Source organism: Rhodococcus sp. 24CO (assembly GCF_050586165.1).
Lineage (GTDB): Bacteria > Actinomycetota > Actinomycetes > Mycobacteriales > Mycobacteriaceae > Rhodococcus_F.
Genome location: NZ_JAZFNF010000008.1, coordinates 1 through 55,961, shown reverse-complemented (window position 1 = coordinate 55,961; position 55,961 = coordinate 1). Strand labels below are relative to the sequence as shown.

The window sequence follows — 55,961 nt, the reverse complement described above, 5'->3', positions numbered from 1 at the left end:
AATTGCAGGCTACGCCACATTTTCGGGAACCGCGCCGCGCTCATGCCGATACCCGCCGGTCGTAGTCATGCCGTACCCGTAGCTTCTTCTCGAATGGGTGAATTCCCACGTCGAGCGGTGACAGCGCGGTGTCGTACAGCGGCGCGTAGCCACATGACAGGTAGAGCGCGACCGCTTCGGGTTGGCGTGGACCGGTTGTGAGATAGACCCGGTTGTATCCCCGAGCTGCGATCTCGGACTCCAACTCCCGGACAACGATCTTTCCGAGGCCACGCTGACGAAAAGCAGCCGACGTCCAGATTCTTTTCAGTTCGGCTGTTGTGGAATCGAATTGACGAAACGCGCCACCGGCGATGGCTTGATCACCGAGCGTGAGAACCAGCAACGCTCCGTGCGGCGGTGCAAACTCCTCGGCCGGATAGGTTGTGAGATCTTCGAACACCTCGTCACGCGTACCGCCGTATCGCGAACTGTATTCCACCGCCAATTCCGCGATGAGCGGAGCTGCCAGCGGATCGTTCTGCGACACCGACCGCACCTCTACGCCGCCGATTCCCGCAATCTCGACACTCATGTGACCTTCCTTTCGGTTTCCTTGCGCCGCATTCACCGCACCCCTAGCTGGAATTGCTGCGGCGACAGAGTATTTCCTTCCACCAGATCGGCCACCAGCTCACCCAACGCCGGCCCGAATTTGAATCCGTGTCCGGAGAAACCTGCGGCGACGGTGATCGCACCGACCCTGTCGATCACAAAATTGCTGTCAGGTGTGCTGGTGTACAGGCAGGTCAGGGACTCGACCTGGGTTGAATCGACACCCGGCAACCACGCTTCGGCATAGTCGACCAGACGCTGTTCGCCGGCGATGTCGGGCGTGTAGCTACGAGTCTGCGGAGTCACCTCCGGCCCCGTCGCATGCTCGCCGATCTTGATGCCGTCTTCGGAACCGAGTCCGTAGATCCCGGCTGTGTCCAGCTCTGCACCGGGATGATGAACAAAGCTCGGCCACTCCGTTCCAGGATCGAGGGGCGCAAAATGTGCCGGTTGTTCCTGCGTCGTACGCAAAGTCGGCAACACGACCTGTGCGCCGAGTTCGCTTCGCTCGATCAATTCCGCGGTCCACGCGCCGGCGGCAATCACTACGTGCCGCGCTCGCAGCGTCCCGTCGTCCGTGATCACGTCGACGCCGTACGACGCCTCGGCAACTGCCTGGACCCGCGTGTTGTGGCGGACGTCAGCGCCCTCGAACCGTGAACCCGCTTCGAGTGCAACGACGGCGCGGTCCGCGTGCAGCCTGCCCGCATCGCGGTGATGCAGGACGGTTGTATCGAATCGCAGCCCCGGCCAGCGGGCCGACGCTTCGGCTGGAGTGAGGATCTCGCCCTTGATACCCGCTTCGACAAGCACCCGCGACTTGGTCAGGACGGCAACGGGCAGCCCATGGTCGACGGCGCCCGTCAGTTCCAGAAACCCGATGTCCGTTGTTGTTTCCAACTCCTGCCACAGCGGAAGGGCCGACGCTGCCAGCGCGGTGTACAGGTGATTGTCGTATGCCTGCCGGTAGATACGTGACGTGCCATGGGACGCACCGTGCTTGTGCCCCGGCGTGAACTGCTCGAGCTGCACGACGCTGTGCCCGCGCGCCGCGAGCCGCCACGCGGCAGAGGACCCGACAAGCCCTCCGCCGATGACGATCGCATCGAAGATCTCACTCATTTGCGGATGCTCACTTGGTCTTCGGAAGGCCGGGCGGGTTGATCAGCGACGTGTCGACGGCTTCACCGGTGATGTTCCAGCGCTCGAGAATCTGCTGGTACGTGCCGTTCTCGATGGTGTGGTTGATGGCGTCGTTGATTGCCTTGATCAGGCCGTTGTCCTTCTTCACCAGCACGGCGATCTGTCCTTGCAGGGTGTCGCCCGCACCGGAGAATTCCCCGACCACCTCGGTTTCACCCGACTGCTTGGCATGGAACTGCGACGACGGGTTCGGTCCGAAGTAAGCATCGATGCGACCGGACTGCAGCGGGAGGTAGTAGTCAGTGGTGTTCTGATAGTAGGAGATATCGGTAGGTGCCAGACCGGCCGCGACGTTCTGCTCGTTCCACTTGACCAGCAGCGCTTCCTGATTGGTCCCGGAACCCACCGCGATCTTCAGACCCGCAATGTCCTTGGGTTCCGTGATGGAGACCCCGGCACCCTTTTTGGCCTCGAACGCGAGGGTATCGAGGCGGTAGGTGGCAAAGTCGTACTTCTCCTTACGTTCCTCTGTGACAGTCACATTGGAGAGGAACGCGTCGGCTTCACCAGAGTCGATCCGGACGAAGTTCTGTGCCCAGTCAGCCGTCTGCAGGTCTACCTTCAACCCGAGTACATCGCCGATCAGGTAGGCGAAGTCGGTCTCCGATCCGATGAGAGTTTTGTCATCGTCAGCGTAGAAGCGAAGCGGCGGAGCAGATCCGGCGCTACCGGTCACTCGCAGGGTGCCGCTGTCGCGGATGTCCGCAGGCACCTCGGCAGCGATGGAATCGACTTTCGCGGTGGTGATGCGATTCTGCTCTGCGGTGAGGTTGTAACCCGCGGCTGCAGTGACCTGGCTGCCGTCGGACTCCGCGTCCGCACTGCTGCATCCAGCGCTGAGCAGTCCGACAGTGGCGAGAGCCGAGATCAGAAACGTGGCGCGGCGGGATCGAGAGAACATCAGTGTGTGCCTTTCGGGGAAGTGTCTGTGTGGTGACGGCGTCATAACCGTCGACCGTGTCGTCAGAGGACGCGGGAGAGAAAAGCTTTGGTTCGTTCGTGGACGGGATTGTCGATCACCTGCGAGGGCGGGCCCTGTTCGACGATGACGCCGCCGTCCATGAAGACTGCGGTGTCCGCTACCTCGCGGGCGAAGCCGACTTCGTGCGTGACGATGATCAACGTGGCACCGTCACGAGCGAGTTGGGCAAGAACTTCGAGAACTTCACCAACCAGTTCCGGGTCCAGTGCCGACGTCGGTTCGTCGAAGAGAATCACCGCCGGCCGCAGTGCCAAGGCTCGAGCAATGGCAACTCGCTGCTGTTGGCCACCGGAGAGTTGACGTGGATACTGATCGGCTTTGTCTCCCACACCGACTCGTTCGAGTAAGATCCGCGCCTCTCGGTACACGTCTTCGCGATCACGCTTCTGCGCCGACAGCGGGGCTTCCACTACATTTTCGAGAGCGGTGAGATGGGGAAACAGGTTGAAGTTCTGGAACACGAAACCGATGTGCGAGCGTTGCTTCAGGATTTCGCGATCGCGCAGTTCGTGTAGCCGATTTCCCTTGCGCCGGTATCCGATCAGTTCCCCGTCGATCCGCACTGTTCCCCGGTCGACCTTCTCCAGGTGATTCAGGGTGCGCAGCAGAGTGGATTTTCCCGAACCCGACGGCCCGAGAATGACGGTCACCTCGCCCTTGCGGACCAGGAGATCCACGCCGGCAAGCACTTCCAGTGAACCGAACGACTTGTGGATGCCCCGCGCCTCGACGGCGTAGACGTTGTCTTCGATCAATTCCGCGGTCATCGGGTCGCACCCCTCGGAATGTCGAGACGCGCATCACGAATCTCGTTGAATTTGTTGCGCGCCTTCTGCAGAGGCGTCAACGGAAGTGCTCGCGCCGAGCCGCGAGCGTAATGACGTTCGACGTAGTACTGGCCGATCGAGAGCAGCGTCGTGAGGATGATGTACCAGAGTGTTGCAACCATCAGGAGCGGCACCACTCGTCCGTTGCGCCCGAAGATGACCTGTACTTGGTAGAACAGTTCGGCGATTGCCATCGTCGAGACGATAGACGTCCCCTTGAACAACCCGATCACTTCGTTCGCGGCATTGGGAAGAATCGCCCGCATCGCCTGCGGCAGAATGATCTTGAAGAACTGGCGTCGGCGAGGAATCCCGAGCGAATGAGCAGCTTCGATCTGCCCGTGATCCACCGAGATTATGCCGGAGCGGATGATCTCCGCGGAGTACGCAGCCTGATGCAGCGCTAAACCGATGACAGCTGCGGTGAATCCGCCGATGACTCCGCTGGTCTGAAACGTGAAGAATTCCGGCCCGAACGGTATTCCGAGAGAGAGCGTTTGGTAGAGATAGGTGATGTTGAACCAGAAGAGCAACTGCACGATCAGTGGAATCGAGCGGAACGCCCAGATATAAGTCCAGGCGATCACCTGCAGAACCGGATTATTCGACAGTCGACCAAGCGCCAGCACGACTCCGAGTCCGAACCCGAGGATCGTTCCCCACAAGGTCAGTTTGATCGTCACCCACAATGCGGCAAGCACCGACTTCGCGGTGAAGTACTGCGCGAACGTCGGCCAGTCCCAGCCGGGATTCACCACAAGACCATGAATGAACTGGGCCAGCAGGATCAGTACTATCGCACTGACCACCCATTGGAACGGATGCCAGGTGCGGGCAACAACAAGTTCCGAGTCGGAAAGCTGAGGCTCGGCTACCGACTTCTCGGGGCGGACCTCGGTGGGCGCGCTCACGGCGCGCTGCCTGACGGAGTGGACATCACAAAATAGACCTTTCGGAATATGGGATTGCTGCGCGACGAATTTCCAGTGCAGAGAATTTCGGTCAGCGACAGTGACACGATGCGGTACGACGCAGGTCGATGTGACGTCGACGGTGCGGTGCGTACGCGTTCGAACCGGCGCACGAAGCAATACCGGCGCAGCGAGTGATACCCATGTGATGCCTTCCATCGGTCCTGGCAGAAAGCACCCGCTCCCGATTACTCGGGGGGTTGCTGCGACGTCGATGAGCCAGGTCTCTCGGTCGCTCGAGATGGTGAGCAAAGAGTAGACGCAGAATCCCCGGTCGTCAAATGTTGTATTTCCCTGCGAGACAAGGGAAATAGGGAACTATGCATGTTGAAATCAGGCTGATCGCAAGCCTCCCGAAAGCGGCGAAGGCAGTGTTGAATAGATGAGCCGCATCCGGCGCCCGCGAGCCACCGCTCACCCCCGAATCGCCCTGCAGTACCGTCTGCGGAGTGAGCGGACTGGACGCATTTTTTATTCTCGTGGCAGGTATCGGTGCCGGGGCGATCAACGCCGTGGTGGGCAGTGGAACTCTGATCACGTTCCCCACGCTCGTGGCTTTCGGCATGCCTCCGGTCACCGCGACGATGTCCAATGCCGTCGGCCTGGTCGCCGGGGGTGTTTCCGGCACCTGGGGTTACCGACGCGAATTGTCGGGGCAGTGGGACCGGCTTCGGTGGCAGATTCCGGCGTCGCTCGCCGGGGCGCTGCTCGGCTCGTGGTTGCTGATGCACCTACCCGAGAAGTTGTTCGAGACCATAGTTCCGGTATTGCTGATCCTGGCGCTCGCTCTCGTCCTCCTCCAACCACGGATCCAGGCGTGGGCGAAGAAGCGCTCGACCGAAGAGACAACGTTGTCGACCACACGGTTGATGCTCCTGACTGCGGGCACATTTGCCGTCGGTATCTACGGCGGCTATTTCACCGCCGCACAGGGCATCCTCCTGATCGGTGTGATGGGTGCCATCCTTCCCGAAACCCTGCAGCGCATGAACGGCGCGAAGAACCTGCTCTCACTACTCGTCAACATCGTCGCCGCGGTGATGTACATCAGCTTGGCCTTCGACCAGATCAATTGGGCAGCAGCCGGTTTGATCGCTGTCGGCTCGCTCGGCGGCGGTGTACTCGGAGCCCGCTACGGGCGACGCCTGTCTCCCACTGCGCTGCGGTACACGATTGTCGTCGTCGGCCTGATCGGACTGTGGCGTCTACTCGCTTGACCGCCCACGCCGGACGCCGTTCCCACATACTTGAAGCATGACCAAAACCGCGAATGAAACCCAGTGGACCTACCTCATGGACATGGACGGGGTCCTTGTTCACGAAGAACACTTGATACCGGGAGCGGATACGTTCCTCGCCGAACTTGCAGCGAACAACATCCCGTACATGGTGCTGACCAACAACTCGATCAGAACGCCACGAGACTTACGGGCACGTCTACTCAACTCCGGTCTCGACATCCCGGAGAAGTCCATCTGGACGTCAGCGCTGGCGACCGCCACCTTCCTCGCAAATCAACGACCGGGAGGCAGCGCGTACGTGGTCGGCGAATCCGGCCTGACCACGGCGCTGCACGACATCGGATACGTCCTGACGGACAGCGATCCCGATTACGTCGTCCTGGGAGAAACCCGCACCTACTCGTTCGAGGCCATCACCACCGCCATCAGATTGGTCGAGCGAGGCTCGCGGTTCATTGCCACCAATCCCGACGCCACCGGGCCCTCACGGGAGGGTTCGTTGCCTGCCACCGGTTCGGTTGCCGCCTTGATCACCAAAGCCACGGGACGCGACCCGTACTACGTCGGCAAGCCGAATGCCCTCATGATGCGATCCGCACTGCGGTCCATCGGCGCTCATTCAGCCAACACCCTGATGATCGGCGACCGGATGGACACCGACATCGTGTGTGGCCTGGAGGCCGGCTTGCAGACCATCCTCGTCATGACCGGGATCTCGACACCGGCGTCCGTGGAGCTGTACCCATATCGCCCGACCATTGTTCTGGAATCCGTCGCCGCCCTTGTCGGAAATACGACGGATCCTTTTCGTAGCACTAAACAATGACAATTCGGACATATCGCCCTCAATAGAACAAGTAATTAACCAGCCGAATTAATAATGCAAAACAAAGGAAACGGCAAACCTTTGTCGACTTGGACAAACGGGAGGTTTCTTCAACGTTGAACTAACAAACCGGTGACTAGTGCCTGGTAGGCAGCTTTTCCCAGTTCAAACCAAAAATTTCAATTTGGGCGAAATATTCTTTTCAAAACAGGTAACGAATCGTTTGCCATGGCTGATACTCATTTCTGAACGACCCAATTCGGACTCCCCAGAAATGAGCTCTCCATGAAGAAACAGACAAAGGGTGCAATTGCGGCAGCGGCCGCGGTTGCACTACTCCTCGGCGGTGCAGGTTCACTCGCAATGTGGAGTGACAGTGAAGTTGTCGGCGGCGGCGCTATAACAGCGGGCACGTTGCAGCTCGCTCCTTGCGCCCCAGTGGCCGGGACCGGGTGGCAGTCCACGTTCCCCACCGTGAAGCCGATTGCGGATATCACCGCATGGCGAATTGTGCCGACCGAAGTGCTCACCTTCGATTGCACAACTTCTATCACTGCAGACGGTGATCGCCTCGCCGCAACGATCGCAGCGGATGCGAGCACTATTACAGCCGGCACGACGGCAGCTCCTGGAGCCACCGCGAATCAACTCAAGGACAACATCACGGCAACCACGGTGGTGACCGTAGGCGGCACCCCAGTCACGGCTGCATCCCCACTGACCGAAGCCGACAACGGCAAACCTGTGACGGTGAAGGTCACATTGACCTTCGCTGACGTTCAGCTTCTTGTGGCTCAGGGCGCGTCGATCAACTTGTCGAACCTCGCCATCAAGCTGCAACAGCAAGCCATCCCGGCATAAAACGATCCATGAAAGGGAGAGCTTGGGGAGCCCTTGCGGGCGCGTCGGTGATTGTGTTGATGTTCGCATCAGCGCAAGGCACCGGCGCGCTGTGGAAGTCCGCTGCCCCGATCAGCAACGACGTACTGACAGCAGGCTCGAGCACGTTCGCACTCAAGGTGGGTTCCACGGTTGCCAACGCCGCCAGCACCTACACCTGGAGCACGTTCGCGGGCACTGGGATGGCGGCTACAACCGCCGTGCAGATGCCGCTGACCATCGTGAACCCGGCAACCAACGCCTCCGGGCTGCGGTTCAGATTGGCCTCCGTGGCCGCCACCAGTACAAATCCGGTTCTCGACCTCAAGATCTCGACCGTCACGGGCGCCGCAGCCTGTCCGAACACCGCTACGACAGCCACAGCCCTTCCCGGAACCCCGATCTATTCCGGACTGGCAACAGCTGCCAAATACGGCGGACCCACGGACACCGGAATCTCTTTGACCAGTGGAAGTTCCACCGTTTGGTGCATGCGCGCGTCGGTGAACATGACAGGAACCACAACGGGCGGGGTGTCGACCAAGCTCGTCTTCACCTTCACGGCAGTACAGGTGTAGGACTCGATCGAGATGACAGGCGACAAGCGAATGACTACAAAACACTCCCATCGACGCGAACGGACCGGCCCGCTGTGGTGGGTCAGCTCAGTTGTGACCTGGGTTCTGCTGTTCGCTCTGTGCGCGGTCATCGTCGTCACGATCGTGATACCGATTGTCACAGGCTCACAACGATTTACGATCCTTACGGGCTCGATGCGCCCCACCTACGAGCCGGGCACGCTCATAGTTGTCAAACCTGTGGACGAGGGCGATCTGACAGTCGGCATGCCCATCACCTACCAACTCGAATCAGGCCAACCGACTGTTGTCACGCATCGGATCATCTCGATGAGCATCAACACCAAAGGCGAGCGCACCTTCATCACACAGGGCGACGCCAACAACACCCCTGACGAGAAGCCGGTACTCCCCGTACAGATTCGCGGCAAGGTGTGGTATTCGGTCCCCTACCTCGGGCACGTCAACAGCTGGCTGACCGGCGACCAGCGCAAGATCATCCTCACCGTTGTCGTCGGCGCTCTGGGTGCGTACGCGTTCTACATGATCGCCAGTGGAACACGTGAGAGCCTGCGCTCTCGCAACAAGAATCGAAGCGAGGCAAAAGGATCCGCATCAGACGACTGCGCTGACATCATAAGTTCGGAAGCCACTTCGCTGAAAGATGGTGTTAGTCATGGCGGGCAATAACAGCTCGTTGCTCCAATCCTTTTCCGGAGCCCGAAGCACTCGCATTCGGGCGCTGCTCTCACTCGGCATGGTGCTCGGAGTCGGCACCCTGACCACCATGGCAGCCTGGGGCGCAACAGCCACATCCACGTCAGGAGACTTCTCCGCGGGAACTGTCAACATAGTCGCATCGAGCACGGACGTGACCGAGGGAGACAACATCACGATCAACCTGTCCTCGAGCGCCATGACATCGGCTACCGCTGTGACGCAGAGCCTGACCGTGAGGAACACGGGAACCCTCAGCACCTCTGTCAACATCACAGCTCAATCTCCGGTATCGACGCCACCGAGTTTTGCTGCGGCGCTGAAAATCTCAGCGTATTTGGGCGGTATCTCCACCGGATCGAGCTGCACTGGCACTGCACAAAAGGCAGAACTCTCGCTGGTCGGCGGTGGTAGCACAACGACACTCCTCATAGCCCCTGTGACGCTGGGCGCTGGGGCCAGCTCGACTCTGTGCGTGAAAATGACCCTGGTCGCAGGTACGCCGGCGGGCGGAAACCTTCCCTATACGCAACTGAACATCGCGGGATCGGCGGTCTGAATCGATATGTCACATCCCAACCGTCCGGACACGATCAATCGATTCAAGCAAGCTGCACTGACAACAGGTGCCGTCCTCGGAATTCTGTGCATCGTCGCCACCGCATTGTCATTGGTCTTCGGAGTCAAACCCGTCGTATTTCGATCCGGCTCGATGTCTCCCGCAATACCGACGGGTTCGTTGGCATTTGTGAAATCCCAACCGGTATCCGAATTATCGGTTGGCGACATTGTCAGTGTCACCACCAGCGCCGGTGAAAGACTCACTCACCGTGTGTACGGAATCGACCAACTGGACAATAATCTGTCGTCACTGACGCTCAAAGGTGACGCCAACAATGCTCCCGACAGCGAAACATACGCGGTGGCCGACGCAGACCTGGTTGTATTCAGCATGAGCCGAGTCGGCTATGTACTGGCGTGGCTGTCGGGCCCGATCGGAATCTTCGTCGGCGGTTTGTTTGCCGGAGCCCTGTTGATGACGGCCTTTCATCCGGCATCACGCGGCGAAGGACCGCCGAAGGGCGGCACGCCTGCAGAGCAGATACACAACGGCACGCCGACTGCGCCCGAACATAATTCGCCTCGTTCACGTTCAGCACACGCCTCGTCGAGCATCCTCACCGCACCCTGGCGACAACGGGAATTGATCCTCGTTACAGCTGCCGGGCTGGGCGCACTGCTTGCGATGTCACCGATCGGCAACACCGCCGCCATGATCACCGACACCGCAACCGCAAAGACCGGCCAGTTCGCCACAGTTCAGACCTTCACATGTGTGAACTTTTCACCCGGCTTTCTTTCCTCTGGCGCCCGAATCACGTGGACGGCGCCAGGTGCAGGAATCTACACCTATCGCATCCTGGTACTCGACCCCGACGGCGTCACCTATAGCGACAACACGCAGAGCGCCACCACCGTCGACATCACGCTCCCACCCGCGCTTCTCGATCTGAGCGGCTCGTCTACAGTACGGATCTACTCGATTGAAAACGGACTGACGGCCCCCACATGGACGGGTTTCACATTGGACAAAGGTTTCCTCCTCGGTGGAACATATTGCGGCTCCATGATTTCCGGAACCAGCGCCGCCAGCAGAATGGCTGCCAGTGCGCCCACGCCCACATCGACTCAGTCGACAGTAACCACTAGTCCGGCACCAACAACCACAGCTACGGCAACCACAGCGACGGCAACCACCACGACCGGTACAACCGAACCGACTCCATCCACAACAATGTCGACCACAACAACGCCGACCACAACCACCAGCACAACACCGGAAATCAGTACCACTACCGAGATCACAACGACGACAACAACTACCCCGCCCCCGACTGAAACACAGGTCGGATCCGACCTCGTCTCAACAGGTCCGGATTCATACACTGCCCGCAGAATCCACAGCGATACAGGTATTTTCCTCGACGTGTACGACGCGCTCGGCACTCGGATTTATCGCACTTCCGTCGAATCGACCGATGTACTGCACTGGCTCTCCGGCACCAACCAGTTGTGGATCATCGGCACCGCAGGAGCGGAATTCGTGGAATTCACAGCGGGAACAGGGCTGCGACAGACCGCAACGGGCGAGCTTCCGGCCGAGATCGAGGACTTGGTGCCCTGATGCAGAGACAGATAAAGGGTGCGCTTGCAGCGACCGTCGCGCTGGTCGTCATGGTGGGCGGGGGGAACTCTCTCGCGAAATGGGTCGACCAGGAAACGCTTTCGGGCGCGACGGTCACAGCCGGCACGTTGTCACTGGGACCGTGCGTCAAAGACGGAGTCAGTGGGTGGTCCGAAAGAGTGTTCGTGCCGGCTCCAGATCCCAACCCGAACGAATATGTCGAGATCGCGAATATCGCAACCTACCGCCTCCGCGCGGGCTACGACTACGTCTATTACTGCTACTCACCGGTGTCGGCCACCGGTCCACGATTGCGTGCCTCGGTCACCGCGGACCCGTCGCTTGCAGGTGGCACACTGCCGTCCACGGTCAACGCGTTCCGAACTTACGTATCAACGCAGGCTAACGTCGAGTTGTACAACAGCACACTGACTCCCAAGATCCGCAGCGACCTCACGTCGGCGCAGAACGGACAAGATGTCTTGGTGACCGTGGCGTTCACGATCCTTCCGAACGACCCACTCAGCGCAGGTGGAACCCTGAATATGGCTGGACTCAGCCTCGTCACCCAACAATTGGCGCCAACCTGATCGGAGAGCTTCGACGGCAGCACCCACGAAGCTCTCCGCGGGTTACAACGCGACTAACCCAGCGCGCGCTTCAGATCCGCCAACAGATCTACCGTGTCTTCAAGACCGACGGACAGGCGCACAACACCATCTGTAATACCCACTGCCGCACGCCCTTCCGGACCCATGGCCCGGTGAGTCGTGGTGGCGGGATGGGTGATCAGAGACTTGGAATCGCCCAGGTTGTTGGAGATGTCGACAACCCTGAGACCGTTCAGAACCTCGAATGCCCGCTTCTTGCCCTCACCATCGGGCGCATTGAGCTCGAACGTGACAACTGTTCCGCCGCCGCTCATTTGAGCTTTCGCAAGTTCATGCTGCGGGTGCGAAGTCAGGTACGGGTACTTGACCCACTTGACGCCCGGATGCGCTTCGAGGAATTCGGCGATCTCGAGTGCCGACGCTACGGAATGCCGGATACGAACCGGCATGGTCTCGAGTCCCTTGAGCAGAGTCCAGGCGTTGAAGGGGCTCAGCGCAGGTCCGGTGTGCCGCATCAGTTCTCGAACGGGACCGCTGATGTATTCCTCGGTTCCGAGGATCGCGCCACCGAGGACACGGCCCTGACCGTCGATGTGCTTGGTACCGGAGTACACAACGACGTCGGCACCCAAGTCCAAGCTGCGCTGCAGAAGCGGCGTCGCAAAGACGTTGTCCAGCACTACCTTTGCACCGGCAGCATGCGCGAGTTCGGATACGCGTCGTACGTCCACCAAAGACTGCATCGGATTGGACGGCGTCTCGAAGAATACTGCCGTGGTCGGCACCGAGAGCGCTTCTTCCCACTGCGCGTTGTCTTCACCGTCGACAAAAACAACCTCGACTCCCCAGCGCGGGAGGATTTCGTTGCATACGACAAAGCAGGAACCGAAGAGGCTGCGAGCGGCGACCAATCGGTCACCATTGCCCAACAACGCGCCCAACGCCGTGAATACAGCGGACATTCCGCTGGCCGTCGCAAAGCACGCTTCAGCGCCTTCGATGAGGCGCAGACGCTCTTCGAACATCTTGACTGTCGGATTGCCGTAGCGGGAGTAGACAAAATGGTCTACTTCACCGGTGAAGGCTTGTTCGGCGGCTTCTGCACTCTCGTAGACAAATCCGGAGTTGAGGAACAGCGCTTCGGAGGTTTCCTCGAAGCCCGTTCGCATCAATCCGCCGCGGACACCGAGCGTGCCAAGACCTACGTCGTCCGGCAACGCCCGTTGAAAAGCGCCGCCCTGGGGAATTCCGCTCACTGCTGCCTCCACGGCAGGCCGATGGCCCGCCAACCTACAACTCCACGATGTCCGTCGGCATCCAAACCGCCTTCGAACCCGTCGAGCACGTTGTACGACGGACCGATGCCCGCCGCTGTCGCACTTTCTGCAGCCCCGATCGATCGCTGACCGGATCGACACAGGAAGATCACGGGTTTCCCGGACCCGGGGACAACACCGGATTCCTTCAACTCGTCGACGAAGTTGTCGTTGCGTGCACCGTTCGGGTAGCTCACCCATTCGATCTGCACAGCCGAGTTACCGAGCGACGTGACGTCGGGGATACCGACGTACTTCCACTCTGCGTCGGTGCGCACGTCGACGAGCACTGCCTCGGGGTTTTCGCGGAGCAGCTCCCAGGCTTGCTCCGGCGTCAGATCGCCTGCGTAACTCACGTTGTCCATGTTTTCACAAGACCGGATTGTGTGGGCGATCAGGTGCAGATATCCCAGCCTTCGCCGTCGCGCGTGAGTGTCCAGACCTCGACGCGCTGATCCTGGCCGCCACCGGAGAGCCGAACGTCGACAGTTGCGCGGTCACCGCTGACCACCGATTCGTTGATGCCCTGCATCTCGACGTCACCTTCGGTATCGGCGAGTGGTCCGGTCTCCGGATCGAAGTTTGCGCAGGTGAGGGTCTGGAGCGTCTTGGTGTCGTTCTCGTTGTGAGCGGAGACGTAGTCCGCGACCACCCTGCTGATGCGGTCCTCTTCGCTGACGTTTTCCTCGGCTGGGGACATCCAGGACGAGACAAAAATTCCGCCGAGGATCAGCGCGACAATTGCCACTGCCAGGATGAACGGCCCTGCCGAGGCTGTCTTGCTTTCGGAGTTGCCGGAATCGTCACGCTGGTCATTCATGAACCCAATAGTCCCCCACAAACTCAGCTTGTGGCCCGTCAAGTAGTGGACCCCTACCGCTTCGAACCGGACTTGAAGGAGAATTGAATAAAGAAACGGTTTACCGACGCCAATTCTGGTGAAAGTGTGTACCGGTCGAACCGCAAACACTCCACGGTGCTTAGGTTCGGCTAAATTGGATACTTGTCGATACGTTGTCCGAACTTCGAAGAAGGTAGCTGTCTTTACGATGACTGACTCCAACCGCCCACTCCGGGTCGCGATCGTCGGCGCCGGCCCCGCCGGCATCTACGCCGCCGATGCCCTCATGAAGTCCGATACCGCAGTTTCCGGCCGCGGTGTCAGCATCGACCTCTTCGAGCGCATGCCAGCGCCCTTCGGTCTCATCCGCTACGGCGTCGCACCTGATCACCCGCGCATCAAGGGCATCATCACCGCCCTGCACAAGGTCCTCGACAAGCCGCAGGTCCGCCTCCTCGGCAACATCGACTACGGCACCGACATCACCCTCGACGACCTCCAGTCGTTCTACGACGCGGTTATCTTCTCCACCGGCGCCAACGCCGACCGCGCCCTCGGTATCCCGGGCATCGACCTCGACGGCAGCTACGGCGCCGCCGACTTCGTCTCCTGGTACGACGGCCACCCCGACGTCGCCCGCGAATGGCCCCTCACCGCAGAGAAGGTTGCCGTCCTCGGCGTCGGCAACGTCGCCCTCGACATCGCCCGCGTCCTCGCCAAGACCGGCGACGAACTGCTGCCGACCGAGATCCCCGCCAACGTCTACGAGGGCCTCAAGAACAACAAGGCCATCGAAGTTCACGTCTTCGGACGACGCGGCCCCGCGCAGGCCAAGTTCACGCCTCTCGAACTGCGTGAGCTCGACCATTCCCCGACCATCGAGGTCATCGTCGACCCCGAGGACATCGACTACGACGAGGGCTCGGAGCAGGCTCGGCGCAACTCCAAGCAGGTCGACATGGTCGCGAACACCCTGCAGGACTGGGCAATCCGCGACGTCGGAAGCCGCCCGCACAAGCTGTTCCTGCACTTCTTCGAATCCCCCACCGAGGTTCTCGGTGAAGACGGCAAGGTAGTTGGCCTGCGCACCGAGCGCACCGCACTCGACGGCACCGGCAACGTCAAGGGCACCGGCACCTACAAGGACTGGGATGTTCAGGCCGTGTACCGCGCTGTCGGCTACCTGTCGCAGAACGTCACGCAGCTGCCGTTCGACGACCAGGCCGGAACCGTCCCCAACGATGCCGGACGCGTCGTCGCCGACGACAACGCCGAAGGCGCAGCCCGGTTCATGCCGGCTACCTACGTCACCGGCTGGATCAAGCGCGGCCCCGTCGGCCTCATCGGCCACACCAAGGGTGACGCGAACGAAACCGTCGCGAACCTCCTCGAGGACTCGGCCGACTTCGCCGGCGCCGCACATCCCGACGAGAACGCCGTCATCGAATTCCTCGAAGGCAAGCAGGTGCCGTACACGACGTGGCAGGGCTGGTACCGCCTCGATGCACACGAGCGCAGCCTCGGCGAACCCGAAGGCCGCGAACGCATCAAGGTCGTCGAGCGCCACGACATGCTGAAAGCCTCGGAGCCTGAGAAGGCTTAACCACAGGCATCGCAGACAGACCGGCCCGATATGACTGAAATTCGCCACGTAGCGATCCAGGTCACATCGGGCCGGTCGTCTGTTCGAGGTCATATTGACAGCGTGCAAAATGAATGACGTGTTTGACGCCCATGTTCACATCATCGACCCGCGCTTTCCGCTGGTCGAGAATCACGGTTACCTGCCCGAGCCGTTCACCGTCCCCGATTACCGGTCCAGGGTGGCGGCTCTCGAGGGGCTGAGCGTGGACGGTGGAGCAGTGGTGACGGCGTCGTACCAGGGCACTGACCAGGAGTACCTCAAAACGGCACTCGCGGAACTCGGCCCAGGCTGGGTTGGCGTCACGGCACTCGGTGACGACGTCACCGACAAAGAGATAGTGGACCTCGACGCACTGGGTGTTCGCGCAGTCCGATTCAATCTCCGACGCGGCGCAACAGATCTGCGTCAACTCGCGGACCTGGCAAACCGGGCTTTCGATCTGGCCGGCTGGCACGCCGAGTTCTACGTCGACGCGACGCTACTTCTCTCACTCGAACCGGTTTTTGCAAAGCTGCCGGCTGTGTCGATCGACCACCTGGGTATGTCGACGCGCGGCCTGCCGTATCTCCTCAACCTGGTGGACCGCGGGGTACGAGTCAAAGCCACCGGATTCGGACGCACCACCATCTCCGATGTCGGCGATGTGCTCCGTCAAATCCACGCCGTCAATCCCGAGGCACTGATGTTCGGCACCGATCTGCCGGGAACCCGCGCCCGTCGCGCCTTCGAAATCCACGACCTCGACGTGATCGCCGACGCCGTCGGGGACGATCTTCCGGCTGTGATGGGCGGCAACGCCCGCGCCTGGTATCGGTGCGAACGAGCCAGTGCTCACGCCCGAAAAACTGCTCACACGAAAACGACTGCGCCCAACCAGAGCCCGGCCGCGATCAACGCACCGAACAACTCCACCACCATGGACAACCCCACGGCTTTCACCGCATGAAGCGTCGACGCCCACGCGATGTTGGCGTTGCGTAACCGCGCTAGTTCTGCAACGTACGTTCCCACGATGAATCCCAGGAACAGCCCCACCACCGGAACGACAAAGAACCCGATGATGCCGACGAGCCCGCCCACCATGACAGAGCGGTTGGGCACTCCCCCGGCACGCATTCGCTGACCGGGCCACGTGTACTTCACAACGCCGGTGACCACGAGGGCCAGTGCTGCCACCGCGAACACAGTCCACGCGGTCGCGCCACCGGTCATCAACGCCCACACCAGAATTGCTGCCAGAATGAGCAGTGTTCCGGGCAGGATCGGCACAACCACCCCGATCAGACCGATCAGAATTGCCAGCCCGACAACAACTTCCGCAGCCGGACTCATCCGACGGGGCGAACCTTCGACGCCGCCTCGCGTGCGCGGGAGCGAGCAGTCTCGACATCTGCGGCAGCGGAGACGGCAACGCCCATCCGTCGACGCGTGAAACTTTCCGGCTTACCGAACAACCGAAGATCGGTCTCCGGCACCGCGAGAGCCTCTGCGACGCCGTCGAATCCGATTGCCTGCGCTTCGACACCGCCGTAGATGACGGCTGAAGCACCAGGCGAGGTGAGCGTCGTATCGACCGGGAGCCCCAGGATGGCGCGGGCGTGCAATTCGAATTCGGAGAGCCGCTGTGTACGCAGCGTGACCAGGCCGGTGTCATGTGGACGTGGGCTCACCTCGGAGAAGTACACGTTGTCGCCTTTGACGAACAACTCGACGCCGAAGATTCCGCGACCGCCAAGCGCCGACGTGACTTTCTCGGACACCTCGCGGGCGGCAGCGAGGGCGAGCGCCGACATCTGCTGCGGCTGCCAGGATTCGATGTAATCGCCCGACTGCTGCAGGTGACCGATGGGTTCACAGAACGACGTCTCGATCGCGCCGTCACTGCCCAGCGCCCGGACCGTCAATTGTGTTATCTCGTAATCGAAATCGACAAACCCCTCGACGATGACCCGGCCGTGATTGACACGTCCACCGGCCATCGCGTAATCCCACGCTGACTCGAGTTCGTCGGCAGTGCGCACCGTCGACTGCCCTTTACCGGAGGACGACATGACGGGCTTGATCACGCACGGAAAACCGGTGAGTCCGGTGGCAGCCCGAACCTCGTCGAGTGAATTCGCAAATGCATACGGCGAGGTAGGCAAGCCCAGTTCCTCGGCCGCAAGTCGCCGGATACCTTCGCGGTTCATGGTCAGCTGCGTTGCCCTGGCCGTGGGAATGACCACGGTCTCACCCCGAGCTTCGACGACGGCCAGCGCGTCGGTCGCGATTGCCTCGATCTCGGGCACCACAAAATGCGGCTTCTCCAGTTCGATCACGGCCAGCAGCGCATCGGGATCGGTCATGTCGACGGTGTGAGCCCGGTGCGCAACCTGGTGCCCGGGTGCGTCCGGGTACCGATCCACCGCAATGACCTCAACGCCCAATCGCTGCAACGCGATGACAACTTCCTTGCCCAGTTCACCGGATCCCAACATCATCACTCTGATCGCGTTCTCCGCGAGCGGAGTGCCGAAACGGAGTGGAAGCGAGGAAGGGTGCGACGGTGCTGAAAGGTCCGACGGCGTTGAATCAAGCTGCATGGCTGCGACTATATGCCAATCCCGATGCAGGTCAGCGCATCCAGAGGACGCGATGGCGGAACTCACGCGGTTCTGCTGCTCCGCTTAGGCACGACGCCACTCACGATGTCGCTGACGTTGTCGGCTTTCACGACATTTCGGCCTGCGTGCTTGGCTTCGTACAGGGCTGCGTCGGCGGCAACCATCAGCGATGACAAGGTAGGCGTCGCGTCATCCGTCCAAGCGAGTCCGACACTGACGGTGCTGTCGTGCCCGGATCGTACCGAGTCGTGGACCTGAGCATGTCGGATCTCTTCGGCGACTTCGGTTGCACGGGCGAAACTGGAACCGGTGAGCAAGACCGCGAACTCCTCGCCGCCGAGTCGACCGACCAGATCGGTATCGGAGACGCGTTCTGCCATCCGGGCACCGAAATCGGCGAGTACGCTGTCGCCGACCATGTGACCGTACGTGTCGTTGACGGCTTTGAAATGGTCGAGATCGAGCATCAGCAATCCGACAGGCAACGCCGTCTGCGTTGCCTGTTGTAGTCGTTCTTCCGCTTGACGGAGGAAGGGCCCGCGCGAGAGGACGCCGGTGAGAGAGTCGTATTCGACGGCGCGGAACAACTCACGCTCGGCGGCCCGGCGCTCCTGCGTCGCGCACGCCACGGCAATGGGACCCAGCGCAACCAGAGTGACCGCTATCGACGTGATCACCGCCTCGTTCACGTTTGCGCCACCCTGTTCCCCGAGAGCCAGCCTGCCGGCGTCGGCCATCATGAGCGACCACACCGACCACACTGCCGAAACCAACGCCGTACTCGGAACCGAGATCCGGGTAGCGCACCACAACAGCGCGGGGATGGGAAGGAGAAGGGCAATCGGCCCCTCGATGCTGAGCGCGATCGGCATGCAGGCTGCGGTAGCAAGCAACGGGACCGTCATGGCCAGAACTGCCCTGACAGTCGTCTTACTGCGGATCTCCGCAAAGCTGGACGGAATGGTCATGGACAGAATCAGGGGCAACACCAGCAGATAGGCCATGAATTCCGTACTGCCCCAGTGAACAAGCGTGTCGGCAAACGATTCGTCTCGAAAGATCCAATCCATCAGCCCGGCTGTTGCCGCGGTAGCGCAGGCACTGAGTCCGGAGACGACAACCATCCACATCAGAGACGATGAATCGACCAAGCGGAACGGGGTGCGTTTGAGGTAGTAGAGCAACAACACGCCAACGGTGACCCCGACCAGGTTTGCACCGTTCAACTGAATTGCCATCGAGAAGGTGTTGCCGGTCAGCAGATCAGCGCTCACATAAGCGACGCCGGCCGCAATCCACGTGGGCCACTCGATCAGAATCGGCCATCGCACCATCATTCCCAGCAGCAACGCATTGGCGCACCAGAACGTCGCGAGCAGCCCGGGCGGGCGCGTGAGAATTCCGATGAGCGCGGCAAGCAGGACAACGACAAAGACGACCAGCAGCCGCGTTATTCGGCCCATCCTTGTCATTCGTCACCTCACCGTCGCTCCAGAAAAGGCGTATCGGGCGACTGCCGAATCTTATCGTCACGTTCACACCACATTGCCCTCTGACCGATGACGCGGTCAGAGGGCAATGTGAAGTGACCGACCATCACAGTACCGAGGACTCGGCACTTGATAGGTCTTGCTGCGCGGTTGGTCTTATTCAGCAGATCCGCTGGATCCCGAGGATCCCGAGTCGCCCTCGAGCGAAGAGGTGTCTACCGACTTGAGGAACACGCCGAGGGCTGAGAGCAGAGGTCCGAGTGCGCTGAGTGATCCGAACATAGGAGTTCTCCTGGTGCGTAGAGGTGATGTGAAATGTTCAGCGACGTTTCGGCCGCAGGCGGTGACCGAAACAGTCTGGGAACTCATGCCACACAGGGGTGAAATATGCGGTCGCCCCCTGCGACATCCCGTGCTGTGATGCAGCGCACTAACAAGCGCTGAGAGCATTTATAGACTGCAGAATCGCGCTTGTCCAGCTATCGCATGGCTACTACCAACGACCAGAAGTAACACCTTTTGTGAAAACTGCAGTTCAAGACCATAATCTACTGAAAATTAGAGGATAAATTGTGATGTGCATCACAGTAAAAATGCGGAAAGTGTGGCTCGCAGTCAACTGCGAGCCACACTTTCGGGCAAACGGGACTTACTTCTCAGACCTACTTCTCAGCGGCCGAGCCGGTTCCCGGAGTGAGCGAGCCACCGCCGATAGCCGTGAACAGGTCCTTGAGAACCGGGAAGAGATTCTTGATGACGGCGCTGAATTCTTCTTGCGAACCCATGTCGGTTCCTCTTTTCTCAGAAATGCAGTTGATGGATCGGAAAGGCTGGAGAAATTACTCGGCGGCCGAACCGGTCGAACCCGAGGAATCTGCCGATCCCGCGTTCAGCTTGGTCACCAAAGCGAGAACGCTTTTGAGGAAGGCGTCGAGATTCTGGATCGAAGTCATGTGACTACTCCTGTGTCGTTACGAAAGATTGGCGTGTGCGCGAACGTCAGGAGTTCGAGCTGGCGGAATCGAGGCCCTGGAGGGTCTTGAGCATGTTCACCAATGGAAGGAGCTTGAGCAGACCCCAGCCCATACCGTTTGCCTCGAGGAGATTTTCGACTGAACCCATTACTGAACTCCTTGCGTGAGATGTATGACGTGGCGCACATTTGGTCCGCCGAGAGCCTTTGTAGTCAGGAAAAATACATACGTCCAGTTTGTTTAAGGCCAAAGACTCGCGTGACAGTTCGCGTCGATCTGTAAAGCCCCAGATCAAGCCACGTGACTCGAACTCAACTTCAAATTCAAATGTGATCGACATCACAATCGATTGGGACAAAAGGCCGCAAAGGTCAGAGTCGGTGCCCGCGCCGACCGCGATCTGTCATACCGTGTGCATGTGATCAATCCTGAACGCGTGGCAACCAGATCGGGATCGCCGTGTTAGCAAAACTGCTCAAGGCGTACCTGCCGCCGTACCGCTGGTTGCTCGCGGGAGTATTGGCGCTGCAACTTTTCGGTGCCATTGCGTCGCTGATCCTGCCGACCCTGAATGCCCGAATCATCGACGACGGCGTCGCCCGTGGTGATACCGGATTCATCATGTCGACCGGTGGAATCATGCTGATGGTCTCGTTGGCGTCGATCATCGCCTCGGTCGCGTCGACGTATCTGGCGGCAAAGTCCTCGATGGGATTCGGTCACGACGTCCGGGCCGCCGTCTACAAGGCCGTCGGCAGTTTCTCCGACCGTGAATTCTCCGGTTTCGGCGCCCCAACGCTGATCACACGAAATACCAACGACGTCCTCCAGATCCAGACGCTGGTGATGCTGACGTCGTCGATGCTCGTCAGCGCACCACTCATGTGCATCGGCGGCATAGTCATGGCGCTACGCGAGAATCTGCAGATGTCGTGGCTCCTGACCATTTCGGTGCCCCTACTGGGCATCACCGTCGCAGTGGTCGTCGCTCGCCTCATTCCCCACTTCCGGACCATGCAGGCTCGCATCGACAAGATCAACCGCGCACTGCGCGAACAGCTCACCGGTATGCGTGTGATTCGCGCGTTTGTGCGCGAACCCGACGAAACCATGCGTTTCGATCAGGCCAACAAGGAACTGGCGGACACGGCTCTGCTCATCGGTCGATACCAAGCGGTTCTCCTGCCGACGGTCATGCTGATCGCGAACCTGACCGGCGTTGCGGTCATGTGGTTCGGTGCCCACCTCGTGAACACCGGTGACATGCAGATCGGCCAGATCAGCGCGTTCCTCGCGTACGTCATGCAGATTCTGATGTCCGTCGTGATGGCAACGATGTTGGCCGTCGTGATTCCGCGGGCCGCCGTCTGCGCCGACCGCATCACCGAAGTGATCGACACGAAGCCATCGGTGCCGGCGCCGTCCCAACCGCTGCGCCCCACCAACCCTTACGGCGTCGTCGAGTTCGGCGGAGCCGGATTCAGCTACCCCGGTGCCGAGACTCCGGTTCTGAGCGGCGTGACTATGCGCTGTCTACCTGGAACCGTCACCGCGATCGTCGGCAGCACCGGCAGCGGAAAATCCACCCTCGTCTCCCTCATCCCCCGGCTCTTCGACGTCACAGCCGGTGCGGTTCTGATCGACGGACTCGACGTCCGCGGCTGGGATCAGGACGAACTGTTCACCAACTTCGGGTACGTCCCGCAAAAGACCTACCTGTTCGCCGGCACGGTCGCCACCAACATCCGGTACGGAAATCCGTCGGCCACCGACGACGACATCTGGGCTGCACTCGCCGTCGCGCAAGCCGACGGCTTCGTCCGGGAACTTCCGCAGGGTCTGGAATCCCCGATATCGCAAGGTGGATCGAATCTCTCCGGTGGCCAGCGGCAGCGCTTGGCCATCGCCCGAGCCGTCGTCCGCCGACCGCGGATCTACATTTTCGACGATTCCTTCTCCGCCCTGGACATGCACACCGACGCGGCAGTTCGGGCTGCGCTACGCGCCATTACGACGAACAGCACCGTCATCGTCGTCGCGCAACGCGTGTCTTCGATCATCGATGCCGACCAGATCATGGTCCTCGAGGACGGCGCTCCCGTCGGGCTCGGCGACCACAACTTCCTGCTGGCCAACTGCCCGACGTACCAAGAGATCGTGGCCTCCCAGATTCCCGCGGAGATGAGCGCATGACCATTCCGCAAGGCCCAAATTTCGGTCCGGGCAATCGTCAGTATTTCGACGACGCTCCTACCGTCGTGTTTGCCAAGATCCCCGCGGAGCCGGACACAGCGCAGCCTGTCGAATCTGCGCCCCAGTACGGACAACCCCAGTACGGACAACCCCTGTACGGTCCGCCACAGTCCGGACAGCAACAGTCCGGACCACCGCCTGTCGGACCACCGCCTGTCGGACCACCGCCTGTCGAACCGCCGCCCGGCGACGAGCCCACGCCCGATGCCCCGGCACCGAAGCCCGCGTCCACCACACCGGCGACCAAACCCAAGCAGTTCAAAGCCACGATGAAACGGCTGCTGGGCCTGTTGAAGCCGCACAAGATCGCGGTATTCGTCGTAGTGCTCTCGACGATCGGCAGTATCTCGCTCTCCGTCGCGGTTCCCAAGATCCTCGGCCACGTCACCGACCTCATCTTCGCCGGGTTCATCGGCAAGAGCTTGCCGGCCGGTATCAGCCGCGACGAGGCCGCGGAAGCGATTCGCGCATCCGGTAATTCGACGTTCGCTGATCTGGTTCAGAACTCAGCCGACGTCGTCCCCGGTGTCGGACTGAACTTCGACGCCATCGGCAAGGTCATCCTCATTGCCATCGGTGTGTACGTGATGGCGTCGCTGCTCGCCTGGGTGGAAGCGTTCCTGCTCAACATCATCGTGCAGAAAACGATCTACAAGTTGCGTGCGGAAGTCGAAGCGAAGATTCACCGACTTCCGTTGCCGTACTTCGACAGGACGCCTCGCGGTGAAGTTCTCAGCCGCGTCACCAACGACATCGACAACGTCTCGTCGACCCTGTCCCAAACTCTGACGTCGCTGCTGACCTCGGTGCTGACCGTCGTCGGCGTCCTCACCATGATGTTCGTCATCTCGCCGATGCTCTCACTCATCGCACTCATCGCCGTTCCCGTGTCGGTCGTGCTGGTGGCCCGTGTCGCCAAGCGCGCGCAGGTTCTGTTCAAAGCGCAATGGGAAGAAACCGGGAAGATCAACGCGCAGATCGAAGAGACCTACAGCGGTCGCGACCTGGTGCGCGTCTACGGGCATCAGTTCGAGGCCGAGCGCGAATTCGCGGTGCAGAACAAGAAACTCCTCGACGCATCGTTCGGCGCCCAATTCCTGTCCAGCCTGATCATGCCCGTCATGAACTTCGTCGGAAACATCACCTACGTGCTGCTTGCCGTGGTGGGTGCCCTGAAGGTGGCCAGCGGCAACATGTCCCTCGGTGACGTCCAGGCGTTCATCGTCTACTCCCGCCAGTTCAGCTCACCGCTCACCCAGATCGCCTCGATGTCGTCGAGCCTGCAGTCCGGGGCCGCGTCGGCGGAACGGGTCTTCGAACTGCTCGACGAACCCGAGCAGACTCCGGATATCGTGAACCCCGTCCTCCCCGAGCAGGCCGGCCGTCACCGCACCGTCGGCACCGTCGTGTTCGAGAACGTCTCCTTCCGGTACGAAAAGGACGTCCCGCTCATCGAGAACGTCAACCTCACTGCCGAGTCCGGACAGACCGTCGCCATCGTCGGTCCTACCGGCGCAGGCAAGACCACGTTGGTGAACCTCATCATGAGGTTCTACGAAGTCGACTCCGGCCGGATCACCATCGACGACGTCGACATCGCACACATGCGGCGCGCCGACCTCCGCTCGCACGTCGGCATGGTCCTGCAGGACACATGGTTGTTCGGCGGCACCATCCGCGAGAACATCGCGTACGGACGCATCGGCGCCAGCGAAGCCGAGATCCAAGCTGCAGCCCGCGCGGCGTTCGCGGACCGCTTCATCCACACCCTGCCCGACGGCTACGACACAGTGCTCGACGAGGAAGCGTCCAACATCAGCTCGGGTGAGAAGCAGCTCATCACCATCGCCCGAGCCTTCCTGTCCGAGCCGTCGCTGCTGATTCTCGACGAGGCGACCAGCTCGGTCGACACCCGCACGGAACAGCTTGTCCAGCACGCCATGTCGGCGCTGCGGGCCGGTCGCACGAGCTTCATCATCGCGCACCGACTGTCCACGATTCGCAATGCGGATCTGATCGTGGTCATGGAGGCCGGCCAAATCGTCGAGCAAGGCACACACGATCAGCTCATCGCCCACGGCGGTGCGTACTTCCGTCTCTACAACGCCCAGTTCGAGGGCGCTGCCGTCTAGTGATCGACGCCTCCCTTCTCGGACACAGTGCCCCGGAGCACACCTGATCGATCCGACAGGTTACCGTCGGGTCAGAAGTGTTGTCGACGTCTGAATTGGGAGTTCGTGTGTCTGCAGAAACTGTGGAGAAGAAGGGCCCGCTCGCGGGCATTCGGATCGTGGAATTCGCTGGATTGGGACCGGGACCGCACGCGGCGACTCTGCTCGCCGACATGGGCGCCGACATCGTCATCGTGCAACGCGCAGGCCAGATCCCGCAGGACGCCAACGCCTCCGACCAGATCAAGCGAGGCCGTCGAGTCGTCGAAGCCAACCTCAAGGACCCGGAGGATGTCGCGAAGGTCCTGAACCTGGTCGAGCGCGCCGACGTTGTCATCGAAGGTTTCCGGCCCGGCGTCATGGAACGTATGGGACTCGGACCCGACGTGCTGTTGGAGCGCAATCCTCGTCTCGTCTACGGGCGTATGACGGGCTGGGGCCAGGAAGGCCCCCTCGCGAGCGCCGCCGGCCACGACATCAACTACATCTCCCTGACCGGCGTCCTCAACGCCATCGGCCGTAAGGGCGAGCGTCCGGTTCCGCCGCTCAACATGGTCGGCGACTTCGGTGGCGGTTCGATGTTCCTGATCTTCGGCATCCTGTCCGCCCTGGTGGAGCGTTCGATCTCCGGTAAGGGCCAGGTAGTCGACGCCGCCATGGTCGACGGCACCCTTGCCCTGTCCCACATGATGTGGGCCTTCCGCGGCCGCGGCGTCTGGTCCGACGAGCGTGGTGTCAACCTCCTCGACACCGGTGCGCCGTTCTACGACACCTACGAGACCTCCGACGGTAAGTACATGGCCGTCGGTTCCATCGAGCCGCAGTTCTACGCCCTGCTGCTCGAAGGCCTCGAACTGGATCCGTCGACGCTTCCGCATCAGATGGATTCCAGCAAGTGGGACGACATGAAGGCGCTCTTCACGGAGAAGTTCCTGTCCAAGACTCGCGACGAGTGGGCCAAGGTCTTCCTCGGCACCGACGCGTGCGTCTCACCGGTCCTGACCTTCGCGGAAGCCCCGTCGAACGAGCACATCGCAGCGCGCGGCTCGCTCATCGAACTCGACGGCGTCACCCAGCACGCTCCGGCGCCGCGCTTCTCCCGCACCCCGGCGGGCGTTCCGTCCGCACCGGCGCGTGAGGCGACGGATATCGACACAGTTTGGACCTAGGCCTTCGGCCCGTGTTGACCTAGGCCTTCGGCCCGTGCGCCTTTCTGGTAGTTCCGGCTACCGGAAAGGCGCACGGGGCGTCAGCCCAATCGGTAGAACCGCAAGAACTCATGCTCGATCGGCAGCACATCCACTCTCTCGAAACCTGCTGCCAGAGCAAAACTTTCGAGAGTCGACCGTCGCATGACCGTTCCTGTCCCGACGCTCCCGGGATGGGAGAGACTGTCCGGTAGGCAACAGGTCAGCGAGTACCCGTAGAGCAGCTGCTCGATCGGCCCGGCCTCGGGATCGAATGCATCTGCCGTTCGTTCGTCCATGACGATCACCGGAGCACCCGGCTGTGCGATCGACCGGGCGGTGGACAAGAACCCGACCGGGTCCGGCACGTCATGTAGACACTCGAACGCAAAAACTGCGTCGTAGGTGCCCGTCTCCGCCCGCTCCTGCTCGGGGGCCTGACCGGCCACGTCGACCAACGAGAAATGCACGCGGTCGTCGACGCCGTAGTCGCTCGCATGCCGACGCGCCGCAGCCACCGACGCCGCGTCCACGTCGAAGCCGTGGACCTCGACTTTCGGGTATCCGAGGGCCAACCCCACGGATGACCATCCCTCCCCCATTCCGAGATCCGCGACCTTCGCCCCGCCGGTCAGCGCGGCGTGCAGATCCGGAATGGTCGGCAGGAACTCCTGGCACAACTGACGCAGGAACATCGGGCGATTCAGCAGCGCTTGTCCCTCACGGGCGTCCACCCCCATCGACTCCCAGGTCACGCCGCCGCCGTGGCGATACGCGTCGAGCAGTCTGGGCATCGATGTTGTTGTCGCCACGAACAATCGGGCCATCGGCGCCACGTACAACAGACTGTCTGGATCTACGAGTACTGCGGCATGTTCTGCGGACAAGGTATATCGGCGGTCGGCATCGGTATTGACGTCCAGGTACCCCGCCACGGCCTGCTGTTCCAGCCATTCACGGGCATACCGTTCCACCGTTGCGGTCCGATCGGCCAGTTCCGTCGACGTGAGAGGTCCGAAGTCGGCGAGGGCGCGATACCAGCCGAGCCGATCTCCGAGGTAGACCGCTTGCAGTTCTGCCGCACCGATCGCAGCCGCGAAGATCCGTTCGGCCAATACCTCCGATTCGCCGGCCCCTTCTGCACTGACGCCCTCTGCACTGACGCCCTCGACGGTTGCCATTGAAACCTCCTGGATTCACCTTCGTTTCCAGGTGGGTACCCCAGCGAGCGCAGGCTAGCCGCTCAGACGACGACGAGGCGTTGGTCGGCAGCGTCCCGATCGGTGGCAAGGGTGTCGTATGCAGCGGCGATGGACGCAACTCCCCGGATCAGATCTTCCGACGAACGCGCGTACGGCACACGGATGAACCGCTCGAAAGCACCTTCGACGCCAAATCTCGGACCGGCCGCGAGGAGCACTCCGAAGTTGGGTGCCACTGCCGCCAAGGCAGTCGATACGGGTGCCGACATTCGCATCCACACCGACATTCCGCCCGAGCCGAGAGTGGGACGCCAGTCCGGGAGTCGCTCGGCCACCGCGTCGAGCAGAACCGAACGTTGCTCGCGGAGCACCGCGCGGCGCTCGTCGAGCAGCGCGTGGTCGTCGGCGAGGAGATACGCCGCGGCAAGCTGATCCATGACCGGAGTACCGAGGTCCACCGCCGCGCGTGCGCCCACCAACTGGGTGATCAGTGCGGGGTCAGCCCGAATCCAGCCGACGCGCAAGCCGCCCCACAGTGACTTCGCTGTGGAACCGAGGGTCACGACATCCGTCTTCGCGGCGCCGCGGCCGTGCGCTGCCACCGGCGCGGGCGGCGGCGCATCGAGCCACAGGTCCACCATGGTCTCGTCGACGACAAGCGTCATCCGGGTCTCGTGGGCGATCTTTGCAAGCTCTGCGCGCCCGGCGGAATCCATGCACAGTCCCGTCGGATTGTGAAAGTCCGGAATCAGGTAGGCCATGCGGGCCGCGGTTTGCCTTGCGGCACTACGGATTCCGTCGAGGTCCCAGGCTCCGGCGGCGGCAAACTCCGGACGCACCGGAACCGGAACCGGCCTGGCCCCGTTGCGCCGAATCGCTTCCAGCGCATTGGGATACGTGGGGTGATCCACCAGCACCCGTTCACCGGGAGAGGTGAGCACCGACAACAACAACCGCAAAGCGTGCTGGGCGCCGGAGGTCACCATGATCTGCTCGGGTGTCGTGGGCAAGCCGCGTGCGGTGTAACGACGCGCGATGACGTCCCGCAGGTCTCCGATGCCGACCGGCTCCATGCCGTGCGTGGGCAGGAACTGTGGAAGTGACTCCAGTGCAGACGCATACGCCTGTTGCACCTGCTCGGCCGGGGCGGCCATCGCGGCATAACTGAGATCGACGACGGCACCACTCGGGCCGGGTTGGTGTTGGCGGAACATCAAGCCGTTCGGCCGAGCGCCGGCAGGCAACGCCACGGTGCTGCGTGAACCCTGGCGGCTGATCAGATACCCCTCGTCCCGCAGAACGGAGTACGACGACGTGATCGTGGTCCGACTCAGTTCGAGCACGGTTGCGAGTTCACGCTCACTCGGCAGAGCCACACCCAGCGGAACGCGCCCGTCGTGCACGAGTAGGCGAATACCGTCGGCCAGTGCGCGGTAGGCGGGCCGTCGCCCCGATTCCTCCTGCCAGGACCCCAGATCACGCGCAAGGGAACGGGCACCGAGAACTCGAGTCATCATGCGGTCCAGTATCGAGCACTTGGCTATGTAATTCAATACCAGTGGACCTGATGATGAGCTTATGACTACCTTCGCAACACTTATCGGAATCGGACTCTTCGTGGCCGTCGTGTACTTGTTTGCGCCCGCAGAAGGTGAAGGTACGTACATTCGAGTCGAGCAGTTTCGCCTGGCAGCACCACTCGGCGGCATCTGCGGAGAGGGCGGCGAACAGTCCAGGAACAACTCTGTCGGACCCCCGTGTAATTGTGATGAGGGGGAAGAATTCACTGATCTCAGTCCAGTTCGATAAAACTGGACTCTTTCTGCTCGAAGAAAGGCACAGATGCCTGAATCCAAGAAGTCTGAATCCAAGAAGATTCTCTACATCGACCTCGACAACACCCTGGTCAACTTCCAGTCCGGTATCGATCGCCTGACCGACACTGTGCGAAAGAAATTCGAAAACGACCTCGACGAGGCCCCACACATCTTCTCGCGTATGGATCCCCTCGACGGCGCGATCGACGCGTACCACCAACTTGCGCAGCAGTTCGACACCTACATCCTGTCGACGGCGCCCTGGAAGAACGCAACCGCGTGGCACGACAAGGTCTTGTGGGTCCAGGAACACCTCGGACTGGAAGAAGGCAGCGTCGCGTACAAGCGGTTGATCCTCTCGCACCACAAGCACCTCAACCGCGGCGACTTCCTCGTCGACGATCGCGGAGCCAACGGCGCAGACAGGTTCGAGGGCGAGTGGATCAAGTTCGGCACCACAAAGTTTCCCGATTGGACGAGGGTCACCGAATACTTGTCGAAGCGTGCCTGAAACACGAAATCCCCGCTCCTATTTGACAGGAACGGGGATTTCGACAAGAAATTCCTAGCGGATGACCTCGCGGCGGACAATCGTCTCGTCACGGCCGGGGCCCACACCGATGCAGGACATGAACGCACCCGACAGTTCTTCGAGACGAAGCACGTAGTTCTGTGCGGCCTGCGGAAGCTCCTCGAACGTGCGAGCCTTCGAGATGTCCTCGGACCAACCCGGCATCTCTTCGTAGATGGGCTTGGCGTGGTGAATGTCGGTCTGCGACATCGGCATTTCGTCGTGACGCACACCGTCGACGTCGTAGGCAACACAAATCGGGACCGTCTCGAGGCTGCTGAGCACGTCGAGCTTGGTCAGGAAGTAGTCGGTGATGCCGTTGACTCGCGTTGCGTAGCGGGCGATCACGGCGTCGAACCAACCGGTGCGACGGCCACGGCCGGTGGTGACACCGACCTCGCCGCCCTTGTCGGCCAGGTACACACCGAACTCGTCGAACAGTTCCGTCGGGAACGGGCCCGAGCCGACGCGTGTGGTGTAGGCCTTCAGGATTCCGAGAACAGTGGTGATCTTGGTGGGGCCGATGCCCGAACCAACCGCTGCGCCACCGGAAGTGGGGTTGGACGACGTCACGTACGGGTACGTGCCGTGGTCGACGTCGAGCAGCGTTCCCTGTGAACCCTCGAGCAGGACGGTCTCACCGCGCTCGAGAGCGAGGTTGAGTTCGAGTCGCGTGTCCGAGATGCGGTGCTTGAAGCCCTCCGCCTGCGTCAGAACTTCTTCGACAACCTGCTGGGGATCAAGAGCCTTACGGTTGTAGATCTTGACCAGCACCTGGTTCTTGAATTCGAGTGCCGCCTCGACCTTCTGGGTCAGGATCTTCTCGTCCAGGACATCCGCTGCGCGTACACCGACGCGAGCGATCTTGTCCTGGTAGCACGGGCCGATTCCGCGACCGGTGGTGCCGATCTTCTTGGCACCGAGGAAGCGTTCGGTGACCTTGTCGATGGCCACGTGGTACGGCATGATCAGGTGCGCATCGGCGGAAAGCAGCAGGCGAGACGTGTCCACGCCGCGCGATTCCAGGCCCGCGAGTTCGGTGAGCAGCACTCCCGGATCCACCACGACACCGTTTCCGATGACGTTGGTAACGGCCGGTGTGAGGATTCCGGACGGGATGAGGTGCAGTGCGAATTTTTCACCGTTCGGCAGAACTACGGTGTGTCCGGCATTGTTGCCGCCCTGGTATCGCACGACCCACTGAAGCTGCTCGCCCAGTAGATCTGTAGCTTTGCCCTTACCTTCGTCGCCCCACTGGGCGCCGATCAGGACGATTGCCGGCATGACGTTGTCTCCTACGGTCGACGTGCAGCAGTTGTCCCGCCGCATTGGTACTGCCTGAATCCGCGCACTCTTGTGCAGCCGAGCTGTTGCAGTGACCGAAGGAGAAGTCTAGCCCAGAGCACACGATCAAACCTTTCGGTCCAGAAATCGGCTCGTCGTTGTCGCAGATGTCGGCCCACACCCGCAGTCGCATTAGGATCGTGGTCTGCAATTCTGACGACTGTTCCCCAGCCAGGTGAGCGGTGTCGGTGGTGCGACCACCGTCGATAAAGTCTTGATCGAGCTAGGAGCACGCGTTGACCCCCGTGGTACTCAGATGTGGCGATTCACCCGTGCCTCTCCCGTTGGGCGAAGTCACGTCGTTCACGCTGCCGGAGGTACCCGAAAAGGACGACTTCAGCGAGGTCGTGGCGCAACTGAAGGTCGTCTCCGTTCCCCGCTTGATAGTGGTCGGCACGGACGCGGCGTTTGCCGCTGCGCTGACGCGATTGATGCGCCTCGAGCTGTTGGACGTCGAACTCGCGTACGTCACGGAGAATCGGTCGGACGCCACCGATGCGTACAAGCTGTCCACGGGCGCAAAAGCAGCCCGCGCAGCACTGAAGGGCACCGCGCACGTCGTGCCACTGATTCGCGACGACGCCGGAATCGCGCTGGTCGGCGCTGCCACGGTCACCGGCCCGGGCGGAACCGAGGAATTGATCGGTGAGGCGTATGTGGACGACAACAAACTCTTCTCCGGAACTGTGCGTGGTGTTCGGATTGTTCCGAGTCCCAAGCTGCCGGGCATCCGGGCGTCCGTCGATCGCCGCAGTCGCTGGGCTGGGCGACGGTGGCTGGAAGGTCGTGCTGTCCAACTAGGGGCGCCCGCAGCCCACCTCGTGCGCGACGGTATTCCGAACCCCCGAGACCTCAAACGCTCGACGTTCTACCGCCACGACAAGACCTGGTTGCTGGTCCGGTGAGAACGGGCGCTGCGAGGTCAGCCGTGAGGCCTAGCCCTGTCTTCCTCGGGGTCGTGGCAATCGCGGTGCTCGGCGGCGTTGTTGCTTGGGGTTCCGAACGAGGTTCGGCGGCCGGCGGGGCCGGGGTTTTTGTTCTTGTTGTCGCCGGTTGGGTGGTGACTCTCTGTCTCCACGAGTTTGCGCACGCTTTCATTGCGTGGCGTCACGGCGACACCGACGTCGCTGCCCGCGGATATCTGACGCTCAACCCGTTGAAATACAGCCATCCTTTGCTGTCGATCGGGCTCCCGGTGTTGTTCATTGCTCTTGGCGGTATCGGCTTGCCCGGCGGTGCGGTTTATCTGCGCACCGGGATGTTCTCGCCCAAGGTACAGGCCCGGATCTCCCTGGCCGGTCCGGCAACCAACGCCATCGCCGCAATAGTTCTGCTTGTTGTCATACGTACGTATGGATCGGGACCAGAGCATGTGACGTTCTGGGCGGGGTTGAGTTTTCTCGCGTTCCTGCAGGTGATGGCTACCGTCCTCAACGTGTTGCCGGTTCCCGGACTCGACGGCTACGGTGCGCTCGAACCGTTCCTGAAGCCAACGACCCGAGCTCAACTCGACCAGTTCAAACCGTATGGATTACTTCTTCTGGTCGCAATTCTCTTTGTCCCTCAGGTCAACGTGATCTTTTTCAACGCGATCTATTGGATCTTCGAACTAAGCGGGGTATCCGGGAACTACGCCGCGGCCGGCAATTCGTTGATGCGCTTCTGGACGTGACGGAGATCGCACCCTTCCGATGAATGCTGAACGACGACATGAGAACCTGACATTTCGGACAATTACTTTTTCACAGGAGCACCACTGATGATTTCGGCGTCGATAGAGTGCGGCAATTCGGTTTACACAATCCGAAAGGCAGAGCTTCGCGACGTAAGCACCCTGGTGGACCTTCTGGCCGACGACCCCATCGGTTCCACGCGTGAAACAACAAATCCCGACGCTCGGACGATCTACGAGAAGGCTTTCGAGAAGATCGATGCCGACGACGCACACCTGCTCGTTGTTGTCACCACCGCCGACGACAACGTGATCGGCACCGTGCAACTCACCTTCATCCCCGGGCTGAGCCGTATGGGTGCAACCCGGATGCAGATCGAGGCCGTTCGGGTGCACGAGGATCACCGCAGCCAGGGCATCGGGAGCGCAATGCTGCGTTGGGCATGCGAGGAGGGGGCACGCCGCGGCGCATTCCTCGCGCAGCTCACCTCCGACCAGACGAGGACCGAAGCTCACGAGTTCTACGAACGCCTCGGATTTGTCGCCTCCCACATCGGGTTCAAGAAGTCGTTGAGCTGACGCACGGCTGAACATCGCCACAGAATTTCCGAACCTGCGCATGGGTGTGGGCTTCGCATCGTCTTGATTGGTGATGCGAAGCTTCCACACGGTATGTCGTTCCGGCGCAGCCGGTTCAGTCTCGGTGCACTGGCCCTTGGCGGGTGGTGGAGCGGCGGGGTCGTTGTTTCGGGTCGATCGCAGCTGGTGGGATGAACCAGGGTTTGTGATCATCACCCATCTTGATTTCCCAGATGCCGCGGAAGCCGCTGGTGCTGTGGATCAATCGGTGGTGGTTGCGGCAGAGGAGGGTGAGGTTGTCCATCACCGTCAGACCGCCGGTTGACCAGGGTTGTATGTGGTGGGCGTCGCACCAGGCGGGGACGGCATCGCAGTTGGGGAAGGCGCAGCCTTTGTCCCGGGCGATCAGTGCCGTCCGCTGTTCTGCTGTCACCAATCGTTTATGTGGCGTTGCATCGAGCGGTGCGCCGTTACCGTCCATCAGGACGGTGGAGAGCATGCAATCGCACGCGAGCATCCGGGTCAGGCTCACGCTGAGTGGTCCCATCCAGGGCATGTAGCCGACGTCAAGATCCTCGACATCAGGCTCGCCGTCATCGAACGCACTGCCGTAGAACACGCCATCGCTGCGCATGGTGGCGCATTCGCGATGCTCGGCAAGATCTTTCGCGGTGATATGCACATTCACGTGCGGACGCTGACCACCGTCAACACCGGTAACAGCGTTGTCGAGGTACCGGCGAATCAGCTCCTCGAAGGCGTCGGCGGTGCGCTTGGCAGCCGATCGCTGATCCGGGGTTCCATCGGCAGCCGGTTTCGGCATCGACAACTTCGAGAGGGCCGATAACAACATTTCACCGGTCAACGCATCGAAATCGCCCTTGATAGCGACCCGACCGTTGAGCGTCGGCGAAATCCGCAAGACATTGAGATCGTCGTCCTCACCGGGTGGTGTGTCGTCGGATTCGAAGATCCGCTCAAGAACCGCAATCGCATACCGCAGCTTAATGGTGGTTGCCTCCACCCCCGACGCGGCAGCGAGAAGGGTTGCCATGCAGGACGGTAACGCACTGTCGGGCATGCCTTTTGGTGGTGATTCGCAGAACGCGGCGATTATTGCCGCATGATCGAGCGAGAGGTCACCGGCCTCGAATTGAGCGGCAATGTCCGGGAACGCCCGCAGTGCGGCGCCGAGGGCGGCGATCTTGTTACCGGCCGCGTTCTGCAGCATCGTGTTTGCCGCCAACCATCGGCCCACGCCGCGGTAGCAGAGCACCTGTTCATCCGGATTGAGTGCCAACTCGTCGACCGCGGCAACCCGAATCGCTTCCAGCCGAAGGATTTCCGCGGACGCACAGACGGCAACGTCCCGAACGTCGGACGGACGCAGACGCCACAACCTGCCGCGCACACCCGCCGCCGAACCGGCTACAACATCCCCCACCGAAACGAAATCGCTCACCGTAGTCATCAAGGCCTCCCCACCCTTACGCTCCATTGTACTCGAACAAACATTCGATTCAAGAGGCATTTCGGACAGGTTCCAAGAATATTCACTCGAGAGCCATTGATGCACAGCGATATTCGACGATTAGCTTGTTCGGCGCACCCGGGCGCCATTCACGGACACCCGCAACTCCTCCAGAGGAACTACTTGGCCGGATTGATTACGCACGTCGACCGTCACCGGTTCACCAGTGCTGTCGTCGGCAACATTGAGCGGCCCACCTCTACCACCATGGAGATACTTGTCGCCCCACTGCATGAGCGCCAACACTGCCGGCAGTAAATCCCGGCCCATCTCGGTGAGCACGTACTCGTGTCTGGTGCGCTTCCCCGGTTCCTTGTACGGCTGACGCTCGAAAAGGCCGGCGGCCGTGAGATCCTTCAAGCGCGCCGACGCTACCGCTTCGGTTATACCGACCCGCGACGCAAAATCGTCGAAACGGGTTGTGCCGTAATAAGCCTCACGCAGGATCAGCATCGCCGACCTCGTGCCGACCACTTCCATTGCGCGGCCGATCGAGCAATGCGTGGCCTGCCACGCGTCCCGATCTGCCAAGACCCCGGTCAGTCGCACTGCGCCCATGGCCACCACCTTACTCCCTGACTTGCTATTGCCATAGTCAGGGTTTAAGTTCCTGACTATGGACCTCAATAGTCAGCGGGTCAGGACGGGCCCCCTTCTGGCCATCCTGTCGGGAGCACCATTTGTTGCCAGCCTCGATCTCTTTGTCGTCAACGTGGCATTCGGAGACATCGCCGAGAGCTTTCCCGGCCATTCACTCGGCGAGTTCAGTTGGATCCTCAACGGATACGCAATCGTCTACGCCGCACTGCTCATCCCGCTCGGACGTTGGGCTGACCGTATCGGCCCCAAACGTGCCTTCGTCGCCGGTCTCGCACTCTTCACTCTCGCCAGTGCCGCTTGCGCCTTCAGCCCGTCACTGTGGATGCTCGTGGCATTCCGCATCGTCCAGGCAGTGGGTGCGGCAGCACTCACCCCGGCCAGCCTCGGACTTCTGATCAACGCGCTCCCGGCCGCGAAACGCCAATCCGGCGTTCGCATCTGGGCCGCCGCCGGTGCTGCGGCAGCGGCATTCGGTCCCGTTGTCGGTGGCATGCTCGTGGAAGCGTCGTGGCACTGGGTGTTCCTGATCAACGTCCCCATCGGGATTGTCCTGCTCTACTTGGCCGTTCGACTTGTCCCGGATGTCGCGGAGAAGGACCCGGATGCAGGAATGGACCTGGCCGGCGCCGCGCTCCTCACCGTCGGAATCGGAGCACTTGCCCTCGCACTGGTGCAGGGTCCCGACTGGGGATGGACCGACCCACGCATCGTGGTCGCCTTTGCACTCGCCGCGGTCACTCTGGTTGCCTTCTGGTGGAGCAACTCCCGTCACTCCGCTCCGCTCATCGCGCCGGATCTCTTGAAAGTCCGCTCGTTTGCCTGGTCGAACATCACCGCCATCTTGTTCAGCGCCACCTTCGCGGCCGGACTTCTCGCGAATATCCTGTGGTTACAGGAAGTCTGGGAATACTCGGCACTGCGAACCGGATTTGCCGTTGCTCCCGGTCCGATGATGGTTCCGTTGTTTGCCATCGTGGGCGGAGCCCTTACACGCAAATACTCTGCCGGCCGAGTAGCCGCTCTGGGCAGCGCGCTCTGGGCTGCCGGCACACTCTTTGTCTTGCTGTCGGTTGACACAACACCGCACTACGCCACCCAACTGCTGCCAGGGTGGATCATCACCGGGATCGGCGTCGGCCTCGCGCTGCCCACCATCCTCTCGCAGGCAACGGCCGACCTGCCCGCTGCGCGATCAGCCACCGGCAGTGCCGTCATCAGCATGAGCCGTCAGATCGGAACCGTGCTTGGCGTGAGCATCCTGATCGCGGTCCTCGGAACCGCGGTCGACTACAACACCTTCCGACAAGCCTGGTGGATCATCGTCGCAATTGCTGTTGCGTCCGCAGTCGCGTCACTCGGGATGACTCCCGCCAGCACGAAGTCGGTGCCGCGGCAAGCCGTAGCCGTCGAGTAGTTCGGTCACCGACAGTCGGTGTCCCAGCCGTTCAATGACCCAGCGCCGTCCATTCGGGATCCGGCTTGCTCGCCACTACCCGGAACACGACCCCGCCCCGTCCGCTGCGCTGCACCTCGTCGATCAGGAAACCCGCGTCCTCGAGATACCCGATGGGATCGCGGGTGAGGTGGTCGGAACCGAAACGCACGAATAGCGGTTCCACCACCTTCATCACGGCCCGCGCAAAGATATTGGTGCTCGGCCCGTGTTCCGCCAGAACAAATCGGCCACCGGGGACCAAAACGCGAAAGGCCTCGACTGCGGCTCGGCCCGGATCAGGAATCGTGCAGAACGCGTAGGTGGACAGCAGCGTATCGACGCACTCGTCGGGGATATCCAGTTCCTGCACGTCGCCGTACCGAAGGTCGACGCTGGTGCTCACACCCTCGGAAACCCTGGCGCGGGCCTGATCGAGCATTGCTTTCGAGATGTCCACCCCGATGACGTAGTCGACGTCCTTACCGTAGAGCGGCAAGTTCAAGCCGGTGCCTACGGCAATCTCGACGACGCGGCCACGCGCTTTGTCGACTGCCCATCTGCGTGCGTCACCGAGAGCAAAGCGTTCGAAGCGCCCGATCTGTCGGTCGTAGTGAGTCGCCATCGCGTCGAAACTCTTGGCGACCTGTGCTGTGTCCGGTTCGCGCATGATGCCCCATTCGGTCGATCCCATTCGGTCGATCCCCTGTGCAGTCTCGCACGCGAACAACCAGCCCGGAAGCCCTTAACGCAACGATGTCTGCAGAGTTGGCATCGGGTCTGCGCTACTCACGCTGTGAACTCGCCGGTATCGTTCGAGGTGACCTGCCGCCGCCTCCGACGTTCATGGGATAGAGACTTCGTGCGATCAAGCAACTGCGTTACCGGATCCGTCCGGCCACCCCTTTCCACTGATTCCACTGGAGGTCTGTGATGGCCGGCGGACTGTTTGCCCTGCTCGACGACGTCGCCGCTCTGGCTCGCATGGCGGCAGCGTCGATCGACGACGTAGCTGCTGCAACCGGTAAGGCAACTGCCAAGGCTGCCGGCGTGGTGATCGACGACGCGGCTGTCACTCCGCAATACGTGCGCGGCTTGGCGGCCGAACGCGAATTGCCGATCATCAAGCGGATCGCGATCGGCTCTTTGCGTAACAAGATGCTGATCATTCTGCCGATCGCTCTGCTGCTCAGCCAGTTCCTCCCCGGGCTTCTGACTCCTCTGCTGATGGTGGGTGGCTGTTACCTCAGCTACGAAGCTGTCCACAAAATCTGGGGAGCAATTTTCGGGCACGGTGACCACCACGAGAGCGCCGACGAGCATCCTCGCGACGAAGAGGCCGTTGTCTCCGGCGCCGTACGTACCGATCTGATTCTGTCGGCCGAGATCATGGTGATCGCACTCAACACCATCGCGGGTGAAGGTTTCTGGAGCCGACTGGTCATTCTTGCCGTCGTCGCTGTGGTGATCACCGTTGTCGTCTACGGCGTTGTCGGATTGATCGTGAAGATGGACGACATCGGTTTGCGCATCGCCGAGTCGTCGTCCGGGTTCACTCACAAGGTCGGCCGCGGGCTCGTTCGCGGCATGCCGCACGTGATGTCGGTGCTCTCTGTGGTCGGCACCGCAGCGATGCTGTGGGTGGGTGGCCACATTCTTCTGGTCGGCATCGACGAGCTGGGCTTCCATCCCCTCTACGACGCCGTTCATCACGGCGAAGAAGCTGTCAAGGACATTGCCGGTGTCGGCGGAGTCCTGGCGTGGATCGTCAACACTCTTGCGTCCGCAGCTCTCGGCCTGGTGGTCGGTGCGGTGATCGTCGCAGCGCAGTTGGGTATTACGAGCGTGCTGGCAAAACGTTCCGCGGCTGCCTAGTCGATGTGCCGGTGGCGTGCCACCATCTGCTCCGCCACCGCGCACACTCCATCTCGCAACGACAACGGTTCCAGCACTTCGACATCAGCACCCAAACCGATCAACTGAGAGAGCGCGACTTCCGGGCTTTCCAATCTCAATTCGACGTCCATCCATCCGGCAGAATCAGGTGGACCTGGCGCCACTCGCGAGGCCTCGACTCCCACCGCATCGGGGAGCCTTCGCCAACCATTGGGCGACAAACGAATCCGGCAGCGAAAACGCAACAGCGAACGGTCGAACTCCGCCATGGATGCCGCCCACCATGTCGCCAAATCGAAATCCGCAGGCCGGTCGGATGATTCGTCACACACCACGGGGCCGGCGATTCGGCCGACCCGAAACGACAGAGTTCGACCGCTCAGATGTGCCACCAGATACCAGACTCCGGCCTTGATCACGAGTCCGAGCGGATCAACCGTCCGTTCTTTGTCACGGTAGGTGAAACGTAGTCGGCGTGAATCCAGCACCGCCGACGCAATCGTGGGCAGTGACGAGATATCGTCGCTGCCACCGAACCATCCGGGCACGTCGACAAGAATGCGGTCCTGCCACAACCGCGCACCTTCCCGCAGGCTCGGAGGCATCGTGCTCAGCAGTTTTGCCGCCGCAGCGTCTGCGGAATCCGTCCGGCCCAGATCGGCGGCGATAGTCGGCACGCCCAGCAACATCAGCGCCGAGGTCTCGTCGTCTGTCATTCCCGAGAGCTTGGACTGCCACCCGTCGAGCAGACGGATGCCGCCACCCGGGCCGCTTTCGGTCCAGATCGGCACACCCGCAATGGACAACGAGGCCACATCGCGGTAGATCGTCCGTACCGATACGCCGAACTCGTCAGCCAACTGCTCGGCGACGACGCCTCGACTGCCCTGCAATCGCAACATGAGCTGGAGCAGACGCGCGGATCTCATGGAGCGAACACTACCGAGAATCACTGACAGAAGTTGTCAGGAATAGGGGTGCAGAATGACCGTCATGGTCACCTGGAAGCAGTTCTCCGAAGAAGTTCCCGCCCTAGCCGCAGCAGTCGAAGCTCGATTCAAGGCCCACAAGCATCATGTCCTCGCAACGCTGCGCAAGGACGGTTCACCGCGGGTCAGCGGCACCGAAGTGGAAATGCTCGACGGGCGCCTGGTGCTCGGCTCGATGTTCGGCGCTCTCAAGGCGAAGGACCTCATCCGCGACGGACGCTACGCCCTCCACAGCAATCCCGGCGAGCACACGATGGAGGGCGGCGACGCGAAAATCGCCGGAGTCGCACGCGAGGTATCCGGTGACGAGTTCGAGGCCGTACTGGCCAGTTACACCTACGAGGTTCCGAAACCCCTGCACCTCTTTGTCCTCGACATCGAGGAGGTGGTTCACACGACCGTCGACGACGAGCACATGTACGTGGACCTCTGGAAGCCGGGCAAGGAGATCACCCGCTTCACCAAGTGACGTTCTTCTCGCAATGCTCGCCATTGGCGCAGGATTCCACCTGGACTGTCGCATGCGAAAGCCCGTGACTCTCCAAGATGGCGCGGGCGGATTCGAGAACGTGCGAAGAATCGGCGTCGCTGGTCAAATGCACTGTGGCAACATCCATCCCCGTTGTCAGGGTCCAGATGTGCAGATCGTGCACGCCCTTGACATTGGGTAGGGCGGCCAAATCGGCTTCGACGGTTTCGACATCGACATCGGCCGGCGACGCCTGAGTCAGAATGCGCAGCGACGCGGCCGCCAACTTGAGTGCACGAGGAACCACCCACAGTGAGATGAGTACACCGACAACGATGTCTGCCCACGTCCAGCCGAACAGGAGAACCACGGCACCGGCGATCAGAACACCAACGCTGCCAACGGCATCCGCGAGCACTTCGAGGTAGGCGCCGCGCACCGCGAGGCTGTCCTTGGAGTCGCCGCGCAGCATGAGCATGACCACGATGTTGGCGAGCAGGCCCGCGGCAGCGGTGATGATAAGGGCGCCGCCGGGGATCTCGGGTTCGTCACCGATGCGGCCGATGGCCTCGTACATGACCCACGCTGCAACGGCCAAGAGCATCGCGGCGTTGGCCATTGCCGTGAGAACCTCGGCACGATGCCAGCCGAAAGTCCGTGCAGCGGTGGTACTCCCCTTCTTGGCGAGCAGAAGCGCTGTCAACCCCATGGCCATACCGACGACATCGGTGAGCATGTGGCCGGCGTCGGCGAGCAGAGCCAGTGAGCCGATGAGCAAGCCGACGCTCGCCTCGAGAATCAGGAAGGCAACCAGGATCGCGAGTGCGATCACCATCTTCCGGATACGCTTCGGACTCGGGCCTACGCCGACCGAATCTACCGCTGAGTGACCGTGAGAATGACCGTGCCCTGACCCCATGTGACCGCTTACCTCCTGAGTTCTCCCGATCATATGCACACATTCGCATATATACAACGGGTTGCTCGCTCAGCGGGACATAGGTCAGTGTTCGGGCTGGTACGCGGGATTCTGCACAGTCGGCGGCAACGTAGCGATTGCCGAAATACGCTTCATTCCGGCCACCTGAAGAAGGTCGACCACCAGCGAGCGAATCTGGGCGAACACCACCGTCGCCGACAGACCGGCGGACTCCACAATTGCCGGCTTCAGTTCCTTGGCCACCGAACGCAGCACCCGGGCGGCCTCCGCCTGATCAGGCTGCTCCCCCGGTTCCGCGAGGATCATTTCCCTCAAGACGCCGACGGCCTCGGACAATTTCTCCACCTGGGTCACCAGACGCGGATCAAGAATTTCGTCGTCCCTGACCAACGTCAGCGAACGCCGCGACAGAACCCGAATGTTGCGCATCGCGTTGTCGATGGGATCGGCTGTCGCCATGAGTCGTTCGAGTCGTGGGCGGGTGTTCCAGTACAGCGGCGAGATCCGACTGATCTCCTGCCCGCCTTTGAGATTGGTGCGTAATCCGTCGATCGCCGACTGCGTCGCGCGGGCCTTACGGAGAGCCTTCACTATCGGCTCCGGATCGTTGGCTCGCAATCCGTCGGCCACCAACGCCAGCACCTCCGACGACGTCGCGAGAATCGCCGCCGCGTCCTTGCGAGCGCGTCGCACGGGATGTGTGGGGATGATCGCAACCACCGCGATGCCCACCAAACCGCCGACCAGTGCGTCGATCATGCGGTCGATTCCGCCGGTACCCCCTGGCGGAATCAACGTCGCCACCAGCACAGCCGAGTTTCCGGCCTGCATCGAGAAGATGGGGCCACTGTTCAGCAAGACCGCGACCGACATCGCCAGCACCACCACCAGGCAGATCTGCCACGCGCCGCTGCCGATACCGGAAATGATCAGATCGCCGATACCGATGCCGACCGTCACACCCGCCACCAACTCGAACGAGCGACGCAGGCGAGCACCCAACGACAGCCCGAGCGACACGACAGCGGCAATGGGCGCGAAGAAAGGCGCATGGTGCCCGATCACCGTGGTGGCAACCCACCACGCCAACCCGGCAGCCAGTGCGCATTGAAGAATCGGTAGCGCCGACGTTCTCAGCCGGCGCCCCGACTTACGAGCGCGGTCCTTGATGCTCGACGCGCTCGGGCGGAAACTGCTAACCGACGCCAAGCGCTTCGGCAGCGTTGGGGTCGCAATCCTCGAGCAGATCCAGGCAACGGGCGTACTCGTCTGCCTCACCGATCGACTGCGCGGCCTTCGCCAGCACTGCTACACAACGGAGGAAACCGCGATTGGGCTCGTGGCTGTACGGGACGGGCCCGAAGCCCTTCCAACCATTGCGACGAAGCTGATCGAGTCCACGGTGGTAACCGGTACGCGCGTAGGCGTACGCGGTGATGGTTGCGCCACTCTCGAATGCGGCCTCGGCCAGATAAGCCCACGCGATGGACGCAGTGGGATGATCGGCCGCAACCTGAGCCGGATCAGCGTGGTTGAGCAGGGCCGATTCCGCGTCGTCGTCGCCGGGAAGCAAAGTGGGCTTGGGTCCGAGCAGGTCACCGAATTGGGTCATGGGCTTATTGTGCCCGCTGCGGTCCGTGGGCACCGGACCGCCTCACCCGTGGTCGCCGTTACGACCGGAATCGACCGATCGTTACGCTGGGGTCGCCAATTGCCCCAGACCGAAGGATGACCGGTGCCGGACTCGAAAGACGACAACTCGACAAAGAGAGCGCCGGAAAAACAGGGTGCGCCGGAAAGCTCGACGCCGACTGAACCCGCGACCGTCGCGATCCCCAAGGCGTCTCCGAAGCCTCCTGCGTCTGAGCCCGCAACCGTAGCCATTCCCAAGGCTCCGCAGCCAAAGGCACCGCAGCCGCAGCCTCAGGCACCACAACGTCAGTCGCCGCCGCCCAAGGCGCCGCAGCCGGTCCGGGCCGCCCCGCAACGCGTCGGAGTGGTAGCGGGAACTGTGCCGCAGCAGCCGCTTCCGACTCGAATCGAGCCGGCCGAGCCGGAGCAGACCAAGCGCGGCGGCAAGGGTTGGTACATCGCCGCGGGAGCAGCCGCGGTCGCCATCGTGGCCGCAATCGGCGTCGCGCTGTACGTCTCGTCCGAGAGCAGCAGCGGGGGCAACTCACCGGAAGCTCAGGTCCAAGCGGCGATCAGCACGTACGTCGATGCTCTCGCGTCCGGTGACATTGCCGCTCTGCGTACCGCAACGTGCGGTTCTCTCGCCGACTACTACCAGTCGGTCCCGGATGACGCGTTTGCCCAGGTCCACCAGAATGCGGTAACGCAGAAGACGATTCCCCAGGTCAGTGCCGTCGACGCCGTCCGAATCACCGACGACACGGCTATCGCCCAGGTTGAGGCGAGCATCCCGGCAACCGGGGAACGCTCGTGGCGAACCTTCGATCTGGAACGCCAGGACGGGACCTGGAAGGTGTGCGACCCGAGCCAGACCGGTTAAACACTCGAACGGAAAAACAACTGTGCGCGCCCGCAAAGTCTTTCGACTTGGTGGGCGCGCACAGTTTTCGGAACGAGCAGTTTCTAGCTTCCGGACACCGAGCGGCCGGCCGACTTCAGGTCGTTGCACGCCTCGATGACACGAGCAGTCATGCCTGCTTCGGCCTTCTTGAGGTAGCTACGCGGGTCGTACGCCTTCTTGTTTCCGACCTCGCCGTCGACCTTGAGGACGCCGTCGTAGTTGGTGAAGAAGTGTCCCGCGATCGGACGCGAGAACGCGTACTGCGTGTCGGTGTCGACGTTCATCTTGACGACGCCGAAGTTCAGCGAATCCTCGATCTCGGACTTCAGCGAGCCCGATCCACCGTGGAACACGAAGTCGAACGGCTGCGAGCCGGCAGAGAGGCCGAGCTTCGCTGCGGCAACGCGCTGGCCCTCGTCGAGAACCTCGGGCTTGAGCTTGACGTTGCCCGGCTTGTACACACCGTGCACGTTGCCGAAGGTGGCCGCGAGGAGGTACTTGCCCTGCTCGCCGACACCCAGAGCGTCGACCGTCTTCTCGAAGTCTTCCTTCGAGGTGTACAGCTTGTCGTTGATCTCGGCTTCGACGCCGTCTTCTTCGCCGCCGACAACACCGATCTCGACCTCGAGGATGATGTTTGCAGCCTTCGACAGTGCAAGCAGTTCCTTGGCGATGGCCAGGTTCTCGTCGATCGGAACAGCCGATCCGTCCCACATGTGGGACTGGAAGAGCGGGTTGCGGCCGGCGTTCACGCGTTCCTGCGAGATGGCGAGCAGTGGACGCACAAACGTGTCCAGCTTGTCCTTCGGGCAGTGATCGGTGTGCAGCGCGATGGTGACGTCGTACTTGGCGGCGATCACGTGCGCGAACTCGGCGAGTGCAGCAGCACCGGTAACCATGTCCTTGATGCCCAGACCGGAACCGAACTCGGCACCGCCGGTCGAGAACTGGATGATGCCGTCACTGCCGGCGTCTGCAAAGCCCTTGATGGCTGCGTTGATGGATTCGGAGCCGACACAGTTGATAGCGGGGAAGGCAAAGGAATGCTCCTTGGCCCGACTCAGCATCTCGGCATAGACCTCGGGAGTTGCGATAGGCACGGCGGGAGTCCTCCATTTACGTGTCGTTCGGAGCGCTCGACGATGTAAAAGCGCTTCGTGTGGTCCTAGCAGTATGGCAAGTCGTGGTCGACACGTCTCTTTGCGGTCTCGCCGTGACGTGGACGACGCGGTGACCTGCAGCAGTGGGAAACACTCAGACGCTGCCGGTAGTCTGGCCTCCGTGAATGTGCAGGCAGCAACTGAATCCGTGACGAACCTGGCCTTGCTGCCCGGCTTCCTCGATCCCGTGAACCTCTTGAACTCCTTCGGAACATGGGTTCTGGTGGGATTACTTCTGGTGGTCTTCATCGAATCCGGCCTCCTGTTTCCGCTTCTGCCCGGTGATTCCCTCCTCTTCACCGCAGGACTGATCGCGGCGTCCAAGTCCACCGAGATCGAACCGTTCGCGCCGTTGTGGGTGCTGTTGGTGACAATTCCGATTGCCGCGATCCTGGGCGACCAGGTCGGTTTCTACATCGGCACCAAGGGTGGAACTGCCCTGTTCAAGAACGACGACGCGAAGTTCTTCAAGAAGAAGTACATCGACGAGTCACACGCCTTCTTCGAAAAGCACGGACCGATCACCATCATCCTGGCCCGCTTCGTACCGATCGTGCGCACCTTCGCACCGGTTGTCGCCGGCGCATCGAAGATGAAGTACTCACTGTTCCTCACCTACAACATCGTCGGCGGCATTCTGTGGGGTGCCGGTGTCACATTGCTCGGCTACCTTCTCGGTCAGATCGAATTCATCCGAGACAACGTCGACTACATCTTCATCTTGATCGTCCTGGTGTCCGTCCTGCCGATCGTTTTCGAAATCGGAAAGCGTCTTCTCGCATCACGACGCCGTGAAACAGCGAATACTTCAACTACGGACAATTCGGAATCCGTGACCGAGGAACCGACTCACTGATCACCAGAACCGAGGCAAGAAACTGACCACCATGACACTCGCGTCCGGCAGTTTCGGTCCCCTCGAAACCGCTGGTCCTGCGCTGGTGTGGATCATCGTCGTGACATTCGTATTCATCGAATGCGCGATCATTCTGGGGTTGTTCCTTCCCGGTGATTCTCTGCTCATCACTGCCGGAATTGTGCTGGCCGGTCACGAATCCGGCGCCGGACACGTGTGGGCTCTCTCGGTGGGTGCCATGATCGCCGCCATTGCCGGCAATCAGGTCGGGTACGTCATCGGCCATCGAACGGGCAACCACATCAAGGCCCGCAAAGGTGGCAAGTACTTCACCGAGAAGAACCTGCACCGAGTCAACATCCTGTTGGAGAGACACGGCTTCTGGGCTGTCCTGATCGCCCGCTGGATCCCCTGGATACGCACCCTGTGCCCCATGGTCGCGGGCGCAGCCAAGATGAATCACACCCGCTACACCGTGGCCAGCACCATCGGCGCAATCATCTGGGCACCGGTCCTGCTCCTGATCGGCTTCTACGGCGGCTCGTTCCTCGATCGTGTCCCCTGGCTGCTGCCAGCGGTCCTGATCGTGATGACCGTGAGCCTGGTCGTCGGCACCGGTCTCGGCATCTGGCAGTACCGCAAGGAAATGGCCCGCCCCGCCGAGGACGTCGAGGTCGAGGAAGTTCTGGACTGAGGCTCAGCGTTTACCTGCTGAGGCTCAGCGCTTACGCGGATATCCCGCCGCTGAGACGACGTACGCGGCCTCCATGAGCATCCAACCGCCCACCTGCACCGACAAGTCACGTTCAGGGACGCTCGACGACCGCACCGAACCTCCCGTGAATGTCGCCAGTTCGCCGGAAAGCCGCGGCAGGGTGGCGTCGCGGGTCCAGTCGTGACCGAACAGCGGTAACCCCTCCACCTCGAGTCGGTTCTTCCACGCGGCTTCCGCCGACGCCAGCACGATCTGTGCAGCAATCTCCTTCGCTCGAATATCCTCGTTGCTCTCCCAGGTCAGGTTGACCACCACAAACGCCAGATACCGCGCCAGGATCGCATTGAAGAGGCCTCCGTCACCGCCACCACCTCCGGTGATGACGCCGCGATCGGTCAAACCGTCGTAGACCGCGTTCACAAGGGCGTGAACCCGCTCGCGGTGCCGAGGTTCACCCAACCGCGTCGCCAGTTCCGTCTCGAGGCCGAGAGTTACGCCTTGGCAATACGAGTAGATTGCCCGCTCGACCGTGCCGTCGCGGCGGATACCGTCGAAGATCAGGCCGGACTCGGGATCACGCAGAGTCTCCTCGATCCAGTCGGCCGTTGCTTGAGCTCGCCAGAGCTTGCCAGTCCTCGCGAGCATGATCCCGGCGGGACCGTTGGCCGGCGCGTTGTAGAAATCAGAACCCTTGCACCAGGGAATTCCGCCACCGTGCTCCGGCGACCACGAGTCGAAGAGTTGAGATTCGAGAGCTTGGACTGCGCTGCGATGGTCCAGCGCAAACAGTCGTTGGGCGCGTTCGAGCGACAACCCCAGCCAGGCCATGTCGTCGTAATAGCTGTTGGTCCAGCCCCTGACGTTTCGGACCCGGACGCTGCGGGCGACCTTGGCAATCCGACGACGACGCTTGGGTGTCGGGTCACGTTCGAGCGCGTCGACGGCAGTGTCGAGCAGATGCGCTTGCCACCAGTAATGCCACGGGCGGAACATGCGTTCGCGGCGCACCGCCGGCCACGCCACGACACCCAACGCTGTTCTCGGCATTGCCCACAACCGTCGCAGATGCCGACTGACAATGGCTCCTTCGGCCGCATCTGCGCGTTCCGCCCACACTTGCTGCATAAGACATATCCTGTCCCCTCGGAGCCTGCGGCGCTAGCGCCTACCCAGCTAACAGGCTCCGGCAAGGTCAGCGGGAGTTACGGAGATCCGCGTGCTCTCGCACCCAGGCATGCATCGCGATACCTGCCGCGACGCCGGCGTTGATGCTGCGGGTCGAGCCGAATTGCGCAATCGATACCGTCATGGACGCAACTTCTTTCGCCAGTTCGGTCACTCCTGGCCCCTCCTGGCCGAACAGCAGAATGCAGTCTTTCGGCAGGCTCGCAGTTTCGAGGGGGACGGATCCGGGGGTGTTGTCGACGGCGACGATAGTGAGCGAATTATCACGTGCGTACTCGACCAACTCGCCGATGTCAGCATGGTGAACGATGTGTTGGTACCGATCGGTGACCATGGCGCCGCGGCGGTTCCAGCGTCGTCGTCCCACGATGTGTACGGCTGCCGCGGCAAACGCATTGGCAGTGCGGACCACGGTGCCGATGTTGGCGTCGTGCGCAAAATTCTCGATGGCCACGTGCATGGGATGACGCCGCGCGTCGATGTCCTCGACAATCGCCTCGCGTGTCCAGTACCTGTACTCGTCCAACACATTTCGACGGTCACCCTCGACCAGGAGCAGCGGGTCGTAACGTTGGTCCGTGGGGAGGTCCGTCCCGTGAAACTCCGCCCACGGGCCGACACCGTTGGGGTTTTCGCCCCATTCCGTCGGACCGACCTCGTCGGCCGGGTCTACGCTCACGTCGGACATCAGAACACCTCGTTGGAATCGGCAGCCACGGTGAATCCGTGTGTGGTCTGCTCGTTGACACACGAGACATCCGTCGCCGTGGTAGTACATGTGAAGCCCAGCTTAGACAGTGGCGTTCCGGGAGGAAGCACCGGATCCGCTTCCGGTCCGCCGGACATGTACACCGGGCCACCTGAGCACATGAAGGCACCTTCACCCTCGTCTTGAACACGAATTCCGTTGCCCCAGTTCACCATGCAACTGTCCGGGCGCGGCGGCACCGGAGTTGTCGTTCCCTCACACCCGGCTTCGATGCGGGTGGGTAGTCTGATGATGCCGCACTGGAAGTTCCCGTCCGGAGTGGTGAAGTAGTAGGACTCGTTGCGCTCGAAGTGCACGTCCGTCAACGTGGTTGTCGGCGGCACAGTGGTGGGGGTAGCCGTCGTCGTGGTCACGGGCACCGGAACCGTCGTGGTTACCTGGGTCGTGGTCGAGACCGTTGTAGTGGGTTGCGTGGTCGGCGTCGGCGCAGATTGCGCATCACCACCACAACCGGAGAGCAGTAGCGCCGAACCCACACTCAGACACAGCAATCCCACCCGGACACGAACCACCGCGACTACCTCCACCCATGTCTTCTGCCTCAACCCGGCCCACAAAACGACTCCGAACTATATCGCGAGTTCGATTACGTTCCGGTTAAACGTTTGTTCGTCAACCTCGACAGCCATGCAGGCGAGAACCGCGACGCGGCGAGAAGCACTTTCGCTTGCCCTCCCACCGGATAATGAACCTTGGGCATGCGTCCGGCGCCGCGCGTCGCGTCCCAGAGTTCCTGTGCGACTTCCGTTGCGGTGAGCTTGATTCCAAGTGATCGCGTCGACCCGGTATCCATCCCGGTGACCATGGCCGTCTGCACGAAGAGAGGCCACAGGGCAATCACTCGGATGTCATGTTCGGCCCATTCGAGGTCGAGTGCCTCCGTCAGTCCCCGAACCGCGAACTTCGTGGCCCCATATGTCGCCAGTTCAGGTTGTCCGTAAATGGCGGACGCCGAGCACATATTCACAACCTGAGCACCCGGCGTCTCGCGCAGATATGGAAACGCCGTGTGCGTTCCATTGAGAACACCGGTGACGTTGATATCGACCATGCGGCGATGCGCAGCAAGGGAAATGCTCTCGAACTTCCCCGACGACAGAACCCCGGCGTTGTTGACCAGTATGCCGAGTCGACCCGACGCACCGACAAAATCAGCCAACTGCACCGACCACTGCTCGGGGTCCGTCACGTCGAGCGCGCCGGTCACGGCCACACCCCCGAACCCGTTGATCTCGGCGGCCAGAGTCGTCAACCCGGACTCGTCGATGTCATAGCAGCCAACCCGATAACCCTTGCGCGCAAACAACAACGCGGCCTCACGGCCGATTCCCGACGCCGCCCCGGTGATGAAGATGCTTCGCTCAGGCATTTTTGCGACCGAGAGCAAGCATTCCCTCGACGAGCATCAACTGAGCTGCCGCATACGACGCCAGAATCACGCCTTCAGCGGCCGCGCGACCAGCCTTGCCGCGAATGAACAAGCGCCGCACCACAATCAGACCGTCGGACGCGGTAAACAGCACGCCGCCCACACCCAACCAGGATCGTCGCTCCTGACCAGGCACCACGACGTCCAGCACTGTCTTGGCCCCCGGCGCCAAAGCCGGATCCGCCGACAACGTCGACGTGGTTCCCAGCAGTAATCCGTACGCGGTCAACGGTGTCGACACCTCGGGAGCTTTTGCACGCAGCAACCCGGAAGCCGTGGACCACCCGCTCATCCGAGGCTTGAGCGCGGCCCTCGTCGGCCTGGCGCCCCGGCGCAACAGCAGCGCCGAATAGCTCGACTGCATGACGGCAAACGAAGACGCACCCTTCACCAGGCGCGCATCGTTGTCCGGGTCGATCATGAAGACATCACCGATCGTTGCCGCGGCAAGACCGGCCAGGAGCAGCGCCGTGTCGGCGGTATCCGTCTCGGATCGCTTGCGCAGCACCCTGACCGCGAGCGACGGCGCAATCAACGGCTTGGCAATCTGCTGAACACGCTCGTTGCCGAGCACTGCCCCAGCCACCGTTGCCGCCGATGCCGCCGCAAAAACCGCGTGCTCGATGCCCCACTTGCCTGCCATGCCCAGTCCTCCTGTTGGTTACGCGTCCAAGACGACCGTACTGGGTAATTCAGAGGGAATCACGAGATTTGACGTCAGCCCCGTACACGTCGACGTATTCCTGGCCGGACTGCTCGCACAGCACGGCCATCAATTCATCCGTTGCCGCGCGCACAACAGCCTGATTGCTCCGCAATTCTCGGTAGCGGGAAAAGTCGATCGGCTCGCCAACACTGACATGCACCTTGCTGAATCGCCACATCTTCGTGCCAGGCGGGTTCACCGCGTCGCCGCCGTGAACAACAACCGGGATAACGGGGACGCCCGTTTCCAATGCAACCCGGATCACCCCTGTTTTGCCTTTGTGCAGGCGACCGTCCGGTGATCGTGTTCCCTCGGGGTAGATCGCCCACACGCCACCTCGTTCGAGGATTCCGACGGCGGTGTCCAGTGCCGCACGTGAGGCGTCGGCGCCACTGCGGTCGATGGGAACTTGACCTGCGCCGCCGAAGAACCAGCGCTGCAGTGCGCCCTTGATGCCGGAACCGGTGAAGTACTCGCTCTTTGCGACAAAGGTGATCCGTCGGCGCACTTTCAGGACCAGGAAGAACGAGTCGACGACAGCCCGGTGATTGCCGGCAAGTATCACCGGCCCCCTCCTCGGTATGTTCCGGTGCCCTTCGATCGTTGGGCGCCCGAAAACCCACAGAACTGGCCCTATCAAGATGTATTTGAACAGTCGATACAGCACTCCAACGCCCCAATCAATGAGAGTAGACACTGTCTACTTTCCTAGATGGTAGACACTGTCTCCCATGTCTGCCACCACACTCCGCGACACACTTGTCGCCACGGGCGTCGACATTCTCGACACCGACGGCCTCGCCGCCCTGACGTTGCGCGAGATAACCCGTCGGGCCGGCGTGTCACACGGGGCGCCTAGACGCTATTTCCCGACACACAACAGCCTACTTGCGGCGATTGCCTCACAGGGCCTGCACGACTTGCGTGCGCGACTCGCACCGATACTCGATGCCCCCACGCCCGCGCGACACCGATTGACTTCTGCCGCAATTGAATACGTCGCTTTTGCGCAGGAGCGGCCGGCAATGTTCGAGCTGATGTTCCGCCACGATTTACTCGAGGACGCCGGCGCGAACCTCCGTGCGACGTCGCTTCCACTCTTCGAGGCTCTGCAATCTCTGGCCGAAGCAGACCAAGCGGCGGATCCGAACACGACTGCACTGAAAATCTGGACGGGAACGCACGGAATTGCCGTGTTGGCCGCAAACCGCAGTCTGAGCCTCGTGGCCCCAGACCTCGTCATCGAAGATCTGGTCAGGTCGGCCGTCGTCGCGCATCTGCACTGAACGAATGCCAACTGTCGCCAAAGGCTCGTTTACACAATCATTACCTTGTGGAAGGATTCGAGCGTGCCCGATCAGGAACAGAGATTGCACGACCTACTGGTCGACTTGGTGAGCAACACTCATCGCTTCACAAAAATGGCGACGTCGCTTGCAGCTGACCGCTACCCCCGGACCTGGCTCCGCGCGCTGGCGTTGCTCGAGGAATACGGCGAAATGCGGATCAGCGACTTCGCCAAGATCGATCACTGCTCACAACCATCGGCAACCGCTGTGATGCGCACGCTCGGTGAACGCGGTTTGGTCGAGCGTCGTCCAGATCCGGACGACGCCCGCGCTGTACTGGTCACGATGACCGATGTGGGACGAAAGACCCTAGCCGACGGCCGGCATGCCATCGCCGATGCCCTGATTCCGCATTTTGCAGACCTCGAACCCGAGCAGATCGAACGCCTGACCGTGGGGTTGGCCGAACTGCGATCGATGATCACGTCGGCAAGGCCTTCGGCCCTGTGAGCCTTTCCGGTTGCGCGAACTACCAGAAAGGCGCACGGGGGCGCTAGCTCAAATTGAGATCGTCCAGGCCCAGCAGCGAGCGGTATTCCACGCCCTCTGCACCGATGACGGCGTCGGCGCCGGTCGCGCGATCCACCACGGTTGCCACACCGACCACGATGGCGCCCGCTTCACGAAGTGCCTTCACCGCGGTGAGCGGAGAGTTACCCGTGGTCGTGGTGTCCTCGACAACCAGAACACGCTTGCCAACCACATCGGGGCCCTCGATCTGACGCTGCATTCCGTGAGCCTTGGCAGCCTTGCGGACGACAAACGCGTCGATCGGACGGCCGGGGGCGTGCATCACTGCCATCGCTACCGGGTCTGCGCCCATCGTCAATCCGCCCACGGCGTCGAAATCCCAGTCTGCAACAAGTTCACGAAGCAGCGAACCGATCAATGGTCCTGCCTTGTGGTGAAGCGTCGCGCGGCGAAGATCCACGTAGTAGTCGGCTTCCTTGCCCGAAGACAACGTCACCTTTCCGTGCACAACAGCCAGTTCGCGCACCAGCGCAGCCAAATCCTCACGATCGCTCATGAGTGCTCAGCCTACCGACCACAGCGCCGAGGCAATAATCTCCGTGCGAGGTGCACTACGTCCCACCCGTATTTACGTCCTACCCCGCCCACGTCCGACAAGGTTGGTCATCTTACGAACCAAGCCCTTCGGTACCAGACGTCCGGCAGTGGTGAGGATCTTGTACTGAATCCCGGGAATGCTGATGACCTTGTTGTCGCCGAGGTCCTTCATCGACGTCGTGACCACCTGATCGACGCTCAACCACATCGGCTTCGGGATCGACGACATCTCGATTCCGGCTCGCTCGTGAAACTCGGTGCGGATGAACCCCGGGCACAGCGCTTGAACCCGAACGCCGGTTCCGGCCAGGCCGCCGGACAATCCTTCGGTGAACGAGATCACGTACGCCTTGCTGGCCGAATACGTCGAACCGCGCCCGGACAGCAATCCGGCCACACTTGCGACGTTGACGATGGTTCCGTTCGCCGACGCGATCATGCTGGGCAACGCCGCACGGGTCAGTCGCATCACCGCGGTGACATTGACATCGAGTTGAGCTTGCAGAAGTGCCGGATCAGCGGTCCAGAATTCACCGGACGTACCGAACCCGGCATTGTTGACCAGAACGTCGACGCCGCGAGCCAATCGTTCGGCGACCGCGTCACGGCCGGGTTCCGTGGCGAGGTCGGACACCAGAATTTCGGATTCGGTATCGAACATCGCGGACAGTTCGGAGGCAAGATCACGCAGTCTCACTTCGTCCCGTGCGACAAGCACCAGGTCGTAGCCTATCGACGCATATTTCTTGGCAAACCCGGCACCCAGACCTGAGGTGGGGCCGGTGACCAGGGCTACAGGACGCGCAGGGCGATCCGAGTTCGATGACGACATACCGGCCACGCTAGTGCGTCAGGCCTCGAAAGGTGGGCTTACACGCGGCTCAATCGACAGGGCGTACGGTTCCCGAGCGCTGTGTGCCGGGGTTGGGTTTCGGCGTGGTCGACGGGGCGGGAAACTCGCGGCGGGGCAATTCCGGGGCGGTTCGACGGGGCACATCCGACTCCTCGCGACGCTGCGACTCCGGAGCCTCTCGGCGTGGTGCCTGCGGTGCGCCACGAACGACCGGCGGTGCCTGCGGTGCACTACGAACGGCCTGCGGCGCTTCGCGGTTCAGCGGTGCATCGGATTTGTCGCTGCGGGGGCGGGGCCGGGTCGGGTCGTGATCGACTTCGAGTTCACGCGGATCCGTGACGGGAGGGAGTACGTGCAGGATGCCGGACAACCGCGCGACAGCTTCGATGGCAGCATCCCAATCGCGTCCGGTGCTCGAGACCGGAAGGGAGCCGAGGGTCCAGGGACCTTCGCTCCACAGCATGCTGATTGCCGGGGGTACTGATTCGGTGAAGGCGACCATGCGCTGGTCACAGACCCGGCGAGCAATTTCGAGGTCGGTGGCAAATACGACGCGTGGGCCGATTGCGCCCAGCAGGTTGAGGTCGCCGTCCTTGGGCGGTGCCGTCGATTTGAGCCGTAGATCAATGTCGACGTCAGACCCGATTTCGCGTCGAACCGCCACGATGGTTGCTGTTTCCTCGAGGTCGAAGAGCACAAACTGCTCACCTCGTCTGGTGCCACGCACAACATCGGTTGCGGTCAGGTAATCCTGCTTGGCCATCGCTGCGCGGTGCCACTCGCCGGCAAGCTGATCGTCGGCAGCGGTGTACGTGTAGCCCTGCGCTTTTGCCCAAATCTGACGTACGCGGCCGGATTGATCACGTCTTGTTCTATCGACGTACAGAAGCGCACCCGCGCCTGCGAGTGCCACTAATGCGAGTCCGAACCACATTCCAGTCATCACAGCCAGCCTAGCGACTTCCGACGACAACCTCCCGCAACACCCCGAGAACTGTCACCTGATCGGTGTGGAGGCGTTACCTTCCGAGCGGCGAAACCCCTCGATCCAAGTCCCATAAGCGCGACAACACGCCGGCTCAGTTGCCGAACGACGGCAAAGAAGTATCGAGAATGGTCTTTGCGGTCATCGTGCCGTTCTCCACCGGGCTGCCGTCGACAACGATGTTGTCACCCGGTTGCAGGTCGGCGACGGATGATCGGTTGAACGCGATCAACGTCGTCTCAGGTGTGGTGAGAATGGTGGTCTGAGATCCACCGATCGAGTTGATGACCAGGGTTCCGCCGTCGTTGGACACCACTGTGCCGACAGCTCCGCCGGCTTGGCCGATGACATCACCGAGTCCACCAGGCAAGTTCTCGAGCGGTGAAGACGTGGGTGACGGCGCCGGTGCGGTAGTCGTGGGTTTGGGCGTCGTCGGCGCCACCGTGCTGGTGGGCGGAACAAATGCCGTCTGAGTTCCCGAGTCACCCGAGGAACCGAACAACGAAATCCCGATTATCGCGACGACGGCGACCAGGATGCCGACAACGCCGGCCGCGATCCACGTCCCGAGCTTGCGTCGCTTCCCGCCATCCGGCGACCCACTGTCCGAAAATGGCTGTTCGGGAGGCACTCCGCCGCCGCTTCCACCCGCAACCGGATACTGCTGTGTCTGCCGATATTGCTCTGTCTGCCCATACTGCTGCGCGTTGTATGTCGGGTACGCCTGGGTCGCGCCGGGCGGCGGGGCCTGCGGATCGAACTGCGGATTGTAGGGCGGAAACGCCTGCGTCGGGTTCGGCTGACCCTGCTGGTTCGGCTGACCCGACTGACCCAGATACTCGGTGTTCTGATCCGGCCCTCCGTAGGGATACTGCTGTTGCCCCTGGTTCTGGTACTGCTGTGGGTTCTGGTCCTGCTGTGGGTTCTGGTACTGCTGTGTGTTCTGGTACTGCTGTGTGTTCTGGTACTGCTCGGGAATCTCGAAATGCTCGGTCGGCTGGTCCGACTTACGCGGATCGTTCTGATCAGTCATTCCTGGCCACCTTCATTTCGGGCGTACGGGTGCGGACTGCATCTGCCGTACGAGCATCCAGCCGTTCAGCGTAGACAAAACCAGGGTAGAGAAAACGCGAATGCCCCGCCGATTGAACCGCTCCCCGGAAGTTGGACTGAGGAATTCAGTTTCGACTCCCGGGGAGCAGTTGTATGGGGTATCC

59 protein-coding genes and 1 riboswitch are annotated in these 55,961 nt (G+C 61.6%); of the genes, 25 read left to right on the top strand and 34 right to left on the bottom strand.

Annotated features, from left to right (window positions below):
- Window positions 1-40 precede the first annotated feature (40 nt).
- From V2B23_RS20450 to V2B23_RS20430, 5 genes are all read right to left on the bottom strand, one after another.
- Complete coding sequence (locus tag V2B23_RS20450) at window positions 41-574, bottom strand: GNAT family N-acetyltransferase (RefSeq protein WP_430952026.1); 534 nt, start codon at window positions 572-574, stop codon at window positions 41-43.
- A 32-nt stretch (window positions 575-606) separates the two neighbouring features.
- A complete protein-coding gene (locus V2B23_RS20445; RefSeq protein WP_430952025.1) occupies window positions 607-1,716 on the bottom strand; it encodes an FAD-dependent oxidoreductase in 1,110 nt (369 codons plus the stop codon).
- A 10-nt stretch (window positions 1,717-1,726) separates the two neighbouring features.
- Window positions 1,727-2,698, bottom strand: a complete 972-nt coding sequence (locus tag V2B23_RS20440) for an ABC transporter substrate-binding protein (protein WP_430952024.1) — start codon at window positions 2,696-2,698, stop codon at window positions 1,727-1,729.
- Window positions 2,699-2,760: 62 nt separating this feature from the next.
- Window positions 2,761-3,546 carry an amino acid ABC transporter ATP-binding protein gene (locus V2B23_RS20435; protein WP_430952023.1) on the bottom strand — a complete coding sequence of 262 codons (786 nt, stop codon included), beginning with the start codon at window positions 3,544-3,546 and terminating at the stop codon, window positions 2,761-2,763.
- Entirely contained in the window at window positions 3,543-4,517 is a 975-nt protein-coding gene (locus tag V2B23_RS20430; RefSeq protein ID WP_430952022.1) for an amino acid ABC transporter permease, read from the bottom strand. Before V2B23_RS20430 ends, V2B23_RS20435 begins: the two co-directional genes overlap by 4 nt.
- Before the next feature lie 212 nt (window positions 4,518-4,729).
- A riboswitch (SAM riboswitch) is annotated at window positions 4,730-4,825 on the bottom strand.
- 201 nt (window positions 4,826-5,026) lie between these two features.
- On the opposite strand from V2B23_RS20430, the gene V2B23_RS20425 reads away from it, so the two are divergent.
- The 8 genes from V2B23_RS20425 (at window position 5,027) to V2B23_RS20390 (ending at window position 11,593) form a co-directional block, all read left to right on the top strand.
- Window positions 5,027-5,794: a sulfite exporter TauE/SafE family protein gene (locus V2B23_RS20425; protein ID WP_430952021.1), complete on the top strand. Its 768-nt coding sequence runs from the start codon at window positions 5,027-5,029 to the stop codon at window positions 5,792-5,794.
- Between the two features lie 37 nt (window positions 5,795-5,831).
- The gene (locus V2B23_RS20420) at window positions 5,832-6,644 is read left to right on the top strand and encodes an HAD-IIA family hydrolase (protein ID WP_430952020.1); all 813 of its coding nucleotides are present in this window, start codon (window positions 5,832-5,834) and stop codon (window positions 6,642-6,644) included.
- A 285-nt stretch (window positions 6,645-6,929) separates the two neighbouring features.
- Window positions 6,930-7,505: an alternate-type signal peptide domain-containing protein gene (locus V2B23_RS20415; RefSeq protein WP_430952019.1), complete on the top strand. Its 576-nt coding sequence runs from the start codon at window positions 6,930-6,932 to the stop codon at window positions 7,503-7,505.
- An 8-nt stretch (window positions 7,506-7,513) separates the two neighbouring features.
- On the top strand, window positions 7,514-8,101 hold the full coding sequence (locus V2B23_RS20410; protein WP_430952018.1) for a hypothetical protein: 588 nt from the start codon (window positions 7,514-7,516) through the stop codon (window positions 8,099-8,101).
- A 30-nt stretch (window positions 8,102-8,131) separates the two neighbouring features.
- Complete coding sequence (locus V2B23_RS20405; protein WP_430952017.1) at window positions 8,132-8,791, top strand: signal peptidase I; 660 nt, start codon at window positions 8,132-8,134, stop codon at window positions 8,789-8,791.
- Window positions 8,778-9,377 carry a hypothetical protein gene (locus V2B23_RS20400; RefSeq protein WP_430952016.1) on the top strand — a complete coding sequence of 200 codons (600 nt, stop codon included), beginning with the start codon at window positions 8,778-8,780 and terminating at the stop codon, window positions 9,375-9,377. Before V2B23_RS20405 ends, V2B23_RS20400 begins: the two co-directional genes overlap by 14 nt.
- A gap of 6 nt (window positions 9,378-9,383) precedes the next feature.
- The gene (locus V2B23_RS20395) at window positions 9,384-11,003 is read left to right on the top strand and encodes a signal peptidase I (RefSeq protein ID WP_430952015.1); all 1,620 of its coding nucleotides are present in this window, start codon (window positions 9,384-9,386) and stop codon (window positions 11,001-11,003) included.
- Window positions 11,003-11,593 (top strand): alternate-type signal peptide domain-containing protein, encoded by a 591-nt coding sequence (locus V2B23_RS20390; RefSeq protein WP_430952014.1) that lies wholly within the window; start codon window positions 11,003-11,005, stop codon window positions 11,591-11,593. The genes V2B23_RS20395 and V2B23_RS20390 overlap by 1 nt, the downstream gene beginning before the upstream one ends.
- Window positions 11,594-11,646: 53 nt before the next feature.
- On the opposite strand, the gene V2B23_RS20385 is transcribed toward V2B23_RS20390, so the two are convergent.
- The 3 genes from V2B23_RS20385 to V2B23_RS20375 are packed head-to-tail and all read right to left on the bottom strand — an operon-like array spanning window position 11,647 to window position 13,750.
- Entirely contained in the window at window positions 11,647-12,870 is a 1,224-nt protein-coding gene (locus tag V2B23_RS20385; protein ID WP_430952013.1) for an O-succinylhomoserine sulfhydrylase, read from the bottom strand.
- Window positions 12,867-13,286: a rhodanese-like domain-containing protein gene (locus V2B23_RS20380; RefSeq protein WP_033235808.1), complete on the bottom strand. Its 420-nt coding sequence runs from the start codon at window positions 13,284-13,286 to the stop codon at window positions 12,867-12,869. Before V2B23_RS20380 ends, V2B23_RS20385 begins: the two co-directional genes overlap by 4 nt.
- Before the next feature lie 38 nt (window positions 13,287-13,324).
- Window positions 13,325-13,750 carry a hypothetical protein gene (locus tag V2B23_RS20375; protein WP_430952012.1) on the bottom strand — a complete coding sequence of 142 codons (426 nt, stop codon included), beginning with the start codon at window positions 13,748-13,750 and terminating at the stop codon, window positions 13,325-13,327.
- Window positions 13,751-13,979: 229 nt separating this feature from the next.
- On the opposite strand from V2B23_RS20375, the gene V2B23_RS20370 reads away from it, so the two are divergent.
- Both V2B23_RS20370 and V2B23_RS20365 read left to right on the top strand, forming a co-directional pair.
- Window positions 13,980-15,374, top strand: a complete 1,395-nt coding sequence (locus tag V2B23_RS20370; RefSeq protein ID WP_430952011.1) for an FAD-dependent oxidoreductase — start codon at window positions 13,980-13,982, stop codon at window positions 15,372-15,374.
- 118 nt (window positions 15,375-15,492) lie between these two features.
- A complete protein-coding gene (locus V2B23_RS20365) occupies window positions 15,493-16,362 on the top strand; it encodes an amidohydrolase family protein (protein ID WP_430952327.1) in 870 nt (289 codons plus the stop codon).
- Here V2B23_RS20365 and V2B23_RS20360 read toward each other — a convergent pair.
- The 5 genes from V2B23_RS20360 to V2B23_RS20340 form a co-directional block, all read right to left on the bottom strand.
- The gene (locus tag V2B23_RS20360) at window positions 16,266-16,748 is read right to left on the bottom strand and encodes a DUF456 domain-containing protein (RefSeq protein WP_430952010.1); all 483 of its coding nucleotides are present in this window, start codon (window positions 16,746-16,748) and stop codon (window positions 16,266-16,268) included. The genes V2B23_RS20365 and V2B23_RS20360 overlap by 97 nt on opposite strands.
- Window positions 16,745-17,998, bottom strand: a complete 1,254-nt coding sequence (purT, locus tag V2B23_RS20355; protein WP_430952009.1) for a formate-dependent phosphoribosylglycinamide formyltransferase — start codon at window positions 17,996-17,998, stop codon at window positions 16,745-16,747. The genes V2B23_RS20360 and purT overlap by 4 nt, the downstream gene beginning before the upstream one ends.
- Window positions 17,999-18,060: 62 nt before the next feature.
- The gene (locus V2B23_RS20350; RefSeq protein ID WP_430952008.1) at window positions 18,061-19,491 is read right to left on the bottom strand and encodes a diguanylate cyclase; all 1,431 of its coding nucleotides are present in this window, start codon (window positions 19,489-19,491) and stop codon (window positions 18,061-18,063) included.
- Window positions 19,492-20,171: 680 nt separating this feature from the next.
- Entirely contained in the window at window positions 20,172-20,294 is a 123-nt protein-coding gene (locus tag V2B23_RS20345) for a hypothetical protein (protein ID WP_430952007.1), read from the bottom strand.
- A gap of 214 nt (window positions 20,295-20,508) precedes the next feature.
- Window positions 20,509-20,631, bottom strand: coding sequence for a hypothetical protein (locus V2B23_RS20340; RefSeq protein ID WP_430952006.1), 123 nt, complete (start codon window positions 20,629-20,631; stop codon window positions 20,509-20,511).
- 311 nt (window positions 20,632-20,942) lie between these two features.
- On the opposite strand from V2B23_RS20340, the gene V2B23_RS20335 reads away from it, so the two are divergent.
- The 3 genes from V2B23_RS20335 to V2B23_RS20325 all read left to right on the top strand — a co-directional run bounded on the left by V2B23_RS20335 (window position 20,943) and on the right by V2B23_RS20325 (window position 26,076).
- Window positions 20,943-22,676, top strand: coding sequence for an ABC transporter ATP-binding protein (locus V2B23_RS20335; RefSeq protein WP_430952005.1), 1,734 nt, complete (start codon window positions 20,943-20,945; stop codon window positions 22,674-22,676).
- Complete coding sequence (locus V2B23_RS20330) at window positions 22,673-24,868, top strand: ABC transporter ATP-binding protein (protein ID WP_430952004.1); 2,196 nt, start codon at window positions 22,673-22,675, stop codon at window positions 24,866-24,868. Before V2B23_RS20335 ends, V2B23_RS20330 begins: the two co-directional genes overlap by 4 nt.
- A 107-nt stretch (window positions 24,869-24,975) precedes the next feature.
- Window positions 24,976-26,076: a CaiB/BaiF CoA transferase family protein gene (locus V2B23_RS20325; RefSeq protein WP_430952003.1), complete on the top strand. Its 1,101-nt coding sequence runs from the start codon at window positions 24,976-24,978 to the stop codon at window positions 26,074-26,076.
- Between the two features lie 80 nt (window positions 26,077-26,156).
- Here V2B23_RS20325 and V2B23_RS20320 read toward each other — a convergent pair whose 3' ends face one another.
- Window positions 26,157-27,275, bottom strand: a complete 1,119-nt coding sequence (locus V2B23_RS20320; protein ID WP_430952002.1) for a class I SAM-dependent methyltransferase — start codon at window positions 27,273-27,275, stop codon at window positions 26,157-26,159.
- 62 nt (window positions 27,276-27,337) lie between these two features.
- Window positions 27,338-28,813, bottom strand: coding sequence for a PLP-dependent aminotransferase family protein (locus V2B23_RS20315; RefSeq protein WP_430952001.1), 1,476 nt, complete (start codon window positions 28,811-28,813; stop codon window positions 27,338-27,340).
- A 325-nt stretch (window positions 28,814-29,138) separates the two neighbouring features.
- On the opposite strand from V2B23_RS20315, the gene V2B23_RS20310 reads away from it, so the two are divergent.
- Entirely contained in the window at window positions 29,139-29,624 is a 486-nt protein-coding gene (locus tag V2B23_RS20310) for a 5' nucleotidase, NT5C type (protein ID WP_430952000.1), read from the top strand.
- A 54-nt stretch (window positions 29,625-29,678) separates the two neighbouring features.
- On the opposite strand, the gene V2B23_RS20305 is transcribed toward V2B23_RS20310, so the two are convergent.
- Window positions 29,679-30,968, bottom strand: coding sequence for an adenylosuccinate synthase (locus tag V2B23_RS20305; RefSeq protein ID WP_033235650.1), 1,290 nt, complete (start codon window positions 30,966-30,968; stop codon window positions 29,679-29,681).
- Window positions 30,969-31,273: 305 nt separating this feature from the next.
- Between V2B23_RS20305 and V2B23_RS20300 the strand changes: the two genes are divergently transcribed.
- The 3 genes from V2B23_RS20300 to V2B23_RS20290 all read left to right on the top strand — a co-directional run bounded on the left by V2B23_RS20300 (window position 31,274) and on the right by V2B23_RS20290 (window position 33,279).
- Window positions 31,274-31,933 (top strand): hypothetical protein, encoded by a 660-nt coding sequence (locus V2B23_RS20300; RefSeq protein WP_430952326.1) that lies wholly within the window; start codon window positions 31,274-31,276, stop codon window positions 31,931-31,933.
- Entirely contained in the window at window positions 31,930-32,700 is a 771-nt protein-coding gene (locus V2B23_RS20295; RefSeq protein WP_430951999.1) for a site-2 protease family protein, read from the top strand. Before V2B23_RS20300 ends, V2B23_RS20295 begins: the two co-directional genes overlap by 4 nt.
- An 87-nt stretch (window positions 32,701-32,787) precedes the next feature.
- Window positions 32,788-33,279 (top strand): GNAT family N-acetyltransferase, encoded by a 492-nt coding sequence (locus tag V2B23_RS20290; protein ID WP_430951998.1) that lies wholly within the window; start codon window positions 32,788-32,790, stop codon window positions 33,277-33,279.
- A gap of 115 nt (window positions 33,280-33,394) precedes the next feature.
- Here V2B23_RS20290 and V2B23_RS20285 read toward each other — a convergent pair whose 3' ends face one another.
- Both V2B23_RS20285 and V2B23_RS20280 read right to left on the bottom strand, forming a co-directional pair.
- Window positions 33,395-34,750 carry a DUF222 domain-containing protein gene (locus V2B23_RS20285; protein ID WP_430951997.1) on the bottom strand — a complete coding sequence of 452 codons (1,356 nt, stop codon included), beginning with the start codon at window positions 34,748-34,750 and terminating at the stop codon, window positions 33,395-33,397.
- Window positions 34,751-34,870: 120 nt separating this feature from the next.
- Complete coding sequence (locus tag V2B23_RS20280) at window positions 34,871-35,368, bottom strand: winged helix-turn-helix transcriptional regulator (RefSeq protein WP_430951996.1); 498 nt, start codon at window positions 35,366-35,368, stop codon at window positions 34,871-34,873.
- A 58-nt stretch (window positions 35,369-35,426) separates the two neighbouring features.
- On the opposite strand from V2B23_RS20280, the gene V2B23_RS20275 reads away from it, so the two are divergent.
- Window positions 35,427-36,824 (top strand): MFS transporter, encoded by a 1,398-nt coding sequence (locus V2B23_RS20275; protein WP_430951995.1) that lies wholly within the window; start codon window positions 35,427-35,429, stop codon window positions 36,822-36,824.
- A 31-nt stretch (window positions 36,825-36,855) separates the two neighbouring features.
- Here V2B23_RS20275 and V2B23_RS20270 read toward each other — a convergent pair whose 3' ends face one another.
- Window positions 36,856-37,536 carry a class I SAM-dependent methyltransferase gene (locus tag V2B23_RS20270; protein WP_430951994.1) on the bottom strand — a complete coding sequence of 227 codons (681 nt, stop codon included), beginning with the start codon at window positions 37,534-37,536 and terminating at the stop codon, window positions 36,856-36,858.
- A 239-nt stretch (window positions 37,537-37,775) separates the two neighbouring features.
- Between V2B23_RS20270 and V2B23_RS20265 the strand changes: the two genes are divergently transcribed.
- Window positions 37,776-38,717, top strand: a complete 942-nt coding sequence (locus V2B23_RS20265) for a DUF808 domain-containing protein (protein ID WP_430951993.1) — start codon at window positions 37,776-37,778, stop codon at window positions 38,715-38,717.
- Here V2B23_RS20265 and V2B23_RS20260 read toward each other — a convergent pair.
- Entirely contained in the window at window positions 38,714-39,667 is a 954-nt protein-coding gene (locus V2B23_RS20260; RefSeq protein ID WP_430951992.1) for a helix-turn-helix transcriptional regulator, read from the bottom strand. The genes V2B23_RS20265 and V2B23_RS20260 overlap by 4 nt on opposite strands.
- 64 nt (window positions 39,668-39,731) lie before the next feature.
- Between V2B23_RS20260 and V2B23_RS20255 the strand changes: the two genes are divergently transcribed.
- Entirely contained in the window at window positions 39,732-40,196 is a 465-nt protein-coding gene (locus V2B23_RS20255; protein WP_430952325.1) for a pyridoxamine 5'-phosphate oxidase family protein, read from the top strand.
- Here the strand turns inward: V2B23_RS20255 and V2B23_RS20250 are convergent.
- From V2B23_RS20250 to V2B23_RS20240, 3 genes are all read right to left on the bottom strand, one after another.
- A complete protein-coding gene (locus V2B23_RS20250; protein ID WP_430951991.1) occupies window positions 40,186-41,115 on the bottom strand; it encodes a cation diffusion facilitator family transporter in 930 nt (309 codons plus the stop codon). The genes V2B23_RS20255 and V2B23_RS20250 overlap by 11 nt on opposite strands.
- Before the next feature lie 84 nt (window positions 41,116-41,199).
- Window positions 41,200-42,345: an FUSC family protein gene (locus V2B23_RS20245; protein WP_430951990.1), complete on the bottom strand. Its 1,146-nt coding sequence runs from the start codon at window positions 42,343-42,345 to the stop codon at window positions 41,200-41,202.
- Window positions 42,332-42,748, bottom strand: a complete 417-nt coding sequence (locus V2B23_RS20240; protein ID WP_430951989.1) for a DUF3151 domain-containing protein — start codon at window positions 42,746-42,748, stop codon at window positions 42,332-42,334. The genes V2B23_RS20245 and V2B23_RS20240 overlap by 14 nt, the downstream gene beginning before the upstream one ends.
- Window positions 42,749-42,871: 123 nt before the next feature.
- Here V2B23_RS20240 and V2B23_RS20235 point away from each other — a divergent pair, with 123 nt between their 5' ends.
- Window positions 42,872-43,648 carry a nuclear transport factor 2 family protein gene (locus V2B23_RS20235; protein WP_430951988.1) on the top strand — a complete coding sequence of 259 codons (777 nt, stop codon included), beginning with the start codon at window positions 42,872-42,874 and terminating at the stop codon, window positions 43,646-43,648.
- Window positions 43,649-43,731: 83 nt separating this feature from the next.
- Here the strand turns inward: V2B23_RS20235 and fbaA are convergent, their stop codons facing one another.
- Complete coding sequence (fbaA, locus tag V2B23_RS20230) at window positions 43,732-44,769, bottom strand: class II fructose-bisphosphate aldolase (RefSeq protein ID WP_430951987.1); 1,038 nt, start codon at window positions 44,767-44,769, stop codon at window positions 43,732-43,734.
- A 181-nt stretch (window positions 44,770-44,950) separates the two neighbouring features.
- Between fbaA and V2B23_RS20225 the strand changes: the two genes are divergently transcribed.
- A complete protein-coding gene (locus tag V2B23_RS20225; protein ID WP_430951986.1) occupies window positions 44,951-45,685 on the top strand; it encodes a VTT domain-containing protein in 735 nt (244 codons plus the stop codon).
- 31 nt (window positions 45,686-45,716) lie between these two features.
- The gene (locus V2B23_RS20220; RefSeq protein ID WP_033235666.1) at window positions 45,717-46,379 is read left to right on the top strand and encodes a DedA family protein; all 663 of its coding nucleotides are present in this window, start codon (window positions 45,717-45,719) and stop codon (window positions 46,377-46,379) included.
- A gap of 24 nt (window positions 46,380-46,403) precedes the next feature.
- Here the strand turns inward: V2B23_RS20220 and V2B23_RS20215 are convergent, their stop codons facing one another.
- The 6 genes from V2B23_RS20215 to V2B23_RS20190 form a co-directional block, all read right to left on the bottom strand.
- Window positions 46,404-47,525 carry a glycoside hydrolase family 76 protein gene (locus V2B23_RS20215; protein ID WP_430951985.1) on the bottom strand — a complete coding sequence of 374 codons (1,122 nt, stop codon included), beginning with the start codon at window positions 47,523-47,525 and terminating at the stop codon, window positions 46,404-46,406.
- A gap of 67 nt (window positions 47,526-47,592) precedes the next feature.
- Entirely contained in the window at window positions 47,593-48,273 is a 681-nt protein-coding gene (locus V2B23_RS20210; RefSeq protein ID WP_430951984.1) for a TrmH family RNA methyltransferase, read from the bottom strand.
- Entirely contained in the window at window positions 48,273-48,866 is a 594-nt protein-coding gene (locus V2B23_RS20205; protein ID WP_430952324.1) for a DUF6636 domain-containing protein, read from the bottom strand. The genes V2B23_RS20210 and V2B23_RS20205 overlap by 1 nt, the downstream gene beginning before the upstream one ends.
- Before the next feature lie 74 nt (window positions 48,867-48,940).
- Window positions 48,941-49,723, bottom strand: coding sequence for an SDR family oxidoreductase (locus V2B23_RS20200; RefSeq protein WP_430951982.1), 783 nt, complete (start codon window positions 49,721-49,723; stop codon window positions 48,941-48,943).
- Complete coding sequence (locus tag V2B23_RS20195) at window positions 49,716-50,426, bottom strand: lysoplasmalogenase family protein (RefSeq protein WP_430951981.1); 711 nt, start codon at window positions 50,424-50,426, stop codon at window positions 49,716-49,718. The genes V2B23_RS20200 and V2B23_RS20195 overlap by 8 nt, the downstream gene beginning before the upstream one ends.
- 49 nt (window positions 50,427-50,475) lie before the next feature.
- Window positions 50,476-51,156: a lysophospholipid acyltransferase family protein gene (locus V2B23_RS20190; protein WP_430952323.1), complete on the bottom strand. Its 681-nt coding sequence runs from the start codon at window positions 51,154-51,156 to the stop codon at window positions 50,476-50,478.
- 64 nt (window positions 51,157-51,220) lie between these two features.
- On the opposite strand from V2B23_RS20190, the gene V2B23_RS20185 reads away from it, so the two are divergent.
- A complete protein-coding gene (locus V2B23_RS20185) occupies window positions 51,221-51,775 on the top strand; it encodes a TetR/AcrR family transcriptional regulator (protein WP_430951980.1) in 555 nt (184 codons plus the stop codon).
- A gap of 63 nt (window positions 51,776-51,838) precedes the next feature.
- Window positions 51,839-52,288, top strand: a complete 450-nt coding sequence (locus V2B23_RS20180) for a MarR family winged helix-turn-helix transcriptional regulator (protein ID WP_430951979.1) — start codon at window positions 51,839-51,841, stop codon at window positions 52,286-52,288.
- A gap of 43 nt (window positions 52,289-52,331) precedes the next feature.
- Here V2B23_RS20180 and pyrE read toward each other — a convergent pair whose 3' ends face one another.
- The 4 genes from pyrE to V2B23_RS20160 all read right to left on the bottom strand — a co-directional run bounded on the left by pyrE (window position 52,332) and on the right by V2B23_RS20160 (window position 55,777).
- The gene (pyrE, locus tag V2B23_RS20175; protein ID WP_430951978.1) at window positions 52,332-52,865 is read right to left on the bottom strand and encodes an orotate phosphoribosyltransferase; all 534 of its coding nucleotides are present in this window, start codon (window positions 52,863-52,865) and stop codon (window positions 52,332-52,334) included.
- 72 nt (window positions 52,866-52,937) lie between these two features.
- A complete protein-coding gene (locus tag V2B23_RS20170; RefSeq protein ID WP_430951977.1) occupies window positions 52,938-53,738 on the bottom strand; it encodes an SDR family NAD(P)-dependent oxidoreductase in 801 nt (266 codons plus the stop codon).
- A gap of 49 nt (window positions 53,739-53,787) precedes the next feature.
- Window positions 53,788-54,693 (bottom strand): hypothetical protein, encoded by a 906-nt coding sequence (locus V2B23_RS20165; RefSeq protein ID WP_430952322.1) that lies wholly within the window; start codon window positions 54,691-54,693, stop codon window positions 53,788-53,790.
- A 145-nt stretch (window positions 54,694-54,838) separates the two neighbouring features.
- Window positions 54,839-55,777 (bottom strand): hypothetical protein, encoded by a 939-nt coding sequence (locus V2B23_RS20160; RefSeq protein WP_430951976.1) that lies wholly within the window; start codon window positions 55,775-55,777, stop codon window positions 54,839-54,841.
- Window positions 55,778-55,961 lie beyond the last annotated feature (184 nt).

What these genes read in the sequence shown, in the direction of transcription:
- V2B23_RS20450 (WP_430952026.1), bottom strand. Translation starts at nt 574, where the DNA reads ATGAGTGTCGAGATTGCGGGAATCGGCGGCGTAGAGGTGCGGTCGGTG.
- V2B23_RS20445 (WP_430952025.1), bottom strand. Translation starts at nt 1,716, where the DNA reads ATGAGTGAGATCTTCGATGCGATCGTCATCGGCGGAGGGCTTGTCGGG.
- V2B23_RS20440 (WP_430952024.1), bottom strand. Translation starts at nt 2,698, where the DNA reads ATGTTCTCTCGATCCCGCCGCGCCACGTTTCTGATCTCGGCTCTCGCC.
- V2B23_RS20435 (WP_430952023.1), bottom strand. Translation starts at nt 3,546, where the DNA reads ATGACCGCGGAATTGATCGAAGACAACGTCTACGCCGTCGAGGCGCGG.
- V2B23_RS20420 (WP_430952020.1), top strand. Translation starts at nt 5,832, where the DNA reads ATGACCAAAACCGCGAATGAAACCCAGTGGACCTACCTCATGGACATG.
- V2B23_RS20415 (WP_430952019.1), top strand. Translation starts at nt 6,930, where the DNA reads ATGAAGAAACAGACAAAGGGTGCAATTGCGGCAGCGGCCGCGGTTGCA.
- V2B23_RS20410 (WP_430952018.1), top strand. Translation starts at nt 7,514, where the DNA reads ATGAAAGGGAGAGCTTGGGGAGCCCTTGCGGGCGCGTCGGTGATTGTG.
- V2B23_RS20405 (WP_430952017.1), top strand. Translation starts at nt 8,132, where the DNA reads ATGACTACAAAACACTCCCATCGACGCGAACGGACCGGCCCGCTGTGG.
- V2B23_RS20400 (WP_430952016.1), top strand. Translation starts at nt 8,778, where the DNA reads ATGGCGGGCAATAACAGCTCGTTGCTCCAATCCTTTTCCGGAGCCCGA.
- V2B23_RS20395 (WP_430952015.1), top strand. Translation starts at nt 9,384, where the DNA reads ATGTCACATCCCAACCGTCCGGACACGATCAATCGATTCAAGCAAGCT.
- V2B23_RS20390 (WP_430952014.1), top strand. Translation starts at nt 11,003, where the DNA reads ATGCAGAGACAGATAAAGGGTGCGCTTGCAGCGACCGTCGCGCTGGTC.
- V2B23_RS20375 (WP_430952012.1), bottom strand. Translation starts at nt 13,750, where the DNA reads ATGAATGACCAGCGTGACGATTCCGGCAACTCCGAAAGCAAGACAGCC.
- V2B23_RS20370 (WP_430952011.1), top strand. Translation starts at nt 13,980, where the DNA reads ATGACTGACTCCAACCGCCCACTCCGGGTCGCGATCGTCGGCGCCGGC.
- V2B23_RS20360 (WP_430952010.1), bottom strand. Translation starts at nt 16,748, where the DNA reads ATGAGTCCGGCTGCGGAAGTTGTTGTCGGGCTGGCAATTCTGATCGGT.
- purT (WP_430952009.1), bottom strand. Translation starts at nt 17,998, where the DNA reads ATGCAGCTTGATTCAACGCCGTCGGACCTTTCAGCACCGTCGCACCCT.
- V2B23_RS20350 (WP_430952008.1), bottom strand. Translation starts at nt 19,491, where the DNA reads ATGACAAGGATGGGCCGAATAACGCGGCTGCTGGTCGTCTTTGTCGTT.
- V2B23_RS20345 (WP_430952007.1), bottom strand. Translation starts at nt 20,294, where the DNA reads ATGGGTTCGCAAGAAGAATTCAGCGCCGTCATCAAGAATCTCTTCCCG.
- V2B23_RS20340 (WP_430952006.1), bottom strand. Translation starts at nt 20,631, where the DNA reads ATGGGTTCAGTCGAAAATCTCCTCGAGGCAAACGGTATGGGCTGGGGT.
- V2B23_RS20330 (WP_430952004.1), top strand. Translation starts at nt 22,673, where the DNA reads ATGACCATTCCGCAAGGCCCAAATTTCGGTCCGGGCAATCGTCAGTAT.
- V2B23_RS20320 (WP_430952002.1), bottom strand. Translation starts at nt 27,275, where the DNA reads ATGGCAACCGTCGAGGGCGTCAGTGCAGAGGGCGTCAGTGCAGAAGGG.
- V2B23_RS20315 (WP_430952001.1), bottom strand. Translation starts at nt 28,813, where the DNA reads ATGATGACTCGAGTTCTCGGTGCCCGTTCCCTTGCGCGTGATCTGGGG.
- V2B23_RS20310 (WP_430952000.1), top strand. Translation starts at nt 29,139, where the DNA reads ATGCCTGAATCCAAGAAGTCTGAATCCAAGAAGATTCTCTACATCGAC.
- V2B23_RS20305 (WP_033235650.1), bottom strand. Translation starts at nt 30,968, where the DNA reads ATGCCGGCAATCGTCCTGATCGGCGCCCAGTGGGGCGACGAAGGTAAG.
- V2B23_RS20290 (WP_430951998.1), top strand. Translation starts at nt 32,788, where the DNA reads ATGATTTCGGCGTCGATAGAGTGCGGCAATTCGGTTTACACAATCCGA.
- V2B23_RS20285 (WP_430951997.1), bottom strand. Translation starts at nt 34,750, where the DNA reads ATGACTACGGTGAGCGATTTCGTTTCGGTGGGGGATGTTGTAGCCGGT.
- V2B23_RS20280 (WP_430951996.1), bottom strand. Translation starts at nt 35,368, where the DNA reads ATGGGCGCAGTGCGACTGACCGGGGTCTTGGCAGATCGGGACGCGTGG.
- V2B23_RS20275 (WP_430951995.1), top strand. Translation starts at nt 35,427, where the DNA reads ATGGACCTCAATAGTCAGCGGGTCAGGACGGGCCCCCTTCTGGCCATC.
- V2B23_RS20270 (WP_430951994.1), bottom strand. Translation starts at nt 37,536, where the DNA reads ATGGGATCGACCGAATGGGGCATCATGCGCGAACCGGACACAGCACAG.
- V2B23_RS20265 (WP_430951993.1), top strand. Translation starts at nt 37,776, where the DNA reads ATGGCCGGCGGACTGTTTGCCCTGCTCGACGACGTCGCCGCTCTGGCT.
- V2B23_RS20260 (WP_430951992.1), bottom strand. Translation starts at nt 39,667, where the DNA reads ATGAGATCCGCGCGTCTGCTCCAGCTCATGTTGCGATTGCAGGGCAGT.
- V2B23_RS20255 (WP_430952325.1), top strand. Translation starts at nt 39,732, where the DNA reads ATGGTCACCTGGAAGCAGTTCTCCGAAGAAGTTCCCGCCCTAGCCGCA.
- V2B23_RS20250 (WP_430951991.1), bottom strand. Translation starts at nt 41,115, where the DNA reads ATGGGGTCAGGGCACGGTCATTCTCACGGTCACTCAGCGGTAGATTCG.
- V2B23_RS20240 (WP_430951989.1), bottom strand. Translation starts at nt 42,748, where the DNA reads ATGACCCAATTCGGTGACCTGCTCGGACCCAAGCCCACTTTGCTTCCC.
- V2B23_RS20220 (WP_033235666.1), top strand. Translation starts at nt 45,717, where the DNA reads ATGACACTCGCGTCCGGCAGTTTCGGTCCCCTCGAAACCGCTGGTCCT.
- V2B23_RS20215 (WP_430951985.1), bottom strand. Translation starts at nt 47,525, where the DNA reads ATGCAGCAAGTGTGGGCGGAACGCGCAGATGCGGCCGAAGGAGCCATT.
- V2B23_RS20210 (WP_430951984.1), bottom strand. Translation starts at nt 48,273, where the DNA reads ATGTCCGACGTGAGCGTAGACCCGGCCGACGAGGTCGGTCCGACGGAA.
- V2B23_RS20200 (WP_430951982.1), bottom strand. Translation starts at nt 49,723, where the DNA reads ATGCCTGAGCGAAGCATCTTCATCACCGGGGCGGCGTCGGGAATCGGC.
- V2B23_RS20195 (WP_430951981.1), bottom strand. Translation starts at nt 50,426, where the DNA reads ATGGCAGGCAAGTGGGGCATCGAGCACGCGGTTTTTGCGGCGGCATCG.
- V2B23_RS20185 (WP_430951980.1), top strand. Translation starts at nt 51,221, where the DNA reads ATGTCTGCCACCACACTCCGCGACACACTTGTCGCCACGGGCGTCGAC.
- pyrE (WP_430951978.1), bottom strand. Translation starts at nt 52,865, where the DNA reads ATGAGCGATCGTGAGGATTTGGCTGCGCTGGTGCGCGAACTGGCTGTT.
- V2B23_RS20170 (WP_430951977.1), bottom strand. Translation starts at nt 53,738, where the DNA reads ATGTCGTCATCGAACTCGGATCGCCCTGCGCGTCCTGTAGCCCTGGTC.
- V2B23_RS20165 (WP_430952322.1), bottom strand. Translation starts at nt 54,693, where the DNA reads ATGTGGTTCGGACTCGCATTAGTGGCACTCGCAGGCGCGGGTGCGCTT.
- V2B23_RS20160 (WP_430951976.1), bottom strand. Translation starts at nt 55,777, where the DNA reads ATGACTGATCAGAACGATCCGCGTAAGTCGGACCAGCCGACCGAGCAT.